Origin of the sequence: Actinoplanes sp. KI2 (assembly GCF_025630775.1) — a bacterium.
Taxonomy (GTDB): Bacteria; Actinomycetota; Actinomycetes; order Mycobacteriales; family Micromonosporaceae; genus Actinoplanes.
On the sequence record NZ_JAOSZE010000039.1, the window covers coordinates 1 to 57,671 of the forward strand.

At 73.7% G+C, this 57,671-nt stretch carries 43 protein-coding genes and 1 pseudogene (1 of these 44 running past the window's edge); 19 read left to right on the top strand and 25 right to left on the bottom strand.

Features of this window, described 5'->3' with window-relative positions; all coding sequences use genetic code 11:
* The first annotated feature begins 31 nt into the window (after positions 1–31).
* The 15 genes from ODJ79_RS34345 (at position 32) to ODJ79_RS34415 (ending at position 28,290) form a co-directional block, all read left to right on the top strand.
* Positions 32–2,311, top strand: a complete 2,280-nt coding sequence (locus tag ODJ79_RS34345; protein WP_263027812.1) for a condensation domain-containing protein — start codon at positions 32–34, stop codon at positions 2,309–2,311.
* On the top strand, positions 2,308–12,441 hold the full coding sequence (locus ODJ79_RS34350; protein WP_263027813.1) for a non-ribosomal peptide synthetase: 10,134 nt from the start codon (positions 2,308–2,310) through the stop codon (positions 12,439–12,441). The genes ODJ79_RS34345 and ODJ79_RS34350 overlap by 4 nt, the downstream gene beginning before the upstream one ends.
* A gap of 109 nt (positions 12,442–12,550) precedes the next feature.
* Positions 12,551–13,327 carry a thioesterase II family protein gene (locus ODJ79_RS34355; RefSeq protein WP_263027814.1) on the top strand — a complete coding sequence of 259 codons (777 nt, stop codon included), beginning with the start codon at positions 12,551–12,553 and terminating at the stop codon, positions 13,325–13,327.
* A 10-nt stretch (positions 13,328–13,337) separates the two neighbouring features.
* Positions 13,338–17,090 carry a non-ribosomal peptide synthetase gene (locus ODJ79_RS34360; RefSeq protein ID WP_263027815.1) on the top strand — a complete coding sequence of 1,251 codons (3,753 nt, stop codon included), beginning with the start codon at positions 13,338–13,340 and terminating at the stop codon, positions 17,088–17,090.
* Positions 17,091–17,116: 26 nt separating this feature from the next.
* On the top strand, positions 17,117–17,329 hold the full coding sequence (locus tag ODJ79_RS34365) for an MbtH family protein (protein ID WP_263027816.1): 213 nt from the start codon (positions 17,117–17,119) through the stop codon (positions 17,327–17,329).
* Positions 17,330–17,334: 5 nt separating this feature from the next.
* Complete coding sequence (locus tag ODJ79_RS34370; protein WP_263027817.1) at positions 17,335–18,294, top strand: ATP-binding cassette domain-containing protein; 960 nt, start codon at positions 17,335–17,337, stop codon at positions 18,292–18,294.
* Positions 18,291–19,127, top strand: a complete 837-nt coding sequence (locus tag ODJ79_RS34375; protein ID WP_263027818.1) for an ABC transporter permease — start codon at positions 18,291–18,293, stop codon at positions 19,125–19,127. The genes ODJ79_RS34370 and ODJ79_RS34375 overlap by 4 nt, the downstream gene beginning before the upstream one ends.
* Before the next feature lie 90 nt (positions 19,128–19,217).
* Complete coding sequence (locus tag ODJ79_RS34380) at positions 19,218–22,343, top strand: non-ribosomal peptide synthetase (protein WP_263027819.1); 3,126 nt, start codon at positions 19,218–19,220, stop codon at positions 22,341–22,343.
* Complete coding sequence (locus ODJ79_RS34385; protein ID WP_263027820.1) at positions 22,340–23,320, top strand: TauD/TfdA family dioxygenase; 981 nt, start codon at positions 22,340–22,342, stop codon at positions 23,318–23,320. The genes ODJ79_RS34380 and ODJ79_RS34385 overlap by 4 nt, the downstream gene beginning before the upstream one ends.
* Before the next feature lie 14 nt (positions 23,321–23,334).
* Positions 23,335–24,360 (top strand): 2,3-diaminopropionate biosynthesis protein SbnB, encoded by a 1,026-nt coding sequence (sbnB, locus tag ODJ79_RS34390; protein ID WP_263027821.1) that lies wholly within the window; start codon positions 23,335–23,337, stop codon positions 24,358–24,360.
* A 16-nt stretch (positions 24,361–24,376) separates the two neighbouring features.
* The gene (gene sbnA / locus ODJ79_RS34395) at positions 24,377–25,375 is read left to right on the top strand and encodes a 2,3-diaminopropionate biosynthesis protein SbnA (RefSeq protein ID WP_263027822.1); all 999 of its coding nucleotides are present in this window, start codon (positions 24,377–24,379) and stop codon (positions 25,373–25,375) included.
* The gene (locus ODJ79_RS34400) at positions 25,375–26,367 is read left to right on the top strand and encodes a TauD/TfdA family dioxygenase (RefSeq protein ID WP_263027823.1); all 993 of its coding nucleotides are present in this window, start codon (positions 25,375–25,377) and stop codon (positions 26,365–26,367) included. Before sbnA ends, ODJ79_RS34400 begins: the two co-directional genes overlap by 1 nt.
* Before the next feature lie 68 nt (positions 26,368–26,435).
* Entirely contained in the window at positions 26,436–27,083 is a 648-nt protein-coding gene (locus ODJ79_RS34405) for a response regulator transcription factor (protein WP_317620727.1), read from the top strand.
* A 69-nt stretch (positions 27,084–27,152) separates the two neighbouring features.
* Positions 27,153–27,593, top strand: coding sequence for an SRPBCC domain-containing protein (locus tag ODJ79_RS34410; protein WP_263027825.1), 441 nt, complete (start codon positions 27,153–27,155; stop codon positions 27,591–27,593).
* Between the two features lie 13 nt (positions 27,594–27,606).
* Positions 27,607–28,290, top strand: coding sequence for a TetR/AcrR family transcriptional regulator (locus ODJ79_RS34415; protein WP_263027826.1), 684 nt, complete (start codon positions 27,607–27,609; stop codon positions 28,288–28,290).
* Between the two features lie 30 nt (positions 28,291–28,320).
* On the opposite strand, the gene ODJ79_RS34420 is transcribed toward ODJ79_RS34415, so the two are convergent.
* The 3 genes from ODJ79_RS34420 to ODJ79_RS34430 are packed head-to-tail and all read right to left on the bottom strand — an operon-like array spanning position 28,321 to position 31,717.
* A complete protein-coding gene (locus ODJ79_RS34420) occupies positions 28,321–29,607 on the bottom strand; it encodes a sensor histidine kinase (protein WP_263027827.1) in 1,287 nt (428 codons plus the stop codon).
* Positions 29,604–30,944, bottom strand: coding sequence for an FtsX-like permease family protein (locus ODJ79_RS34425; RefSeq protein ID WP_263027828.1), 1,341 nt, complete (start codon positions 30,942–30,944; stop codon positions 29,604–29,606). The genes ODJ79_RS34420 and ODJ79_RS34425 overlap by 4 nt, the downstream gene beginning before the upstream one ends.
* Positions 30,941–31,717 carry an ABC transporter ATP-binding protein gene (locus tag ODJ79_RS34430; protein WP_263027829.1) on the bottom strand — a complete coding sequence of 259 codons (777 nt, stop codon included), beginning with the start codon at positions 31,715–31,717 and terminating at the stop codon, positions 30,941–30,943. Before ODJ79_RS34430 ends, ODJ79_RS34425 begins: the two co-directional genes overlap by 4 nt.
* 111 nt (positions 31,718–31,828) lie before the next feature.
* Between ODJ79_RS34430 and ODJ79_RS34435 the strand changes: the two genes are divergently transcribed.
* Positions 31,829–32,749, top strand: a complete 921-nt coding sequence (locus ODJ79_RS34435) for a phosphatidylinositol mannoside acyltransferase (RefSeq protein ID WP_263027880.1) — start codon at positions 31,829–31,831, stop codon at positions 32,747–32,749.
* On the opposite strand, the pseudogene ODJ79_RS34440 reads toward ODJ79_RS34435, so the two are convergent.
* Both ODJ79_RS34440 and ODJ79_RS34445 read right to left on the bottom strand, forming a co-directional pair.
* Positions 32,738–33,697, bottom strand: a pseudogene (locus tag ODJ79_RS34440) (acyltransferase family protein); the annotation flags it as partial. The gene ODJ79_RS34435 and the pseudogene ODJ79_RS34440 overlap by 12 nt on opposite strands.
* A gap of 89 nt (positions 33,698–33,786) precedes the next feature.
* Positions 33,787–34,800 carry an alpha/beta hydrolase family protein gene (locus ODJ79_RS34445; RefSeq protein WP_263027830.1) on the bottom strand — a complete coding sequence of 338 codons (1,014 nt, stop codon included), beginning with the start codon at positions 34,798–34,800 and terminating at the stop codon, positions 33,787–33,789.
* Positions 34,801–35,089: 289 nt separating this feature from the next.
* Here ODJ79_RS34445 and ODJ79_RS34450 point away from each other — a divergent pair, with 289 nt between their 5' ends.
* A complete protein-coding gene (locus tag ODJ79_RS34450) occupies positions 35,090–35,818 on the top strand; it encodes a class I SAM-dependent methyltransferase (protein ID WP_263027831.1) in 729 nt (242 codons plus the stop codon).
* 152 nt (positions 35,819–35,970) lie between these two features.
* The gene (locus ODJ79_RS34455; protein WP_263027832.1) at positions 35,971–36,630 is read left to right on the top strand and encodes a response regulator; all 660 of its coding nucleotides are present in this window, start codon (positions 35,971–35,973) and stop codon (positions 36,628–36,630) included.
* Between the two features lie 95 nt (positions 36,631–36,725).
* Here ODJ79_RS34455 and ODJ79_RS34460 read toward each other — a convergent pair whose 3' ends face one another.
* The 20 genes from ODJ79_RS34460 to ODJ79_RS34555 all read right to left on the bottom strand — a co-directional run bounded on the left by ODJ79_RS34460 (position 36,726) and on the right by ODJ79_RS34555 (position 57,211).
* Positions 36,726–37,358 (bottom strand): DUF6875 domain-containing protein, encoded by a 633-nt coding sequence (locus ODJ79_RS34460; protein WP_263027833.1) that lies wholly within the window; start codon positions 37,356–37,358, stop codon positions 36,726–36,728.
* Between the two features lie 62 nt (positions 37,359–37,420).
* Positions 37,421–39,499 carry an AAA family ATPase gene (locus ODJ79_RS34465; protein ID WP_263027834.1) on the bottom strand — a complete coding sequence of 693 codons (2,079 nt, stop codon included), beginning with the start codon at positions 39,497–39,499 and terminating at the stop codon, positions 37,421–37,423.
* Positions 39,496–40,329 (bottom strand): Mov34/MPN/PAD-1 family protein, encoded by an 834-nt coding sequence (locus tag ODJ79_RS34470; RefSeq protein WP_263027835.1) that lies wholly within the window; start codon positions 40,327–40,329, stop codon positions 39,496–39,498. The genes ODJ79_RS34465 and ODJ79_RS34470 overlap by 4 nt, the downstream gene beginning before the upstream one ends.
* Complete coding sequence (locus ODJ79_RS34475) at positions 40,313–41,371, bottom strand: hypothetical protein (RefSeq protein WP_263027836.1); 1,059 nt, start codon at positions 41,369–41,371, stop codon at positions 40,313–40,315. The genes ODJ79_RS34470 and ODJ79_RS34475 overlap by 17 nt, the downstream gene beginning before the upstream one ends.
* Entirely contained in the window at positions 41,352–41,822 is a 471-nt protein-coding gene (locus ODJ79_RS34480) for a hypothetical protein (RefSeq protein WP_263027837.1), read from the bottom strand. The genes ODJ79_RS34475 and ODJ79_RS34480 overlap by 20 nt, the downstream gene beginning before the upstream one ends.
* Before the next feature lies 1 nt (position 41,823).
* Positions 41,824–42,249 (bottom strand): hypothetical protein, encoded by a 426-nt coding sequence (locus ODJ79_RS34485; RefSeq protein ID WP_263027838.1) that lies wholly within the window; start codon positions 42,247–42,249, stop codon positions 41,824–41,826.
* Positions 42,227–43,939, bottom strand: a complete 1,713-nt coding sequence (locus ODJ79_RS34490; protein ID WP_263027839.1) for a ThiF family adenylyltransferase — start codon at positions 43,937–43,939, stop codon at positions 42,227–42,229. The genes ODJ79_RS34485 and ODJ79_RS34490 overlap by 23 nt, the downstream gene beginning before the upstream one ends.
* A 2-nt stretch (positions 43,940–43,941) precedes the next feature.
* Positions 43,942–44,190 (bottom strand): hypothetical protein, encoded by a 249-nt coding sequence (locus ODJ79_RS34495; protein ID WP_263027840.1) that lies wholly within the window; start codon positions 44,188–44,190, stop codon positions 43,942–43,944.
* Positions 44,187–44,909, bottom strand: a complete 723-nt coding sequence (locus ODJ79_RS34500; RefSeq protein ID WP_263027841.1) for a 4Fe-4S single cluster domain-containing protein — start codon at positions 44,907–44,909, stop codon at positions 44,187–44,189. Before ODJ79_RS34500 ends, ODJ79_RS34495 begins: the two co-directional genes overlap by 4 nt.
* Entirely contained in the window at positions 44,906–46,105 is a 1,200-nt protein-coding gene (locus ODJ79_RS34505) for a hypothetical protein (protein WP_263027842.1), read from the bottom strand. The genes ODJ79_RS34500 and ODJ79_RS34505 overlap by 4 nt, the downstream gene beginning before the upstream one ends.
* Positions 46,084–46,683 carry an FHA domain-containing protein gene (locus tag ODJ79_RS34510; RefSeq protein ID WP_263027843.1) on the bottom strand — a complete coding sequence of 200 codons (600 nt, stop codon included), beginning with the start codon at positions 46,681–46,683 and terminating at the stop codon, positions 46,084–46,086. The genes ODJ79_RS34505 and ODJ79_RS34510 overlap by 22 nt, the downstream gene beginning before the upstream one ends.
* Positions 46,680–48,671, bottom strand: a complete 1,992-nt coding sequence (locus tag ODJ79_RS34515) for an AAA family ATPase (protein ID WP_263027844.1) — start codon at positions 48,669–48,671, stop codon at positions 46,680–46,682. Before ODJ79_RS34515 ends, ODJ79_RS34510 begins: the two co-directional genes overlap by 4 nt.
* Positions 48,668–49,939, bottom strand: coding sequence for a hypothetical protein (locus ODJ79_RS34520; protein ID WP_263027845.1), 1,272 nt, complete (start codon positions 49,937–49,939; stop codon positions 48,668–48,670). The genes ODJ79_RS34515 and ODJ79_RS34520 overlap by 4 nt, the downstream gene beginning before the upstream one ends.
* 41 nt (positions 49,940–49,980) lie before the next feature.
* Positions 49,981–52,227: a protein kinase domain-containing protein gene (locus tag ODJ79_RS34525; protein WP_263027846.1), complete on the bottom strand. Its 2,247-nt coding sequence runs from the start codon at positions 52,225–52,227 to the stop codon at positions 49,981–49,983.
* Between the two features lie 7 nt (positions 52,228–52,234).
* A complete protein-coding gene (locus ODJ79_RS34530) occupies positions 52,235–53,416 on the bottom strand; it encodes an OmpA family protein (protein WP_263027847.1) in 1,182 nt (393 codons plus the stop codon).
* Positions 53,413–54,288, bottom strand: coding sequence for a hypothetical protein (locus ODJ79_RS34535; RefSeq protein ID WP_263027848.1), 876 nt, complete (start codon positions 54,286–54,288; stop codon positions 53,413–53,415). Before ODJ79_RS34535 ends, ODJ79_RS34530 begins: the two co-directional genes overlap by 4 nt.
* Complete coding sequence (locus ODJ79_RS34540; RefSeq protein ID WP_263027849.1) at positions 54,285–54,746, bottom strand: hypothetical protein; 462 nt, start codon at positions 54,744–54,746, stop codon at positions 54,285–54,287. Before ODJ79_RS34540 ends, ODJ79_RS34535 begins: the two co-directional genes overlap by 4 nt.
* A gap of 4 nt (positions 54,747–54,750) precedes the next feature.
* Positions 54,751–55,470 carry a hypothetical protein gene (locus ODJ79_RS34545; protein ID WP_263027850.1) on the bottom strand — a complete coding sequence of 240 codons (720 nt, stop codon included), beginning with the start codon at positions 55,468–55,470 and terminating at the stop codon, positions 54,751–54,753.
* Positions 55,467–56,294: a hypothetical protein gene (locus tag ODJ79_RS34550; protein WP_263027851.1), complete on the bottom strand. Its 828-nt coding sequence runs from the start codon at positions 56,292–56,294 to the stop codon at positions 55,467–55,469. The genes ODJ79_RS34545 and ODJ79_RS34550 overlap by 4 nt, the downstream gene beginning before the upstream one ends.
* Positions 56,295–56,443: 149 nt before the next feature.
* The gene (locus tag ODJ79_RS34555) at positions 56,444–57,211 is read right to left on the bottom strand and encodes a hypothetical protein (RefSeq protein WP_263027852.1); all 768 of its coding nucleotides are present in this window, start codon (positions 57,209–57,211) and stop codon (positions 56,444–56,446) included.
* Between the two features lie 68 nt (positions 57,212–57,279).
* On the opposite strand from ODJ79_RS34555, the gene ODJ79_RS34560 reads away from it, so the two are divergent.
* On the top strand, positions 57,280–57,671 hold the start of the coding sequence (locus ODJ79_RS34560; protein ID WP_263027853.1) for a CHAT domain-containing protein. Its footprint extends 2,413 nt past the window's final position; 392 of the gene's 2,805 nt are visible here — the first part of the coding sequence; the start codon lies at positions 57,280–57,282; its stop codon lies beyond the right edge, outside the window.

The following is a 57,671-nucleotide window of genomic DNA, read 5'->3' on the forward strand; positions in this document are numbered from 1 at the left end:
GTTGGTGGGCCGCTTTAGCCGGGGTCGTCGGATGGTCAACGCGTACGGGCCAACCGAGACGACGGTGTGCGCGACGATGAGTGGCCCGTTGGCGGGTGAGGTGGTGCCGCCGATCGGCGGCCCGGTCACTGATACCCGGGTGTTCGTGTTGGATGAGCGGTTGCGGCCGGTCGCGCCGGGGGTGACCGGTGAGTTGTATGTCGCCGGGGCCGGGCTGGCGCGGGGTTATTTGGGCCGGCCGGGGTTGACTGCGCAGCGGTTCGTCGCGAACCCGCTCGAGGCCGGGCAGCGGATGTATCGGACCGGGGATCTGGCCCGGTGGCTGCCGGGTGGGCAGTTGCAGTATCTGGGCCGGGTCGACACGCAGGTGAAGGTGCGTGGGTTCCGGATCGAGCTCGGCGAGATCGAAGCGGCGCTGGCCGGGGTGGCCGAGCAGGTTGTGGTGATCGTGCGGGAGGACCGGCCCGGTGACAAGCGGCTGGTCGCCTACCTGGTCCCCGCCGATGGCCAATCGGTGCCCAGCGTCGGCGAGTTGCGGGAGCTGCTCGGTGGGCGGCTGCCGGACTACATGATCCCGTCGGCGTTCGTCACCATGGCCGCGATCCCGTTGATGCCCAACGGGAAGATCGACCACAAGGCCCTGCCGGCCCCCGGACACACCGGCAGCATCGGCCGGGCACCGACCGGACCCTACGAGCCGGTCCTGTGCGATGCCTTCGCCGACATCCTCGACCTGCCCCACGTCGGCCCCGACGACAACTTCTTCGAACTGGGCGGGGACAGCATCCTGTCGATCCAGGTGGTCAGCCGGGCCCGCAAGGCCGGCCTGACGATCTCGGCCCGTGACGTGTTCCAGCTGCGGACCCCGGCGGCCCTCGCGGCCGCGGCCCGGGTCGCCGTGCTCGCGAACGCCGACCCGGACGCCGGAATCGGGGACCTGCCGGCGACGCCGATCATGCGATGGCTGCGGCAGTACGAGGGCGCCACCGACGGCTTCAACCAGTCCATGACGGTACGCACGCCGGCCGTCCTCACCCAGCGGACGCTGACCGGCGCGGTGCAGGCGCTCGTCGATCACCACGACGCCCTGCGGATCGAGGTCGGTCCCGGCGGGACGCCCCGGGTGCGGCCGCGCGGCGCCGTACACGCGGCCGGCCTGATCCGCCGGGTCACCGACACCGGCCCCGGCGACGCCGAACGGCACGCCGAGGCGGCCCGCCGGGAACTCGACCCGGCCCGCGGCGAGGTGGCGCGATTCGTCTGGTACGACGCCGGAAGCGGCACGCCCGGCCGGTTGCTGATCGTCGTGCACCACCTGGCGGTCGACGCCGTCTCCTGGCAGATCCTGCTGTCCGACCTGGCCGAGGCGTGGCAGTCGGTCGACGCCGGACGGCAGCCGAACCTGCAGCCGGTCGGCACTTCGCTGCGCTCCTGGGCGACCAGGTTGCACGACGAGGCGCCGCGGCGCCGGGCCGAGCTGCCGGTGTGGCGCGAGATCGCGGCCACCGCGGACCCGCTGCTGACCGATCTTCCGTTCGACCCGGCCCGGGACACGGCGGCCACCGCCCGCGAGGTGACCGTCACGGTCAGCCCGGAGGTCACCGAGCGGTTGCTGGCCCAGGTCGCGCAGAGCGCCACCGGCACCGTTCCGGACATCCTGCTGACCGCCCTGGCCACCGCGGTGTCCCGCCGGCGCGGCCCGGGCCCGGTGCTGATGGACGTCGAGGGGCACGGCCGCGAGGAGATCGCCGGGGACGCCGACACGTCGCGGACGGTCGGCTGGTTCACCGCGCTGTACCCCGTGCGGCTCGACCCCGGCGGACCGCAGACCCGGCCGCAGGACGCGCTCAAGGCGGTCCGGGCCCAGCTGCGCGCCCTGCCCGGCAACGGCATCGGCTACGGCGTCCTGCGATACCTCGACGACCGTGCGGACCTCGCCGTCACGCCGCAGATCGGCTTCAACTACCTGGGCCGGGCCGGCGGCGACGGGCCGGAGACGGACTGGTCGCCGGTGGACGGTCCGGCGCTGCCACCGCGGGATCCGCACATGCCGCTGACCCACAGTTTGGAGATCACCGCGATGGTGGAGCAGGCGACCGGCGGTCCCCGTCTGGTCGGCAGCTGGACCTGGCCGGCCGCGCTGCTGGCCGAGGACCGGGTGGCGGCGCTGGCCGCCGAGTGGTGCGCCGCCCTGGAACAGCTGGCGAGTGCCGACGGCGGGTTCGCCCTCACCCCGGCCGACGCCGGGCTGGCCGAGCTCACCCAGGACGAACTCGACGATCTCGAGGCCGAGCTGGGGGAGTGGGCATGAGCCGGGCCGCGCTGCAGGACGTCCTGCCGCTGTCCCCGCTGCAGGAGGGGCTGCTGTTCCACTCGCTCTACGACGAGCGGGACATCGACGTCTACAACACCCAACTCGTCCTCGAGCTGACCGGCCCGGTCGACGCCGGCCTGCTGCGCCGCAGCGCCGACCTGGTGCTCGCCCGGCACGCCAACCTGCGCGCCGCCTTCCGGCTGCGGGCGAACGGCCGGACCATGCAGGTGATCCCCCGCGAGCTGCGGCCCGGCTGGGCGGAGCGGACGCTGGATCCGGCCGGGTTCGAGGAGTTCCTGCTCGCCGACCGGGCGACGGCGTTCGACATCGCCCGGCCGCCGCTGCTCCGGTTCACCCTGGTCCGCCTCGGCGCGGACGAGCACCGGCTGGTGCTCACCAACCACCACATCCTGTTCGACGGCTGGTCGGCGCCGCTGCTCGTGCAGGAGCTGCTGACCATCTACCGGCAGGGCGGGACCGCGGCCGGGCTGGCGCCCGTCACCCCGTACCGGGACTATCTCGCCTGGGTGGCCCGGCAGGACCGGGACGCCGCCCGCCGTGCGTGGGCGGACGCCCTGGCCGGGGCCGAGGCCACCCTGGTGGCCCCGGCCGCGTCAGGCGGGGCCTCGGGGCTGCCCGAACGCCTCTTCGCCGAGCTGTCTGCCGAGGTCACCGGCGCGCTGACCGATGCCGCGAGCCGGCGGGGCCTGACCCTGAACACCCTGGCGCAGACCGCCTGGGCGCTGGTGCTGGGGCAGCTGACCGGCGGCCGGGACGTCGTCTTCGGCGCCACCGTCGCGGGCCGGCCCGCCGACCTCCCCGGCATCGACAGCATGGTCGGCCTGTTCATCAACACCCTTCCGGTACGGGTCGGCCTCGATCCGCGTACGCCCCTGTCCGAGCTGGCCGCCCGGCTGCAGGACCGCCAGTCCGCGCTGCTGGAGCACCAGCACCTGAGCCTCGCGGAGATCCAGCGCGGCACCGGCCGGGGCGGCCTGTTCGACACCCTGATGGTCTTCGAGAACTACCCGTTCAACGAGGACACCGAGCCGGAGCCGGACGGCCTGCGGGTGGCCGGCATCGACGGCGGCGGGGCCACCCACTACCCGCTCGGCGTGATCCTCGGTGTGGTCGGCGACCGCCTGGTCATCCGGCTGGACTACCGCACCGACCTGTTCGACCGGGCGTACGGGGAAGCGGTGCTGGAACGCTTCCAGCGGGCGCTCACCGTCCTGGCCACCGCGACCGACACCCCGGCCGGCCGCGTCGACCTGCTGTCCGCAGCCGAGCGGCGCCTGGTGCTGGACCGGTGGAACGACACCGACCGCGACTACCCGCTGCTGCCACTGCCCGCCCTGCTCACGCCGCCGGACGAGCCGGACGCCGTCGCGCTGGTCCACCCGGACGGGGTGCTGACCTACGAGCAGTTGCACGACCGGTCGAACCGGCTCGCCCGTTACCTGATCGCCCGCGGCGTCGGCCCGGAGCGGGTCGTCGCCGTCGCGGTGCCCCGCTCGGCCGACCTGATCGTGGCGGTCCTCGCCGTGCTCAAGGCGGGCGGCGCGTACCTGCCGGTCGACCCCGGACATCCGCCGGACCGGATCGCGTACCTGCTCGCGGATGCGTCCCCGGCCTGCGTGCTGACCACCGACCCGGTACGGGCGGGGCGGCCCGGCGAGCGGATTCTGCTGGACCACCCGGACACCGTGGCGGCCGTCCGGGCGTGCTCGGGCGCCACGGTGACCGACGCCGACCGGTGCGCCCCGCTCCGGCCCGGCAACACCGCCTACCTGATGTACACCTCCGGCTCGACCGGCCGGCCCAAGGGTGTGGCGGTCCCGCACGCCGCGGTGGCCAACCGGCTGGCCGGCATGCAGGAGGCGTACCGCCTGGAACCCGGCGACCGGGTGCTGCAGAAGACCTCGGCCGGCTTCGACGTGTCGGTCTGGGAGTTCTTCTGGCCGCTGGCGCACGGCGCCGCGCTCGTGCTCGCCCGCCCCGACGGGCACCGGGACCCGCTGTATCTGGCCCGCCTGATCCAGCGGCACGCGGTGACGACCGTCCACTTCGTCCCGTCGATGCTGCGCGAGTTCGTGCGGGTACCGGAGGCGGCCGGCTGCACGAGCCTGCGCCGGGTGCTCACCGGCGGGGAGTCGCTGCCGGAGGAGCTGCACCGCGCCTTCCGGGAGACGCTCGACATCCCCCTGCACCACCTGTACGGCCCGACCGAGGCGACCATCGACGTCACCGCCCGGGACGGCGCCGGTCCGGTGCCGGCCGGGGTGACCCCGATCGGCGCGCCGGTCGGCAACACCCGCGTCTACGTGCTCGACCATGCGCTGCGCCCGGTGCCGCCCGGGATCACCGGCGAGCTGTACGCGGCCGGGGTGCAGGTCGCGACCGGCTACCACCGGCGGCCGGGGCTGAGTGCGCAGCGGTTCCCGGCCGATCCGTTCGGGCCGCCCGGCTCGCGCATGTACCGCACCGGCGACCTGGCCCGCTGGAACGCCGACGGCAGCGTGCAGTTCCTCGGCCGCACCGATGACCAGGTGAAGGTGCGTGGCGTCCGGGTGGAGCCGGGCGAGGCCGAGGCCGTGCTGGCGGCGCTGCCGCAGGTGCGGGCGGCCGCCGTGGTCGCGCGGCTGGACGGCGACTCGGCGCGGCTGGTGGCGTACGTCGTGCCCGCCGCCGACCAGGACGGCGACCCGGTGCCGGCGATCCGCGCCCGGCTGGCCGACCGGCTGCCGACCGCGCTGCTGCCGAGCACGTACGTGCTGCTTGCCGAACTGCCGATGACGCCGAGCGGCAAGCTCGACCGGGCCGCTCTGCCCGAACCACCGACCGGCGGCGCGCAGCCCGGCGACACGGCGGCCGACCCCCGCGAGGAGATCCTGCGCGGCCTGGTCGCGGAGGTGCTCGGCGTGCCCGCGGTCGGCGCCGGCGACGACTTCTTCGCGCTAGGCGGCCACTCGCTGCTGGCCATGCGGTTGGTCGGCCGGATCCGATCGGCGTTCGGCTGCGAGCTGCCGGTGCGGGCGGTGTTCGAGGCGGGCACGCCGGCCGCGCTCGCCGCCCGGCTGCGGGCCGCGGCCGGCGCGAACCCGCCGGTGCGCGCCGTGTCGCCGCGTCCCGAGCGGGCGCCGCTCTCGTTCGCCCAGCGCCGCCTCTGGTTCCTGCACCGCCTGGAGGAGGGTGCCGCCACCTACCATCTGCCGATCGCGGTGGCGCTGTCCGGGCCGCTCGACCACGCCGCGCTGCGGGCGGCGATCACCGATCTCGCCGGCCGGCACGAGGCGCTGCGTACCGTCTTCGCCGAGGCCGACGGCGCGCCCTACCAGCGGGTCCGGCCGGCCGGCGAGGTCCATCTCGCGGTCGTCGAGACCACCGCGGAGGCCGTCGACGACCGGCTGGCGGAGGCCGCGGCGCGCCCCTTCGACCTGGCCGCCGAGGCGCCGCTGCGGGCCACCCTGTTCCGGACCGGCCCGGACGAGCACGTGCTGCTTCTGCTGCTGCACCACATCGCCGGGGACGGCTGGTCCACCGCGCTGATCGGCGCGGACCTGTCGGCCGCCTACACCGCCCGGTGCGCGGGCGAGGCGCCGGACTGGGCGCCGCTGCCCGTGCAGTACGTCGACTACGCGCTCTGGCAGCAGGACCTGCTCGGCGCCGAACACGACCCGGACAGCCTGATCGCCCGGCAGCTGGCGTTCTGGCGGGAGAGCCTGCGCGGTGCGCCCGAGGTGCTGGAGGTGCCGGCCGACCGGCCCCGCCCCGCGGTGGCCACCGGCCGGGGCGCCCTGGTCGAGTTCACCCTCCCGGCCGGCCTGCACGAGCGGGTCGTCCGCCTGGCCCGGGAGACCCAGACGACCGTGTTCATGGTCCTGCAGGCCGGCATCTCCGTGCTGCTGTCGCGGCTGGGCGCGGGCACCGACGTGGTGCTCGGCACGGCCGTGGCCGGGCGGGCCGACGAGGCGCTGCACGACATGGTCGGGTTCTTCGTCAACAGCCTGGTGCTGCGCACCGACCTGAGCGGCGACCCGGACTTCCGTACCGTGCTGTCCCGGGTGCGCGAGTTCGGCCTGTCCGCCTACGCCCACCAGGACGTGCCGTTCGAGCGGCTGGTGGAGGAGCTGAACCCGGCCCGGTCGATGGCCTACCACCCGGTCTTCCAGGTGATGCTGACCTTCGGCGACACCGGCGACGCCGAGTTCGCCCTGCCCGGCCTGCGCGCCCGCCGCCAGGCGGTCGGCGCCGCCACCGCCAAGCTGGACCTGTCGTTCTTCCTGGCCGAGAGCCGGGCCGAGGACGGCTCGCCGGCGGGCCTGACCGGCGCCATCCAGTACGCGACCGATCTGTTCGACCGGGACACCGTCGAGGCGATGGCGGACCGCCTGGCCCGGCTGCTGACCGCCGCCGTCGCCGAGCCGGACACCCCGGTCGCCGCGCTCGGCCTGCTCTCCGCCGCGGAGCACACCGACGTGCTGGACCGCTGGCAGGGGCCGCGGCGTGAGCTGCCGTCCGGCACCGTGCCGGAGCTGTTCGCCGAGCAGGCCCGCCGCACCCCGCACGCCCCGGCGGTGGCCTACGGCGACACCGGCCTGTCGTACGCCGAACTGGACGCCCGGGTGAACCGGCTCGCCCGGCGCCTGATCGCCGCGGGCGCCGGCCCGGAGCGGTTCGTCGCCGTCGTCCTGCCCCGCTCGCTCGACCTGGTCGTCACGATCCTCGCCGTGCTGCGGGCCGGCGCGGCCTACCTGCCGATCGAACCGGATCACCCGGCCGAGCGGGTCGGCTTCCTGCTCGACGACGTGGACCCGGTGCTGGTCGCCACCACGACCGGGCTGAGCGGCGCGCTGCCCGGTGGCCGTCCGCGGTTGCTGCTCGACGACCCGGACACCCGGCGGGCGCTCGACGAGCTACCGGGCGGCCCGGTCGGCGACGACGAGCGCGGTGCGCCGCTGCGGGCCGACGGCTGCGCGTACGTGATCTTCACGTCCGGCTCGACCGGGCGGCCGAAGGGCGTCGCGGTGCAGCACGGCTCGCTGTCGGCCTATCTCGCCTGGGCCCGGCACATCTACCCGAGCATGGCCGGCCGGGCGCTGGTGCACTCGCCCGCCTCCTTCGACCTCACCGTCACCGGGCTGTTCGGGCCGCTGACCATGGGCGGCTGCGTGCATCTGGTCGACCTGGACGGTGCGCCGCCGGCCGTGCGGCCCACCTTCGTCAAGGCGACGCCGAGCCACCTGGCCTACCTCAACGAGCTGCCGGACGGGTTCGCGCCGGCCGAGCAGCTGGTGCTCGGCGGGGAATCGCTGCTCGGCGAGCCGCTCGACCTGTGGCGCGGCCGGCACCCCGGCGCGGTCGTGGTCAACGAGTACGGGCCGACCGAGACCACGGTCGGCTGCACCCAGTTCCGCATCGAGGCCGGCGACCGGGTCCCGGCCGGGGTGATCACGATCGGCACACCGGCCTGGAACACCCGGATGTACGTGCTCGACGCCCGGCTGCGGCCGGTGCCGCCCGGGGTGACCGGCGAGCTCTACATCGCCGGCGGCCTGCTGGCCCGCGGCTACCTCAACCGGCGGGGGCTGAGCGCGACGCGGTTCGTCGCCGACCCGTACGGCGCGCCGGGCTCGCGCATGTACCGCAGCGGGGACCTGGGCCGTTGGAACCGGCACGGGCAGCTGGAGTTCGTGGCCCGGGTCGACCACCAGGTGAAGCTGCGCGGCTTCCGGATCGAGCTCGGCGAGATCGAGAAGGTCGTCGGCGACCACCCGGCGGTCGGCTACGCGGCCGCGCTGCTGCGCGAGGACCAGCCCGGCGACAAGCGGCTGGTGGCCTACGTGGTGCCGGCCGGTGCCGCGCCCGTGGACCTCGGCGAGCTCAAGGAGTACGCCGCCGGGCGGCTGCCCGACTACATGGTGCCGGCCGCCTTCGTGGCCGTCGAACGGCTGCCGTTCACCGCCAACGGGAAACTGGACCGCGCCGCGCTGCCGGCCCCGGACATCGCCGTGTCGTCGCGCGGCCCGCGCACCGAACGCGAGCGGATCCTCGGCGAGCTGTTCGCCGAGGTGCTCGGCCTGCCCGCGGTCGGCATCGACGACACCTTCTTCGACCTGGGTGGACACTCGCTGCTGGCCAGCAAGCTGGTGGCCCGCGTCCGCAGCGTGCTGCGGGTCGAGCTGGCCATCCGCACGGTGTTCGAGTCGCCGACGGTCGCCGCCCTCGCCGAACGCCTCGACGGGCCGGGGGAGCGGCCGGCCCGCCCGCCGCTGCGGCCACGGCCGCGGCCGGAGCGGATACCGCTGTCCGCCGCGCAGCGCCGCCTGTGGTTCCTGCACCGCTTCCAGGGGCCGTCACCGGCGTACAACGTGCCGGTGGTGCTGCGGCTGACCGGCGAGCTCGACACCGCGGCGCTGCGCGCGGCCCTGGGCGATCTCGTGGAACGGCACGAGAGCCTGCGTACCGTCTTCCCGCACCGCGACGGTCACCCGTACCAACTGGTCACCACCGCGGCGCCGGTGCTGGACGAGCTGGTGGCGCACTCGCCGCGGGAGCTGGCCGACGCGGTCCGGGCGGCCGGCGCGCACTGCTTCGAGCTGACCCGCGACCAGCCGCTGCGGACCTGGCTGATCCGCCACCGCGACGAGCACGTCCTGGTGCTGGTCATGCATCACATCGCCGCCGACGGCTGGTCGATGGGCCCGCTGCTGCGCGACCTCGGCGACGCCTACGCCGCGCGCCGGGCGGGCACCGCACCCGACCGGGCGCCGCTGCCCGTGCAGTACGCCGACTTCGCGCTCTGGCAGGCCGAGGTGCTCGGCGACGAGAACGACCCGGACAGCGAGATCAGCCGGCAGGGCGCGTTCTGGCGGCAGACCCTCGCCGGCCTGCCGGACCGGCTGGACCTGCCGGCCGACCGGCCCCGCCCGGCGGTGGCCGGCCTGGACGGTGGCACGGTCTCGGTCGAGATCGGCGCGGCGCTGCACCGGGATCTGGCCGCGCTGGCCCGGGACCGGCGGGCCACCGTCTTCATGGTGCTGCAGTCGGTGCTGGCGGCGCTGCTGACCCGGCTGGGCGCCGGCGACGACATCCCGCTGGGCTGCGCGGTCGCCGGCCGCTCCGACGAGGCGACCCAGGAACTGATCGGCTTCTTCGTCAACACCCTGGTGCTGCGCACCGACACCTCGGGCGACCCCACGCTCAGCGCCCTGCTGGACCGGGTCCGGGAGGCCGATCTGGCCGCGTACGCCCATCAGGAACTGCCGTTCGAGCGCCTGGTGGAGCTGCTCAACCCGGTCCGGTCGACGGCGCACCACCCGCTGTTCCAGGTGATGCTGACGCTGCAGAACCTCGACGACGTCGACCCGCGGCTGCCCGGGCTGACCGTGCGCGCCGAACCGGTCGACGGCGAGGCGGCCAAGGTGGACCTGGCGTTCCTGCTCGAGGAGCAGGTCGACGACGGTGTGCCGGGCGGCGTGACCGGGGTCGTCCGCTACGCCACCTCGATCTTCGACGCGACCACCGTACGGGCGCTGGCCGACCGGTTCGTCCGGCTGCTCGAGGCCGCGGTGCGTGCGCCGGAGCGTCCGCTGCGCGAGTTCGACATCCTCGCCGACGACGAGCGCGAGCGGGTCCTCGACCGCTGGCAGGGCGCCACGGTCGAGGTGCCCGCGCAAACCTGGCCCGAGCTGTTCGCACGGCAGGTGGAACGCACACCCGGTGCGGACGCGGTGACCTCCGGCGCCGAGACCCTGACCTACCGGGAGCTCGACGAGCGGGCCGGCCGGCTGGCGCACCGGCTCGCCGCCGCGGGCGCCGGGCCGGGCGACACCGTCGCGTTGCTGCTGCCGCGCTCGATCGACCTGATCGTGGCGGTGCTGGCCACCCTCCGGGCGGGCGCCGCCTACCTGCCGGTGGACCCGGACTATCCGCCGGACCGGATCGCCTTCATGCTGCGCGACGCGCGACCCACCTGCGTCGTCCGGCCGGCCGTGGACGACCACGGCGAGGTGTCGATCGTGGACGGTGGAACGGCGCCGGGAAGCGGGACGCTGCGCCCCGCGCGACTCGACGATCCCGCGTACGTCATGTACACCTCCGGCTCGACCGGGGTGCCCAAGGGCGTCGTCGTCACCCATCGCGGCATCGCCGGCCTCGCCGCCCACCATGCCGAGCGGTATGCCGCCGGCCCGGGCAGCCGGGTCGCGCAGCTGATCTCGCCGAGCTTCGACGTGAGCGTCTCCGAGCTGTGCCTCGCCCTGCTGTCCGGGGCGTGCCTGGTCCTGCCGGGCGGGCCGGCGGTGGGCGCGCGGCTGGCCGAGTTCCTGGCCCGGGAACGGATCACGCACGCGTGCGTGCCGCCGTCGGTGCTGGCCAGCGTCCCCCGGGTCGACCTGCCCGACCTGCGGCTGGTGAGCACCGGGGCGGAGAGCATCCCGGCCGAGTTGCTGGCCTTCTGGTCGGCCGGCCGGCGGATGGTGAACGCGTACGGCCCGACCGAGGCCACCGTGGACGTCGCGTCGTGGGTGTGCGACACGGGCTTCGGGCAGGCTCCGCCGATCGGGCGGCCGATCCCCAACGTGCGGGTGTACGTCCTGGACGATCATCTCCGGCCGGTGCCGCCCGGCGTGCCGGGCGAGCTCTACGTGGCCGGCCCCGGTCTGGCGCGGGGCTACCTGCGCCGCCCCGGGCTGACCGCCGAGCGCTTCCTCGCCGACCCGTTCGGACCGGCCGGCGGCCGGCTCTACCGCACCGGCGACCTGGTGCGCTGGGAAGGCTCCGGCGAGCTGCGGTTCCTCGGCCGCGCCGACAACCAGGTGAAGATCCGCGGGCTGCGGGTCGAACTGGACGAGATCGAGATCGTGCTGGCGCGCCGGCCGGGCGTGGCCCACGCCGTCGTGCTGCTCCGGGACGACCCGGCCGGGGAGCGGCTCACCGGCTACGTGGTGCCCGAGCCCGGACACGCCCTCGACCCGGCCGCGCTGCGGGCGGAGCTGAGCCGCCTGCTGCCGCGGCACATGGTGCCCGCCCTGGTGGTCCTCGACACGCTGCCGCTCACCCCGAACGGCAAGCTCGACCGGGCGGCCCTGCCGGCGCCGGAGGTGGCCGAGGAGCACGGGCGGGCGCCGCGCTCGTACCTGGAGGAGGTGCTCTGCACCCTGTTCGCCGACGCGCTGGGCCGGGACCGGGTCGGCGCCGACGCGGACTTCTTCGAGCTGGGCGGCCATTCCCTGCTGGCCATGCGGCTGTGCGAGCGGATCGGCGCGGCGATCGGCGCCGAGGTGCCGGTCCGCGCGCTGTTCGAGGCGCCGTCGGTGGCGATGCTGGCCGACCGGCTGGCCGGGCCGTCCGCGGAACCGGACGGGCCGGTGCTGACCCTGCGCCGCGGCCCGGACCGGCCCGGGCTCTTCTGCCTGCCCCCGTCGCTCGGCCTGAGCTGGGGATACTTCGGACTGGCCGGGGAGCTGGCCGCCGACCGGCCGGTCTACGGCCTGCAGGCGCGCGGCCTCGACGATCCGGCGCCACTGCCGGGCACCTTGATGGCGATGGCCGCCGACTACGCCGAGCAGATCCGGGCCGTGCAACCGGACGGCCCCTACCACCTGCTCGGCTACTCGATCGGCGGCAACATCGCCCAGGCCGTCGCGAGCGTGCTGCAGGAGCAGGGCCACGAGGTGGGCCTGCTGGCCGTCCTGGACGCCCGGCCCGGCGACCCCGGCCAGCCCGGCCTGCCGGTCGAGCGGCAGCGGGCGCTCACCGGCGCCGACATCCTGGCGACGATGAGCGACGACGCCGGCGGTGATCCGGACGACCGGGGCAGCGAGGCCGACCAGCGGGCCCGGGCCCTCGCCGTGCTGCGGCGGGAGGTCAGCGGGATCGCCGCGGAGCGCCACCTGGACGTGATGATCAACAGTGTCCGGGTGGTCACCGGTCACCGGCCACGACCGTACAAGGGCGACCTGCTGTTGATCGTCTCGGCCGGTGGCGGGGCGTTGGCCGAGGCCTGGGCGCCCTATGTGGACGGCCGGATCGAGCTGGTCCGGCTCGACTGCGGGCACCACGACCTGCTCACCGCGGAACCGGTGGCGCGCATCGCCGAGGCGGCGTCGGCCCGGATGGCTTGACGGGTCGCGGAAAAGCGACCGGAAAAACCGGGGATAGGGGCCCGATAAAACGGCCGCCTAATTTGATGCTCGGCACATTCAATTTCCCTGCGGTTAGGTGCATGCGGTCATGTCGGGATTCGACAAACTCATCGCGGAATCACCGTTCGTCCGGCGGGCCCGGCGCAGCGGTCGCCGGTTCCGGCTCTTCTGTTTTCCGCACGCGGGCGCGGGCGCCGGCTATTTCGCGGAATGGCCGGCGCTGCTGCCGCCGGAGGTCGAGCTGGTCGCCGTGCAGCTGCCCGGCCGCGAGGACCGGCTCACCGAGCCGGCCTTCGACCGGGTGGACCGGACCGTCCGGACGGTCGCGGTCGCGCTGCGGCCGTACCTGCAGGGGTCGTTCGCCTTCTTCGGGCACAGCGGCGGCGCGCTGCTCGCCTTCGAGCTCGCCCGGCTGCTGCGCAAGCGCCGGCTGCGGCCGCAGCACCTGTTCCTCTCCGGACAGCCGGCGCCGGGCAGCCCGGCGCCGGTGGACCACATACACGCGCTGCCGGACGACCAGTTCCGGGACGCGCTGGCCCGGCTCGACGGGATGTCGGCCGACGTGACGGCGAACGAGCAGCTGATGCAGCTGCTGATGCCGACGCTGCGGGCCGACTTCGCGCTCTGGGAGAACTACGAGTACCAGCCGGAGCCGCCGCTGGACTCGGCGATCACGGCGCTCGGCGGCGACGCCGACGAGCGGGCCCCGGTCGCCTCGCTTGCCGCCTGGCAGGCACACACCACCGGGCCGTGTGTCGTGCGGACGTTCCCGGGCGGCCACTTCTACCTCAACCAGGCGGCCGGCGAGATCGCCGGCGCGGTCGGCGCCGCGCTGCTCGGCCGCGAGTCGGCGCAGGCCGGATAGGAGCGCGACGATGGCGCAGTCAGCGCAGGAGGACGTTCTCGCCCGGGTACGGGCGGCGGCGGAGGCCGTCGACGGAGTGCACACGGCCGAGCCGATCGTGCGGCACGAGGTCCGCGCACACCGGCGCGCTTCCGTTTTGTCAGCTGCCGTTTTGTCGGCAGAGGAGGACCAGCCGCCGGAGGGCGCCGGATTCATCGCGTACGGCGGGGACCTGCCCGCCGAGCCGGGCGCCGCGGAGACCCTGCAGCAGGCGCTGCGGCTGGCCGCCGAGGCGCCGCCGGACCGGGGCACCGTCTACCTCACCGCGCGCGGGGAGAGCTACCAGTCGTACGGTGCCCTGCTGCGCGACGCCGAGCGGCTGCTGGGCGGCCTGCGCCGCACCGGCGTCGCGCCGGGCGACTCGGTGCTGTTCCAGTTCGCCGACAACCGGTCGTTCGTGACCGCGTTCTGGGCCTGCGTGCTCGGTGGCTTCCTGCCCACCCCGGTCGGCCCGGCCCCCGGCTACGACCGGGAGAACGCGGTGACCACGAAGCTGCGCAACGCGTGGGAGCTGCTGGACCGGCCGCTGGTGCTGACCGACGAGTCGCTGGCCGCGTCCGTGCGCAACCTGGCCACCCTGTGGGACGCCGACGACCTGCGGGTCGCCGACGTCGGGGAGCTCAGCGGCGGCGAGCCGGCCACCGACTGGTTCCCGGCCACCCCGGACACGCCGGTGGTGCATCTGCTCACCTCGGGCAGCACCGGCGTGCCCAAGTGCGTGCGGCACACCAGCCGCAGCATCCTGGCCCGCACCCGGGCGACCGCCGCGGCCAACGGCTTCGACGAGCACGAGGTGTCGCTCAACTGGATGCCGCTGGACCACGTCGGCGGCATCGTCATGTACAACGTGCGCGACGTGGTGCTGCGCTGCCGGCACGTCAACGCGACGATCGGCGAGTTCCTGGCCGAGCCGTTGCGCTGGCTGGACTGGTCCGACCGGTACCGGGTCACCAACACCTGGGCGCCCAACTTCGCCTTCGCGCAGCTCAACGAGCGGCTGGCAGCCACCGAGGGCCGCTCGTGGGACCTCTCCACGCTGCGGCACATCTGCAATGCCGGGGAGGCGGTGGTCAGCCGGACGGCCGAGCGCTTCCAGCGGTTGCTGGGCCCGCATCGCCTGCCGGCGGGCGCCATGCGTCCGTGCTGGGGGATGTCCGAGACCAGCTCCGGGGTCACCTACTCGGTGCTGCCCGCCGACGACCCGCACGCCGGCCGCCTCTGGGTGGACAAGCACTCGCTGAGCGGGGCGCTGCGGCTGGCCGAGCCCGGCGATCCGGAGGCCATCTGCTTCACCGAGGTCGGGCCGCCGATCCCCGGTGTCCGGCTGCGCATCGTCGACCACGAGGACCGCGTGCTGCCGGCGGACCGGGTCGGGCGGTTGCAGATCACCGGGCCGACGATCATGTCGGGCTATCACCGCAACGACGCCGCGAACGCCGCCTCGTTCACCGAGGACGGCTGGTTCCGCACCGGCGACCTGGCCTTTCTGCACCAGGGCAGCCTCACGATCACCGGTCGCGAGAAGGACATGATCGTGATCAACGGGGCCAACCACCTGAGCTACGACATCGAGTCGATCGTCGAGCAGGTGCCGGGCACCGAGGTCACCTGGACCGCCGCGTGCGGCTGGGCCGGCCCCGGCAACCAGGCGGACCGGCTGGTGGTCTTCTTCGTGCCCACCGACGCGTCGGAGGTCGACGACACCATCGCCGCCATCCGGGCCCGGCTCGCCGAGCAGCTCGGGCTGCGCCCGCACCTGGTGGTGCCGGTCGAGCGGGCGGCCTTCCCGAAGACCGGCAGCGGCAAGATCCAGCGCGCCCAGCTGGTCGCCGACCTGGAGCAGGGTCGGTTCGACGACTGGCTGACCACCGGGCAGAACGAGGAGATCGACGACGACGGCCTGCCGGCCTGGTTCTTCGAGCGGGTCTGGACGGAGTCGACCGACCGCCCGGACCGCCCCTTGCCGCCCGGGCCCTGGTTGGTGATCGGGGGCGAGGTGCCGGCGCAACGGCTGGCCGTCGACGTGATCGTGGCCGGGCCGGACGAGGACCTGCGGACCGTCCTGAGGGACCGGCGCCCGGGGCTCGTCCTGGACGCGCGTGGGCTCGCCGACCAGCCCGCCGACGGCCCGCTGCAGGTGGCCGACCTGATTCGAGAGCTGGCCGCGGAGCCCGACCGGCCGGAGCTGCTGGTGCTCACCCGGGGCGGTCTCTGGGCGCGGCCCGGCGACCGGCTCGACCCGGCCTGGCTGGCGCTGCCGGGCCTGATCCGTACCGCCGCCGCCGAGCAGGCGCTGCCGCTGGTCCGGCAGCTCGACCTGCCCGCCGGCGAACCGGCGGACTGGGCGGACATGGTGCTCGACGAGCTGCGCCGGCCGGCCGGCGAGGACCTGGTCGCCCGCCGCGCCGGGCAGCGTCTGGTGCCCCGGCTGGCCCCGGTGCCGCCGGCCGCGGCCGGCGCGGAATCCGCCGGGCTGGTGCCGGGCGGGCGCTACCTGATCACCGGCGGGCTGGGCGGCATCGCGTTCGCGCTCGCCGAGTATCTGCTGGCCGCGTACCAGGCCCGATTGCTGCTGGTGGGCCGCTCGGCGGTGGCCGGCGCCGCCGGCGAGCGGGCCGCGCGTCTCGAGGAGCTGCACGGTCTCGGCGCCGCCGGCGAGCGGGCCGCGCGTCTCGAGGAGCTGCGCGGTCTCGGCGACGTCGAGTACCGGGCGCTCGACGTGGCGGACGAGAACGGGCTGCGCCGCGCGCTGACCGAGGCGGAACGCCGCTGGGGCGCCCCGCTGGACGGGGTGCTGCACCTGGCCGGCGCCGACGTGTCGGCCCAGTGGACCCGGCTGGAGCGGCACACCGTCGCCCGGGAGAGCCGGGCCGGCTATCTGGCCGCGTACCGGGCCAAGGTGGACGGCACGCTCAGCCTGGCCGCGCTGCTGCGGGACCGGCCGGAGACCCTGCTCGTGCTCTTCTCCTCGGTGAACGGCGACTTCGGCGGCAGCTCCTTCGCCGCCTACGCGTCGGCGAACAGCTTCCTGACCGGCTTCGCCGACCACTGGGGGCGCGAGCTCGGCCGCCCGGTGCGCTGCCTGGCCTGGAGCACCTGGACCGGGGTGGGGATGAACCGGGCCGCCCCGGCCGGCGCCGCGGCCGCCCGCGGCTTCCGCCCGATCGACGTGGAGCGTGGCCTCGCCTCGTTCGTGGCCGCGCTGCGCCGGCCGCGGCCGCACCTGCTGATCGGGCTGGACGGGCGCAACGAGCACATCGTGCGCGACCTGGCCCCGGGCGCGGCGCGGCCGGCCGAGCTGATCGTGGCGTACGCCGGAACCGCGCCCGAGGCGCAGGTGCGCCGGGCCGTCGCGGGGCACGCCCGGCAGCTGGGTGTGCCGGTGCACTGCCTGCGGTTCGCGGAGCTGCCGGCCGCCCCGGACGGCGGCACCGACCGGGCGCGGGTGCTCGCCGAGGCGGCGCTGAGCGCCGAGCGCGGCGGCCGCCGCTACGTGGCGCCCGCCGGAGACCTGGAACGCCGGCTCGCCGCGCTGTGGGGCGAGGTGCTCGGCCGCGACGACGTGGGCCGCGACGACCGCTTCTTCGACCTGGGCGGCAGCTCGGTGCGGGCCGCGCAGCTGGTCGGCCGGATCAACGGTGTCCTCCCCGGTGAGCTGTCCCTGCACCACCTCTACGAGCACCCGACCGTCGGCGAGCTGGCCACGGTCCTGCAACGGCAGTGAACGCACTCATCGAGAGAGGAACCACCGTGACCAACCCGTTCGAGGACGCCGACGGCAACTTCCTGGCGCTGATCAACGACGAGGGGCAGTACTCGCTCTGGCCGACCTTCATCGAGGTGCCGGGCGGCTGGAGCACCGCTTTCGGCCCGGCCGGGCGGGCGGAGTGCCTGGAGCACATCGAGTCGGCGTGGACCGACATGCGCCCGCGCAGCCTCGCGGACGCCATGGACCGCGGATAACCGGCATGACGACGGGAATCCAGGTCGAAGGCCTGGTCAAACGCTACGGCGACCACACCGCGGTCGACGGCGTCGACCTCACGGTGCCGGCCGGAACGGTGCTCGGTCTGCTCGGACCGAACGGCGCGGGCAAGACCACCACGGTACGGATGCTGGCCACCCTGGTGAAGCCGGACGCCGGCCGGGCCACGGTGCTCGGCTACGACGTGGTCACCCAGGCGCAGCAGGTGCGCCAGCTGATCGGCCTGACCGGACAGTTCGCCGCGGTCGACGCGGACCTCTCCGGCCGGGACAACCTCTACCTGATCGGGCGGCTGCTGGACATGCCGCGCCGCCGGGCCCGCGAGCGCGTCGACCGGATGCTCGAGCGCTTCGGCCTCACCGACGCCGCGACCAAGCTGGTCCGCGACTATTCCGGCGGCATGCGCCGGCGGCTGGATCTGGCCGCCTGCCTGCTGGGCTCGCCCCGGGTCATCTACCTCGACGAGCCGACCACCGGGCTGGACCCGCACAGCCGCAACGGGCTGTGGGCCACCGTGCGCGAGCTGGTCGCGGACGGGTCCACGGTGCTGCTCACCACCCAGTACATGGAGGAGGCCGAGGCCCTCGCCGACTCGCTGGTGGTGATGCGGAACGGCGGCATCATCGCCTCGGGCACCGTCGCCGAGCTCGCCGGCCGCGTCGGCGGCCGGACCCTGCTGCTCACCACGGCCTCGCCGGACGACGCGGGCGAGCTCGCCGCGGGGTTGCGCGCGCAGCTGCCGGGCCACCAGCCCGACCAGGACGGCGACCAGGTGCGGCTGCCGCTGGCGCACGACGAGGACCTGGCCGCGGCGCTGCAGGCGGTGGCCGCCGCCACGGTCACCGTGACCGCCGTCGACACCCGGGTGCCGACCCTCGACGAAGTCTTCATCACGCTGACCGGCGCCGCCACCGACGCCGAACCGGAACGGAGCCAGGCATGAGCGCGGTTGTGGCGGCAACGGAGAGCGCGGTCGTCGGCAAGCCGGCGGCGCCGGCCCTCAGCGGGCGGGTCGGCGTGCGGGCGACGCTGCGCCACTCGTTCGCGATCGCGCGACGCAACCTGCTGCAGGTCCGCAACGATCCGGGGCAGCTCGTCGACTCGGCGCTGATGCCGATCGTCTTCACCCTCATTTTCCTGTACGTCTTCGGCGGCGCGATCTGGAACGGCCGCGAGGGCGACTATCGGCAGTATCTGCTGCCCGGCATCATGGTGCAGACCATCATGTTCGCCTCCCGGGCGACCGGTTTCACGCTCTCGATGGATTTCGGCACCGGGATCATGGACCGGTTCCGGTCCCTGCCGATCGCCCGCTCCGCGGTGCTCTCCGGCCGGATCATCGCCGACGTCGCGCGCCTGCTGCTCGGCCAGGTGATCATGCTGTCGTTCGCCCTGCTGGTCGGCTTCGAGGTGCGCACCTCGCCGCTGGTGGCGGCCGGGGGCGTGGCCCTGGTGCTGCTCTACGGCACCGCGTTGGCCTGGCTGTCCGCCGTCATCGGCCTGGTGCTGCGCAGCCCGAACACGGTGTCCTCGGCCGGTTTCCTGTGGATGATCCCGCTGCAGTTCGGCAGTTCCATGCTCGTGCCGACCTCGACGATGCCCGGCTGGATGCGGACCTTCGCCGAGGTGAACCCGACCACCCAGGTGACCGACGCGGCCCGCAACATGCTCATCGGCGGCCCGTGGACGGGTCACGCGACCAGCGCCCTGACCTGGAGCGTGGGCATTCTGGTGGTCGCCGTCCCACTGGCCGTGCACCGATACAACCGGCGCTGACAAAGCATTTTGAAATTGCGCCGATAACGGCCGCGAAACGTCATCGCCTAGCTTTGAGAAGCATCAGCGAATCTGCGGAGGAAATGTTCGATGGCTACCCTGATGCCCACTGAACGGGAATCCCCCGCGGCTACCGTTCTGCCCCGGTGGAACGGAACCGGCCGGGCGGGCGCAACCGATGTCGCCGACATCGCGCTCGGCGTTCCCGCGGGTCCGGCCGAACTGCTGGCCGCCCACGCCAAGGTGCTCGCCGAGCTCAGCGGCGACCGGGACGTGGTGACCGCGCTGGCGCTCGCGGGCCGGGCGCCGCGGTCGGTGTCGCTGCGGGTCGGCCGGGCGAGCTGGGCCGAGCTGGTCCGGCAGGCCGCCGCCGTGCTGGACGGCGAGGCAACCGCACCGGCGCCCGCGGAGACCGAGCTCGGCGAGGACCGGCCGGACCTGCCCGACGGCGTGGTGCTGCGGGTCTCGCCGACCCCGTCCGGCCTGCGCCTGCGGTACCGCACCGACTGCTTCGACCGCGAGCACGGGGCCCGCGTGGCCGGCTACTACGCCACCGCCCTCGAACTGATCCACGGCACGCCCGACGCGGATCACCGGCACCGGACGCTGTTGTCGGCCGCGGAGCTCGACCTGCAGATCAACGGGCTGGCCGGGCCGGAGCGGGCGCTCCCGGACCGCCGCTGCCACGAGATCTTCGAGGACCGGGTCGCGCGTACGCCGGACGCGATCGCCGCGGTCCACGGTGACCGGTCGTGGACCTTCGCGGACCTCAACCGCCGGGCCAACGCGATCGCCCGCGAGCTGATCGCGCAGGGACTGACCGCCGAGCAGACGGTCGCCGTGGTCACCGAGCGGAACCTGACCTGGATGGCCGGCGTGCTGGCGGTGTTCAAGGCCGGTGGCGCATACGTGCCGATCGAGCCCGGTTTCCCGGCGGACCGGATCGCCCGGACTCTCGCGCGTGCCGACTGCCGGCTCGCCCTCGCCGACCCGGCCGGCGCCGTCGCGCTGACCGCCCAGCCCGGGATACGGGTGATCCGCGCCGACCAGGTGTCGCCCGCCCCCGCCGACGACCGCAACCTGGGCCTCGCGATCGCCGCCGACCGGCTCGCCTACATCTACTTCACCTCCGGCTCCACCGGCGAGCCGAAGGGCGCCATGTGTGAGCACGCCGGACTGGTCAACCACCTGTTCGCGAAGATCGATGACCTGTCGCTGGCCGAGGGCGAGGTCCTCGCGCAGACCGCGCCGCAGTGCTTCGACATCTCGCTCTGGCAGCTGCTCGCCGCGCCGCTGGCCGGTGGGACCACCCGGATCGTCGGCCAGGACGACATCCTCGACGTGAGCCGCTTCGTGCAGGTGGTGGCGGGCGGCGTCGACGTGGTGCAGCTCGTGCCCTCGTACCTCGAGGTGGTGTTGACCCACCTGGAGGAGAACGGCGGCGACCTGGGCCGGCTGCGCTGCGTGTCGGCGACCGGCGAGGCGCTCAAGCACGAGCTGGTGGAGCGCTGGTTCCGCGCATTCCCGCAGATCACCCTGGTCAACGCGTACGGCCTGACGGAGACCTCGGACGACACCAACCACGAGGTGATGCGGTCGGTTCCGGAGGGTGACCGGGTTCCGCTGGGGCCGGCGGTCAACAACGTACGGGTCTACGTCGTCGACGAGAATCTGGATCCGGTGCCGCTCGGCTCACCCGGCGAGATCGTCTTCTCCGGTGTCTGTGTCGGCCGCGGCTACATCAACGACTCCGAGCGCACCGCGGCGGTCTTCGGCACCGACCCGCACCGGCCGGGGGAGCGGCTCTATCGCTCCGGCGACTTCGGGCGCTGGCTGCCCGGCGGAAAGCTGGCCTTCCTCGGCCGGCGGGACGCGCAGGTCAAGATCCGTGGCTTCCGGATCGAACTCGGCGAGATCGAGAACACCCTGCTGCGGGCCGACGGCGTCCGCGACGGCGCGGTGGTCGTGGTGGAGCGCCCGGGCCGGGAGCGCGGCCTGGCCGCGTTCTACTCCGGACCCCGCGAGATACCGGCCGCCGAGCTGCGCGCGCACCTGTCCGCCGGTCTCCCCGGCTACATGGTTCCGGACCAGCTGACCTGGATGGCCACCCTGCCGCTGACCGGCAACGGCAAGATCGACAAGAAGGCGCTCGGGGCCGTCGCGGCGGCCGCGGCGGAGCCCGACGGCGCGGTGGCCGAGCCGGTCACCGAGACCGAGCGGCGGATCGCGGCGGTCTGGGCCCAGCTTCTCGGCCTGCCGCCCGAGCGGGTGGGCCGGTTCAGCCACTTCTTCGAGTCCGGCGGCACGTCGCTGTCCGCGGTCCGGATGGTGGTCAAGCTCGACCGGGCGGTGTCGCTCAAGGAGCTCACCCGGCATCCGGTGCTGGCCGATCTGGCCGCGGTCATCGACGGGCGGCGCCCGGACAGCACGGGTCTGCTGCAACCGCTGTCCGAGCCCGCGCAGCCGCGGGCCACGCTGGTCTGCTTCCCGTACGCGGGCGGCAACGCGGTCAACTTCCAGCCGCTGGCCACCGCGCTGGAGGGCAGCGGCATCGCCGTGTACGCCGTCGAACTGCCCGGGCACGATCTCACCGCCGAGCCGGAGCCGTTCGTCTCCGCCGCGCAGGCGGCCAAGACCGCGGCCGCCGAGATCGTGCAGCGGTGCGCCGGTCCGGTGCTGCTCTGGGGACACTCCTCCGGTGCGGCCACCGCCGTGCTGGCCGGGCGCCTGCTCGAGGAGCAGGACGCCGACCTGCGCGCGGTGCTGGTCGGCGCCCAGCTGGTGGGCGACGAGGCCGAGCGGCGCCGGTTCCTCGCCACGCTGTCCGAGCTGGACGACCGGGAGATCACCGCACGGCTGAGCCGGGCCGGCGCGTACACCGAGCTGGGCGAGGTGGACGACGCCCGCGCCGCGCTGGTCGGCGCGGCCTATCGGCACGACGTGCGGGAGGCCACCGAGTTCTTCCTCGACGTGCTGACCGGCGCCCCGGTGCCCCGGCTCGGCGCGCCGCTGTTCCTCGTGCTCGCCGCCGACGACCCGGCAACCTCCGGCCACGAGGCCGACCTGCCCGCTTGGCGGCGGCTGGCCGGCCCGGTCCGGGTCCGGGTGCTTCCGGACGGCGGTCACTACTTCCCGCGTACCCGGGCGGACCGCGCGGCCGCCGAGGTACGCGCGGTCGCCCAGCTGTGCAACCAGGACAGGAGTGCGTGTTCATGACCACCAGCCCGGCGGGTATCGCCTGGACCCTCGACGACAGCCGTACGCCGGTCGTTCTGCACGCCGACGCGGTCGGCGATCCGGTCGCGTGGGTGGCGCGGCATCGGGCGGCGCTGCACCAGGCGGTCGACGACCACCGGGCCGTGCTGGTGCGCGGCCTGGGACTGCGGGATGCCGGTACGGCCGGCGCGGTGCACCGGGAGCTGGCCACGACGCTGATCACCGAGCGGGAGGCGTTCGCCACCCGGTGGACGTACGAGCCCGGCGTCTACTCGTCCTCGAAGTGGCCGCCCAACCAGCCCATGTGCATGCACCACGAGCTCAGCTACGCCTTGGAGTTCCCGTCCCGGATGCAGTTCGCCTGCCTGAGCGCGCCGGCCTCGGGCGGCGAGACCGCGGTCGCCGACGCCGCCCGGGTGCTCACCGAACTGCCGGCCGACCTGGTCGACCGGTGCGAGCGCGACGGCTGGCTGCTGACCCGCAGCTACAACGACGAGATCGGGATCAGCTGGGCGGAGGCGTTCGGCACCACCGACAAGGCCGAGGTCGAGGCTTACTGCGCGAGCAACGAGATCAGCCTGACCTGGACCGCCGGCAACGGGCTGCGCACCAGCCAGCGCCGTCCGGCGGTGGTCGTCGACCCGCGCAGCGGCGAGCGGCTCTGGTTCAACCAGATCGCCTTCCTCAACGAGTGGACGATGGCGCCCGAGGTGCGGGAGTACCTCAGCGACGTGTACGGCCGCGACGGGCTGCCGTTCAACACCAGCTTCGGCGACGGCGCCGAGATCACCGAGGACGTCGTCCAGGTGATCAACAAGACCTACGACAGCGTGACCCAGGCGCTGCCCTGGCGGGACGGCGACCTGCTGCTCCTGGACAACCTGCGGATGGCGCACAGCCGGCCACCGTACGAGGGCGCCCGTGAGGTCCTGGTCGCGATGGCCGACCCGATCCGCCGTACCCAGCACCACCAATGAATCGGAAGGCTTCGATGTCACAGCAGAATCCGTCGTTCGCGGTCGTACCCGGCGCGCAGGTGGCCCGTTTCCTGGACGGCAACGAGAAGGCGGTCCAGGACCTCGTCGAGTCCGCGTACCGCATCCACGGCGCGGGGCAGACGGTCAACCCGCCCTCGTACTTCCTGCGCTTCCCGGACCGGCCCAGCGATCGCATCATCGCCCTGCCCGCCTCGATCGGCGGTGACGTGGGCGTGGACGGCATCAAGTGGATCTCCAGCGTGCCCGGCAACGTCGCGCACGGCATCCCGCGGGCGTCCGCCGTGCTGGTCCTCAACGACCAGAAGACCGGCTACCCGTTCGCCTGCCTGGAGAGCTCGATCATCAGCGCCACCCGCACCGCGTCGTCCGCGGCGCTGGCCGCGGACCGGCTCACCCGCGACCGGGAGCGCCCGGCTCGCCTGGGCATCATCGGCGCCGGGCTGATCGCCCGCTACATCCACACCCATCTGATCCGTACCGGATGGTCGTTCGACGAGGTCGGGATCTTCGACCTGTCCGGCGAGCACACGGCCGGCTTCCGCGGATACCTCGAGCGGTCCGGCGAGCGAGGTGCGGTCCGTACCCACGACGGTCCCGAGGAGCTGATCAGGTCGTCGGACCTGATCGTCTTCGCCACGGTCGCGGGCCGCCCGCACGTGACCGACCCGGCCTGGTTCGCGCACAACCCGGTGGTGCTGCACGTCTCGCTGCGCGACCTGGCCCCGGAGGTCATCCTCGCGGCCACCAACGTCGTCGACGACGTCGAGCACTGCCTCAAGGCCGAAACCTCGCCGCACCTGGCGGAGCGGCTGACCGGCAACCGCGACTTCGTCGACGGCACGCTCTTCGACGTCCTCACCGGCCGGCTCAGTGTCCCGGCGAACCGGCCGGTCATCTTCTCCCCGTTCGGCCTCGGCGTCCTCGACCTCGCCGTCGGCGCCTACGTGTATGCCGAGGCGCGCAAGAGCGGCGAGCTGCGGACCGTGGACGACTTCTTCCACGACATGGGCCGCTACTGACCCTGGAGGTTTCGCCTTGCCGATCATTTCCGCGCCACACGAATACCACGAGGAAGACCTGTACGTGGACCTCGCCGGGGTCCTCGGCACGAGCCTCTACCTCAAGTGCGAGGGCCTCAACTTCGCCGGCTCGATCAAGCTCAAGACCGCCCGATCGCTGGTCGAGGCCGCCGAGGCCAGCGGCGTGCTGGGACCCGGCGGGATCATCGTCGAGTCGTCGTCCGGTAACCTCGGCGTGGCCCTGAGCATCATTGCGGCCAGCAAGGGCTACGGGTTCCTCTGCGTCACCGACCCGCGGTGCAACGACAGCACCCGGCAGCTGATGGCCGCGCTGGGCACCGAGGTGCACACGGTCCGCGAGCCGGCCGCCGACGGCGGCTACCTCGGCGCCCGGCTGCGGTACGTCGAACAGCTGTGCGCCCTGGACAGCCGGTACGTGTGGCTCAACCAGTACACCAGCCCGGCCAACGCCGACGCGCACTACCGGTGGACCGCGCCGGCGATCGCCGCCCGCTTCACCGACCTCGACGTGCTGTTCGTCGGCGCCGGCACCACGGGCACGCTGATGGGGTGCGCCCGCTACTTCAAGGAGCACCGGCCCGGCGTCACCGTGGTGGCCGTCGACGCCGTCGGCTCGGTCACCTTCGGCGGCCCCGCGCTTCCGCGCATGATCCCGGGGCTCGGCGCCGGGGTACGGCCGCCGTTGCTCGACGCCTCGTACGTGGACGACGTGGTGCACGTCGACGAGGCGGACACCGTCAAGGCCTGCCATCGCCTGGCCCGCGGCGGATTCCTGTTCGGCGGCTCCACCGGCACGGTGATCAGCGGTGCGACCCGGTGGCTGGCGCAGGCCGGCGACGGCCGGGACATCGTCGCCGTGGCGATCGCGCCCGACCTGGGCGAGCGATATCTGGACTCGGTGTATTGCCCGGACTGGGTGGAGAAGACCTACGGCCCGGACATGCTCACCACCAACCTGGAGGAAAGCCCGTTGATCTCGATGAGTGTGGTGTGATGACGACCCTGGTGGAGACCCGCGACGACTCGATCGTGGTCCTGGACCGTGCGGCCGCCCAGATCGAGGCGGTCGCCCGTGACCTGGTGCGGACCATCAGCAGCTCGCGGCCGGCACGGCTGGACTCGGCCGAGACGGTCGCCGCCGCCCGCGACGCCTGGGACCTGCTGCCGCTGGAGCTGCGCGGCCCGGTCCGCCGGTTCCGCCGGCATTCCGGCGTCGCTGGCCGGCTCGTGCTGCGTGGCCTGCCGATCGCCGAGCACCGGCTCGGCGACACCCCGATGGTGGCCGGCTCGGTGCAGCGTGAGGCGTCCGTTCCGGCCGCCCTGCTGCTGATGGTGGCCGCCGGGCTCGGCGATCCGGTGGCCTACCTGCCGGAGAAGTCCGGCGCGCTGGTCCAGGACGTCGTCCCGGTGCCCGGCCAGGAGGCGGTGCAGGGCAATACCGGCTCGATCATGCTGTCCTTCCACATCGAGAACGCGTTCCACGACCATCGGCCGGACTACGTGATGCTGCTGTGCCTGCGGGCCGACCACGAACGGGTGGCCGGCACCCGGACGGTGAGCATCCGCGAGGTGCTGCCGATGCTCGGCGCCGAAACCCGGGAGGCGCTGGCACGCCCGGAGTTCGAGACCGCGGCGCCGCCGTCGTTCGGCGCCGGCCAGGCCGCGACCGAGCCGCACGCCGTCCTGATGGGCGCGCCGGAGGACCCGGATCTGCTCATCGACTTCGCGGCGACCCGGCCACTCACCGAGCGGGCCGCCGCCGCGATCGGTGCGCTGGGGGAGGCGTTCGAGAGGGTGTCGGTGGTGGCCAACCTGGCGCCGGGTGATCTGGTCATCGTCGACAACCGGGTGACCGCGCACGGCCGTACCTCGTTCACCCCCCGCTACGACGGCCGGGACCGCTGGCTGCAGCGTACGTTCGTGGCCGCCAACCTGCGCCGGTCCCGCGATCGGCGGCCCGGCGACGGCTACGTCATCGCCTCCTGACCCTGGCCTCCACGGCCGGGCGCCCGGCCGCCTCGTGCCATCATGTGGGCGTGGAGGAGAACCGGCCGCTGCGCGTGGTCATCGCCGAAGACCTCGTGATCCTGCGGGACGGCATGGTGGAGCTGTTGACCACGCGCGGCTGCGAGGTCGTCGCCACGACCGGCACGCCGGAGGGTCTGCACGAGGCGGTGCGCTCGCACAAGCCGGACGTGGCCATCGTGGACATCCGCATGCCGCCCACCTTCACCGACGAGGGCATCCGGGCCGCCGAGCGGCTCCGCGCCGATCACCCCGAGCTCGGCGTGCTGGTCTTCTCCCAGCACGCCGATTCGGCGTGGGCCGCCCGCCTGCTGGCCGGCGGCGCGCACGGCGTGGGATACCTGCTCAAGGAGCGGGTGGCGGCCGTCTCGCAGTTCGTCGACGCCCTGCACCGGGTCGCCTCCGGCGGCACCGCGCTCGATCCGGAGATCGTCAACAAGATGATGCGCGGCGGCCAGCGGCGACTCGACCGGCTGACCGGCCGGGAGCGGCAGGTGCTCGAGCTGATGGCGCAGGGCTACTCCAACAAGTCGATCGCGGCGCAGCTGGTCGTCACCGAGCGGGCGGTGGAGAAGCACGCCGCGGCCATCTTCAGCAAGTTCGATCTCCCGTCCACCGACGCGGACAACCGGCGGGTCAAGGCCGTCGTCACCTACCTCGTCGAGGTCGACGCCTAGCGATCTTGGTGGACCTGTCCAATTACCTTGGATACTCTGTCTAATGACATTAGACAGAGGGGACCCGACATGCGACTCGTACTGCAAACCGAGATCAACATAGCGGCGCCGCCCGAAGACGCCTGGCGGCACCTCGTCGACCTGGCTGCATACCGTGCGTGGAACCCCTTCGTCACCGAGGCCGCCGGCAAGGTCGCCGTCGGCGAAAGGCTCACCATCCGCGTCCAGGCGGGTGACCGGGCCTCCACCTTGCATCCCACGATCACCGTCGCGGACCCCGGGCGGGTGTTCGAATGGGTGGGCCACCTCGGCATGCCGGGCCTGTTCTCCGGACGTCACCGGTTCGAACTGACCCCGGACGGCACCGGGTGCCGGCTGGTGCACAGTGAGACGTTCCACGGTCTGCTCGTCCGTCCGTTGCGCCGTTCGCTCGAGACATCCACCCGTGCCGGATTCGAAGCGATGAACGACGCCCTCGCGCACCGGGTGCTCGTCCAGCGCGCGGCCTGACGGCACTTGCCGAATGGGACGCAAGGTGGGGCTCACGCGAGCCCAGGTCGTCGCCGCCGCGGCTGCTGTCGCCGACGGGCAGGGGCTGGCCGACGTCAGCCTCGCCACGGTCGCCGCGACCCTCGGCGTACGTACCCCCTCGCTCTATGCGCACGTGGACGGGCTCATGGGGCTCCGGCGGGCCTTGGCCCAATGGGCCGGCGAGAGCCTCGCCGCGTACCTCGCCGCAGCCGCGGTGGGCGAGCCGAGCCCGGCCGCGTCACTGCGCGCGGTCGCACGGGCATACCGGGCGTTCGCACGTGGTCATCCCGGCCTCTACGCGGCGCTGTACTCGACACCTTCCGTGGCAACCGATCCCGAGTGGGCGGCCTGGACCGCGGAACCCATACCGGTGATGATGGCCGTGCTCACCGAACTCGGCGCCACCACGGACCGGCAGGTCCACCTGATCCACACCCTGCGCGCGGTATTGCACGGCTTCGCGGATCTCGAGCACAGCCACGGCTTCGGGCCGACCGACCCGATCGACGCCGCCTTCGAGACAGCCCTCGATCTCGTAATCCGCGCACTGACCGGTGAGGAAGAGGTCCCGGCTGGGGGACTCAATTCGTCTACGTCAAACTGCCGCCATTCCGTACCAGACCCGGAACCGATCGAAGGGCGACAACTCGGCGATCCACCCGGCAGCAGTCGATGACCTACCGGGCCCGCACCCCGTCCCAGCCGTTCAGATGCTGGTCGGCAGGGTGATCCGGGCCCGGGTGGGTCCGCCGGGCGGGCTGTCGACGTCCAGCGTGCCGTCCACGCCGGCGAGCCGTTCCCGCAGCCCGGCCAGGCCGGTGCCGGCGCCGACCCGGGCGCCGCCCCGGCCGTCGTCGGTCACGGTGATCAGCAGCCGGCCGTCCGCGGCCGACGCCTCGATCCGCACCCGGTCCGCCCCGCTGTGCTTGACCACGTTGGTGAGCAGCTCGACGACGCAGAAGTAGGCGATCCGCTCGATGCCGGCCTGCGCCCGCTCGGGCATCCGCACCGAGACCTCCACCGGCAGGGTCGCGTCCTCGCCGAGGGCGCGCAGCGCCGCGGGCAGGCCGTCCTGCAGGGCGGTGGGATCGATGCCGTGGATCAGCCGGCGCAGCTCGGCGATGGTGTGGTCGGTCTGCTCCCGGGCCCGGCCGATCAACTTCTGCGCCCGCTCGTCCTGCGGGCTCACCGAGTCGGCGACCAGCGCCAGTGTGATCGCGATCGCCACCAGCTGGGCCTGGGTGCCATCGTGCAGGTCCTGCTCGATCTGGCGCAGGCTGCGAGTGTGCTCGGCGACCATGTTGCTGCGGGCCTGGCGGAGGTCGGTCAGCTCCTGCTGGGCGCGGCCGGGCCCGAGCAGCGGCCGCGCCGCCCAGACGTTGAGCCGGGTCGTGCCGCGGACGGCCAGGGGCGTCGCGAGCAGGACGAGCAGGCCGGCCGGGATGGCCAGCGCGGTCAGCCAGTCCGGTGCCCGGCCGTCCGGCCGGGTCGCCAGCAGCCAGCCGCTCATCCCGATCATCAGGCCGCCCAGCGCCGGCAGGGCCAGCGCGGACAGCAGGCCGAGCACCGCGAGCGGGAAGCGGACCAGCAGGTATGCCACGCCCCGCCAGCCGGCCGTGTCGGCGAGACCGGCGCCGACCCAGCCGAGCACCCCGGGCGAGGCCGCCATCGGCGCCGGCGGCTCGATCCGGACGCCCAGCAGCGCGCGGAGCAGCCCGCGATGCCAGCGCCCGGCGAAGCGCGCGGCGCGTACCTCGGCGGCCAGCACGGGCAGCCCGACGACGGTCAGCGCCAGCAGGCCACCGGCGTACGCGCCGAGCACCGCGAGGGCCAGACCGGCCAGCGCGACCGGGAAGCCGAGCAGCGCGAAGCCGATCTCGCCGGCCCGCAGCCGCGGCAGCCACCGGGCGGCGCTCCGGTTCCGGCTGCCGCCCGGACCACCCGCCGGGACCGAGGTCCCGGCGGGGGCCGGCGGGCCGGGAGGGCGGGTCACGGCGCCGTCACGGTGGTGGCCGGATCGAGCCGGATGGTCCGCAGCCCGGCCACCATCTCGGTGGTCACCGCGAGGACCACCGCGCCGACGAGGATCGGTGCGTAGCTGCCCATGGAGACGTACGGTATCGGGTCGTCGCTGAGCGACAGCGCGAACGCGATGCTGACCGGGGCGGCGATGGCGGTGCCGAGCACGACCCCGGTCAGCGCGGTCAGCACCGACTCGGCCGCCAGCATCCGGACCAGTTGGCGCTTGGTGGCGCCGATCAGGGTCAGCAGCGCGTACTCCCGCTTGCGGGCCGCGGTCAGCGAGATCAGCGTGTTGAGCGTCGCCACCGTCCCGAAGAGAGCGAGCATCGCGACCTCCACGCCGCGCAGCCAGACGTCGTTGTCCGACACCGCGTCGGGCAGCGCGCCGGCCATCTGATGCCGGATCGTGCCGGTGACCGCCAGGAAGGTGGTCGACAGGCCGATCAGCAGGGCGATCGGCACCACCGCGGAGGACAGCCGGTGGGCGTGCCCGCGCAGGTTGGCGGCGGCGAGCCAGCCGCCCGACTCGCGGCCGCGGGACCGGCGCAGCGGCAGGCCGAGCAGGGTGACGACGAGCCGGGCCAGCAGCGGCCCGAGCAGGGCCACGGCGATCATCAACGCCAGCGCGCCGAGCAGCGCGGCCTGCGCCGCCTCGTCCGGCTCCCGGCCGACCAGGAAGGCGCACAGCACGCCGACCCCGCCGATCACGATCAACCCGAGCAGCACCCGGAACCAGCCGATCCGGCTGGTCTCGGCGGCGGTCTCGGTCATCGCCGCGCTCGGCGTGCTGTGCGAGATCCGCCAGGTGGCGAAGACGCTGGCCAGCAGGCCGACCAGCGTCGTGGCGAAGGTGGCGATGAGCAGCGGCAGCGGGTTGCCCGGCACGGTGGCGCCGGCCGGCGCCAGCCCTCGATCGACCAGGGCCGCCAGGAAGACCCGCGCGGCGATCGCGCCGGCGACCCAGGCCGGTGGCGAGATCAGCAGGATCAGGCCGACCACCTGGAGGCGGATGAGCCGGCGCACCTGCCGCGGCGTGGCGGCGACGGTACGCAGCAGGGCGAGTTCCCGGTACTGCTGGCGGATCGCGAAGCCGAGCGTGGTGACCGCGACGAAGGTCGCCATGATCATCACGATCTCGCCGAACGCGCCACCGATCGCACCGAGGTCGGAATCGCCACCGGCGGAGGCCGCCGCGGCGATCATCGAGCCGAACATGGTGATCGCGGACACCGCCAGGAACAGCGCCGAGGCCAGTCCGGCGAAGGAGGCGGGCCGGGTGCGCAGCGCGCCGAAGGCCATCTTGATCATGCCAGTTCACCCAGCTTCTCCGCGATCACCGCGGCCGACGGCTTGGTCAGGTCCTCCACGAGCTCGCCGTCGGTCATCATCAGCACCCGGTCGGCGAAGCTGGCGGCCAGCGGATCGTGGGTGACCATCACACAGGTCTGCCCGTGCCGCTCCACCCCCTCGCGCAGCAGCCAGAGGATCTCCCGGCCGGTGTTGCGGTCCAGCGCGCCCGTCGGCTCGTCGGCGAACAGCAGGTGCGGCCGGTTGTAGAGGGCGCGCGCGATCGCCACCCGCTGCTGCTGGCCGCCGGAGAGCCGGCCCGGCCGCTCCTTCTCGCAGCCACCGAGGCCGACCTGGACCAGCACCTTGCCGACCTGCGCCCGGTCGACCCGGCCACCCATCAGGCGGGTGGGCAGCACGACGTTCTCGGCCACCGTCATCGCCGGCATCAGGTTGTAGGCCTGGAAGACGAAGCCGACCGTCGAGCGCCGCAACTGAGCCAGCTTGCGCTCGCGCAGCCGGGTGATGTCCGTCCCGCCCCAGTGGACGGTGCCCTGGGTGGGCCGGTCCATCCCGGCCACGCACTGCAGCAGGGTGGTCTTGCCGGACCCGGACGGGCCCATGACCGCGGTGAACGACCCGGGCGCGAAGGTGACGCTCACTCCCCGGATCGCGTGCACCCGGCCGGCGCCGCGTTTGAACTCGCGACGCAGATCCTCCACCCGGATCTCCCGGCCGGTGTCGCCGTTTTCCGAGTCGATGTCTTTCACCTGCTCATTTCCAAGGAGTGACATGATTCCATTCTCGACGCGAGGGCCGCCCGTGACGATCGTGGTGGCCCCCGGATCGTTGGTTCGGATATCCACACCAGGCGGGCGAGGGGAGAGCACATGCCCGGGGACGGCATGGGGCCGTACCGGCTCGGCTGGGCGGCGGTCGCCCGGCTGCCGGTCTGGCCGGCGCGGGCGCTGTTCTTCCTCGTCGCCGAGGTCGTCCGGCGGCAGCGGGGGGCCGGCGTACGGCAGCTGCACGCCAACCTCGCCCAGGTCACCGGAGCCCCGCCGGACAGCGCCGAGGTCCGGCGGCTGGCGCGCCTCGGCGTGCACTCCTATCTGCGGTACTGGCGGGAGCTCTTCCAGCTGTCGCGGGTCCGGCCGCCGGTGATCTTCGAACGGCTCGATCGGCTGCCGGTCTCCGGCCGCGGCGCGATCCTGGCCCTGCCGCACAGCGGCAACTGGGACCTGGCCGGCGCCGCGCTCGCCGAGCTCGGGCACCCGATCACCACGGTCGGCCAGCGGTTACGTCCGGAGGCGCTGTACCAGCGGTTCGTGGCGGCTCGGGCCGCCGTCGGCATCGAGGTGCTGCCGGTGGACGAGCCGCGGCGCACGGTGCCGGCCCTCGGCCGGCGGCTGGCCGAGGGCGGCGTGGTCTGCCTGCTCGCCGACCGGGACGTCACCGGGGCCGGGCTGCCGGTGCGGCTACTCGGCCGGGCCACCACCATGCCGGCCGGCCCGGCCCGGCTGGCCCTGTCCACCGGCGCCGCCCTGATCCCGGTCAGCCTCTGGTACAGCGGCCGTGACCTGCGCGTCCACCTGCACGAGGAGATCGCCGCACCGCCCGCCGCGGGCCGGCGTGCGCAGGCCACGGCCATGACCCAGGCGCTGGCCGACGTGTTCACCGACGCCATCCGCCGGCATCCGCAGGACTGGCACGTCCTGCAGCCGGTGTGGCCGCCGGCGGTTCTCCACCCTGGAGGTGATCAACCAGAGCACGGCGAGCGTGCCGGCGAACGCCGGCAGCCAGAGCACCCGGTGCCCGACCCATGACGGGTCGTCGGGCGCTTCCAGCAGGCCGGGCGGATCACCCCACCCGCGGCGACCGGCGAAGGTGACGATCAGCAGCGCGCTCTGGTGCCACAGGAAGACCGTCATCGCGGCGAGGTTCAGCACCACCACGGCCGCCCACCAGCGAGGCAGCATCGTCAGCGCGGTCAGCCGCGGCCACCACCGCAGCGCCAGTCCGATCTGCACCAGGGCCAGCATGACGGTCAGCAGCGACGGCGGGTTGAGGTTCGAGCGGTTCTCGCCCGGCACGCCGACCAGGGCGGCCGGATAGTGCGAGACGAGGATCAGCAGCGCCGCGCCCGCCAGGCCGGCGGCGGCGATCGCGGCGCCGGCTCGGGGACCCGGGCGCCGCCGGGCCGCGGAGACACCCATCGCGTACGGCGTCAGCCAGGCGAGGAGCACGTTGACGTACGCCGGCCAGCTCGGCAGGCCGGGCCAGAGTCGGTACCGGGCCAGGTCGACGAGGGCCACCGCGACCAGCGGGACGACCGCCACCCACGGGCCGTGCCGGCGCTCGGCGGCGACCAGCATCGGCGTGAGCGGCAGGAGGCCGACGAGCACGAGCACGAACCACAGCGGGCTCAGGGCCAGCTTGTCGACGGTGTGCCGGGTCCACGGGTCGACGCCGGCCACCGACAGCGCGACGTGGACCAGCAACCAGACGCCGAGGAACACCGCCATCGGGGGCAGCAGCCGCCGGGCTCGGTCCAGCAGCCACCGGGGGGTCGAACGGCCGGCCGCTCGGGACCGGACCAGGCCGCGCGCGCCGGAGTACCCGGCCACGAAGAAGAACAGCCCGAGGGTCTGCAGCACCCAGCTGATCGGGGTCAGCCACGGCATGGTGGTCAGCGGGCTGCGCTGGCGCAGGGCGCCGCCGGGCGCGGCCACCAGCGCGGTGACCAGCCAATGCCCGAGAACCACCCCGCACATGGCCAGCGCGCGCAGGGCGTCGACGGCCCGCTCCCGATGCGCCGGTGTCGCCGCCGACACCCGCCGGCTCCAGGCGGTCCCGGCGGCGGTCACCGGCTCTCACCGCCCAGCGCGATCTCGGCCATCGCCCGCAGCGAGGAGGTGCCCGGCACGAAGTACCCGTCGTGCCCCTCGACGTCCGCGCACGGCAGGGGCAGTGCCCCGAAGCCCGGCGCGACCGGCAGGATGCCGTGCCCGACGCCGAACAGGCGAAGCCCCGGCACCCGGCGCGTCCAGTCGTCCGGCGCGCTGCCCGCCCAGACGCGGGCGCCGGTGTGCAGGTCGGCTCGCTTGCCGACGCCCATGCCCGGGCTGCCGAGCGCCACGATGTCGGTGACCTGGTCGCTGAGCCGGCTCGCGGCCAGCCCGGCGACGGTCGAGCCGTAACTGTGTCCGATCAGGGTCACCCGCAGGCCGGGCCGGCCCAGGACGAGGCCGTCGACGAAGCGGATGAGCCGGATCGCGCCCTCGGCGGCCCGGTCCTCGCGCAGCGCGTCCCGTCGTACGCCCTCGGGTGGGTCGTAGCCCAGCCACGCCACCACCGCGACCGGGGTGCCGGGGTCGAGCCGCCGTGCCTGTTCGTACAGCCGGCGCGCCTGCCAGGACGGTGCCCGGCGCAACACTCCACCGTGTCCGGAGTCGAAGTCGGCGAGGTTGTCGTCCACCCCGGGGATGAGCACGGTGACCCGGGCGGCCGTGCCCAGGTCGCCGAGGACCTCGGCGACCTGGCCGTCGCCGCGGGTGTCGAGCGCGAGGATCTGCCGGCCGGACCAGGCCGGGCGCTGCAACCGGTTGGCGGTGTACCGCAACCCGACCGGCGCTCCGTCCAGGTTTCCCACCAGCCGCGGAAACCGAATGGTCAGCCCGGTCGCGTCGGCCGGCGACAGCCCGGCGAAGTAGCTCGATATCTGCGCCGGCGTGGCCGTGGTGGGATCCGGCGGGCGCAGCCGGTCGGCGACCCAGGCGGACCGGTCGGCGGGTGGCGGGGCCGCCGTCGGCGCGGTCGGGCCGAACAGCCAGACGCTGGGCGCGGTCACGGCCGTCGCGGCGAGAACCGACGCCACAATCCTGATGAGCCGTCGTCTCCGGATCGCCATTTCCGCCCTTTCGCCAGCCGGGTCGAGCGTGCCGAATGTAAGAGAAAAAAGGGCGTGCAGTCGTCCCTCCACAGCGGGAAACGCATGTAGTACCTGAGAGCTACGCGGCACCCGCGGGCAGCCACACGTAATGGCATTTCAGCAGCTCAGAGCCGCATTACCCGGAATCAGAAAATGCTACTCGGGTGTGATTACACGCCGTTCTCCGGCACCTACATTCGAAGAGCCGAAACAGTTCCGGGATATCGGAGGCCACATGCCCCACCCACCGATCGAGCCGCGCGTCACGCCGACCGGCATCACGCTCTCGCACGTGGAGAGCCTCTACCGCAAGTACGAGAACGACCTGCGCCAGGTCCGTGCCGAGCAGCGCGCGGTGCGCCACCGCAATCCCACGCTGAAGGCGCAGCTCGACGACCTGGAGGCCGAGATCACCTACCTGCTGGTGCGGGACAACCGGCCGGAGGTGGCGGTGGAGATCGGGTCTCTGCACGGCTGGTCGACGAACTGGCTGCTGCGGGCACTGCGCGACAACGGAACCGGCCGGCTGTTCACCCACGACCTGATCGACAACGCCCGCCGCAACGTCGCGCCCGAGCTGGCCGCCGGGCGGTGGACGTTCGTGCACGGGGACGCGCGGCAGACCCTGCGCGAGCACGGCCACGACATCGACTACCTGTTCATCGACGCCGCACACACCGCCAAGTTCGCCCGGTGGTTCGTCGGCGAGCTGTTCCCGACGGTCCGCTCCGGGGTGCCGGTCAGCGTCCACGACGTGTTCCACGGGCGCCGGCCGTGGCCGCTGAGCGAGGGGCGGGTCGTGCTGTCCTGGCTGGCGGAGCGGCACGCGGCGTACTTCACCGCGTCGCGGGCGGCGGCGCCGCCGGTCAACGAGGCGCTCACCGTGCTGAAGGCCGCCCTCGACCTGACCGAGCGGGTGCACGACGGCCGCGACGATCCGATGCTCTTCTTCCGGATGCCCTGATCGATTCTTCCGGCTGCCCCGATCGGTCGTTCGCCCGGCGGAGCGCGCGCCGCACCCCCCGTGGCGGCGCGCGCTCCGTCCGGCGAGCGACCGGCCACCACTCTCTACCATGAGGGGGTGAGCCCGACCCCTGCGTTCGCCCCGGCCGGCCGATGACCATCTCGGTACTGGTGGCCGACGACCAGACGATGTTGCGGGAGAGCTTCGCGGTGCTGCTCAGCGCTCAGCCCGACATGGAGGTGACCGGCGAGGCCAGCGACGGCGCCGAGGCGGTGCGGCTGGTCCTCGAGCTGCAGCCGCACATCGCGCTGATGGACATCCGCATGCCGATCATGGACGGCCTGGAGGCGACCCGCCGCATCGTCGCCGCCGGCGTGCGCACCAAGGTGGTGGTGCTGACCACCTTCGACGAGGACGAGTACGTGCACGCCGCCATCCGGGCGGGCGCCGCCGGCTTCCTGCTCAAGGACTCCTCGGCGTACCAGTTGGCGGACGCCATCCGCACCACGGTGTCCGGCGGCGCGGTGCTGGCGCCGTCGGTGACCCGGCGGCTGATGGACGACCTGGCCCGCAAGGCGGCGCCGGCCATCGCCCGGGACGGCCGGCTCAGCGTCCTGACCGAGCGGGAGATCGGTGTGCTGTGCCTGATCGCCCAGGGACTGTCCAACCTGGAGATAGCGGCCGAGCTGTTCATCGCGGAGCAGACGGTCAAGACGCACGTCAGCCGGATCCTAAAGAAACTCGGCCTGCGCGACCGCACCCAGGCGGTGGTGCTGGCGTACGAGCTGGGTCTGGCCGTCCCGCGTCGCTGACGGCGGCGCTTCGAGACCCGGCTCTACCGCACGCCGAGCGGCCCTGGCATCTCGCGCGCCCGGACGCGCCGGTGACACCAGGGCCCGGTGGTCGCTCAGCCGGCGACCGGTTCCGCCTCCGCCTCGCGGTGGATGGCGGCTTCCATCTCCTCGAGCTGAGCCGACCAATAGGCGTTCAGCCGGCCGGCGAATGTGCTGCGATAGTCGGCGAGGTATCGGATCTTCTCGGCGAGCGAATTCTCCGGCGCGACGAAGAAGATCAGGTCGGGCGGGACGATGTGGCGAATTCCGAGAATGGGAATGGGGCTGGACAGCGGGCGGAAGTCCGGATTGTGGACTCCGACGCCTTCGTGGCCGGGCCAGAAATCGCCGACCATGAACCCGCTCGCCACGAACTCGGGTTTGATCCGGGTGTGCACCCGCTCGACCATCGCCTGCAGCTCGGGCTCCGGCAGCCCGTGCGGCGCCATGAGCCGAGCCAGGTAGATGCGGTCCGCACCGAGCGACGGCGCGATCTCCAGCAGGCTCTCCCGCATGCGGCGGGCGAGGGCGACGAATGCGTCGTCTCCCTCGCGCGCGTCGAACGGCAACACCCGCAGGTGATCGTCGCGCTTCGCTTTCACCGTGTACGGGCAGACCACCCCCTCGCGGCCGAGGTCGGGATGCGGCCGGGTCAGGTATCGGGCGACCCAGTCCTCCACCTCGCGGACGGCTTCCTCCGCGGTCATCATCAATTGCTCTCCTTTATCCCGCAGTCCTGCGGAGGATAAATTTCCGCGGTATCGGCCGATTATCGGCGCCGGCGAATTCCGGCGAGCACGTCCTCGTCGGTGATCGGCTCGGCGTGCGCGAAATCGACCCGGCGCAGGGCGCCGAGACGCGCCTCGCGGGCGATCATCGCCACCTCGGCGGCGGAGCTTCCCTCGGTCATCGAGGCGTACGCCGGATACTGTCCCGCCAGTTCGTCCGCTCTCAGGTACATGGCGAACAGCTCGACCCGGCCCGCGTGATCGGGCAGCGGCACCTCGATGTGCAGCCCGAGCCGCCCCGGGCGCAGGATGGCCGGGTCGATCGCGTCCGCGTTGTTGGTCGCCCCGATGATCGAGACCGGACCGAGGTCGACCAGACCGTCCATCTCGGCCAGCAGCTGGTTCACCACCCGGTCGCCGGCGCCGCCGTCGGTCGCGCCGCCGTTGCGCCGCCGGGCGACGGCCTCGATCTCGTCGAAGAAGATGACGCAGGGCGCCACCGATCGGGCCCGCTCGAACAGGTCACGGACCGCCTGCTCGGACTCGCCGAACCACTTGGTCAGCAGTTCCGGGCCACGGACCGCGATGAACCGGGCGCCGCATTCGTGCGCGACCGCCCGGGCGAGCAGCGTCTTGCCGGTTCCGGGCGGCCCGTACAGCAGAACGCCGCGCTCCATCCGCAGGCCGGCCTCGGCGAAGACCTGCGGCCGGGAGAGCGGCAGCACCAGGCGCTCGCTCAGCTCGGTGGCGGTGCGATCCAGGCCGGCGATGTCCGCGAACGTGGTCGCCGGGATCTCCGAGACCACGCTGCCGATGGCCGACGGCGAGACCAGCGTCAACGCCTCCTCCCAGTCGTCGGGCTGAATCTGCAGCGGCGCCCGCGCCGTCGGGGTCGCCGACTCCAGTTCCTCGGCGGGGAAGGCGCGGCGAAGGGCGACCCGGCCGGCCTCGTCGCAGAGCGCCTCCAGGTCGGCGCCGACGAACCCGGCCGTCCGGCGAGCCAGATCGGCGGTCAGCTCGGTCCGCCGCGGCTCGCCGAACGACAGGGCCAGGTTGCGGTTGTGCACGGTCAGGATGGCGCGCCGGTCATCCTCGCTCGGCGCGGTGACCGCCACCTGGTGCCCGATCCGGCCGAGCCGCCGGATCGCCGGGTCGATGTGGTCGCGGCGGGTCGTGGTGGCGATGACGACCGGCCGGTCGGGCTCGTCGAGCACCTGCTGCAGGACGCTGAGCAGCGGGGAGACCGCGCCCGGCGCGGACCGGTCGCCGGCGATGTAGTCGAGGTCGTCCAGGATCACCAGGTGCGACGAGCCGGCCTCGGCGGCGAACGCGGCCCGCAGCTCCGCCTCGGCTTCCGGCGGCTGCTTGGCGGCCAGCGCCGAACCACTGAGCATGGTCGTCCGGGCGCCGCTGGCCGCCGCGACGGTGCGGGCGAGCAGCGTCTTGCCGGTGCCCGGCGGACCGTAGATCAGGACGCCGGACGGGGCGGTGACGCCGATGGCGGCCAGGTCGGTCCGGCGCCGCAGGGGCAGCTCGACCTCGCGGCGCAGGAGCGCGATGGCGTGGTCGAGGCCGCCGATGTCCTCGTACCGGAGGGCGCGGCCGGGCGCTCCGGGCGCCCGCCGCACGGTGATCTCCAGCCGATCGCTCATCGACGCCACCTCGACCGGTACGCCGCCGGCGCGCACCGACACGACCACGTACTCGCCTCGGCCCTCCGCACCCAGCGGCTGGTAGAGGAACCGCAGGCCGGGATAGAGCAGGTAGTGCCCGTTCCGGAGGAACTCGGCGAGGCCGGCGCCCGCGTCCAGGTCGGGGCCGGTCCAGCTGTCCAGGCGCACCTCGACCGCGTCGGCCGGCGGGACCTGCTCGGCGTCGAGCCGGGCCACGTCCACCGGCTCGCCGTCGGCGACGCCGAGCGCGGCGACCTGCCAGCGGTCCAGCAGCACCCGTTCGGTGTGGGTCAGCCGGTTGGTGAGATCCCAGGCGAGGCGGCAGAAGATGGCCGCGTTCCGCGACGCGATCCGCACCCGGCTGCCGGCCGGCAGCCCGGGGATGCTGGCGAAACAGCTGCCGTAGATGGTGTCCGGCCCGGCGCTCTGCACGGTCGCGGTGCTCACCCCGCCTCCTCGGCCGCGGCCCCGGCTTCGGCCTCGACCGACGACTCCAGCGGCTCCGACGACTCCAGCGGCTCCGACGACTCCAGCGGCTCGGACGACTCCAGCGGCTCGGACGACTCCAGCGGCTCCGGCGGCTCCGGCGGGAGCCGGCTTCCCAGCAGGACGGGTTCCGGATCGGGCTCGGGCGGGCTCTGCGGCATCGGGAAGACGCTGTGCACGCCGCCGGCGCCGACAATCTCCCAGCAGCCGCCGTTGCCCTCCTGGTCGAGGGCCGCCGCGAGCAGCGCCGAATCCTTCCAGCCCACCGTGTCCGGCGGCGCCGGCTCCACCTCGGACACCCACTGCCGGTCGGCCGTCCGCGGCCCCGGCTCCGCCGGCGCGTCCCCGTCCGGCGCGGCCCACCAGCCGATCCGATCGATCTCCGGGCCCGGGAGGTACGGGTCGATCACCACGGCAACCGCGGCCGGGTCGAGCCGCGTCCAGGAGGCGAAGGTGGTGACGTCGGTGGTCGACAGGTAGAGCCCGATCGCCGGATGCGTGTGGACCCACCCGACGATCCGATCGACCGGCCGCATGGCGTCGGCCGGCTCGACCGTGTCCGACGCGTTGCGCAGGATCTCGATCGCGTTCACCGCGAACGCGCAATGGCTCGACGCGTACGCCAGCTGGGGTGGGAAGACCGCCAGCGAGACCTGAATCTTCGCATCGTCGCGGCGGCCGAGCAGCACGCCGCCCCGCTCCACCGGCACCGGTTGCCGGAGGAACTCGACCAGGGTCCGGGCGAGTCCGGGATCGAACTGGACCGTCGGCTTCTCATCGCCGGGTTGCACGAGACAGCGCTCCCTTCGGTACGGCGTCGCCGAGCAGGATCATCGGGGGCTGGGCGCCCCCGGCGGCGTACGCGCCGTTCAGCGCGGCCCGCAGCCGGGCGAGCGCGCCGCGGTCGACCAGCCCGGGGGTGGTGTTCATCGGCAGGATCTTCCGGCCGTCGCCGTTGAACACGCCGATCGCCTCGGGCAGCGCGGTCCGGCTGATGTCGATGACGATCGGGGTGAAGCCCGGGTCGAGCGCCCGCCACTTCTGCGAGGTGGCGTGGTCGGTGCCGGAGAGGAACACGCCGAGTCGCGGATGCGTGTGCACCCAGGTGATGGCGATGGTGCCGGGCCGTATCCCGATGGACGGCCCGACCGCGTCGATCGCCTGGCGTACCCGATCGACCTCGGCCGACGGGAACTCGCAGGCCACGGCGTTGGCCAGGCGCTGCGCCGGGAACACCGCGCCGAACACCAGCACGGTCCGGTGGGTACGCACGAGCAGCGCGACGCCGCCCTGCTCGTACGCCCGTGGGTCGAGATGGCGCCGGGCCTCCCGCCAGAACCCTTCGTCCAGTGCGACGGCGAGCTCGGTCCGGCCGAGCCGGTGCTCCCAGCCCGGCCGCAGCAGCGGCGCGCCGGACCGGGCCGGCGTCACCCAGCGCCAGCGCCGGCGCGGTCCACGATGGACGGACACCGCCAGCATCGGGCCGGCGGCGAGCGGTGGCAGCAGCAGCCAGGTGCCGATCGGCTGGCGGGCCAGCGTGAGGCTCATCGCGACGGTGATCAGCAGGAACGTCCCGAGCAGGCAGAGTGCCAGGCCCAGGCGCAGGGCGGCCGGGTCGGCCTCGGCCCAGCTGGTGGCGAGCACCGGCAGGCCGACGACGGCGAGGGCGACGGCGATCGAGAGGCCCCAGGCGGCGGCCTGCTGTCCGGCGGCGTCCCCCCGGCGGCCGGTCACCACGTACGTCGCGGCGAGCGCGAGGAAGTAGACGGACCAGATGAGGACGCCGACCGCTCTCGGCCAGGCTTGGTAGTAGCTATCTGGCTGGGCTGACATGGTTCTCCGCATTCAGGAGTTGCTTGGCGTATTCCAGGGCGTTGCCGAGCGTCCGATGGGACGGCGGCGCCTGCCGCCAACCGGCCGCGAAGGTGTTCCAGCAGAGGCTGGGCAGCCAGCTACCGGCCCAGGGGCAGTAGTTCTTGGCCGACGGCCAGATGTTGACGTGCCGGATGTCCCGATCGGCCGGTGTGCGCACCCACGCCGGTGGGATGGCCGCGCCCAGGTTCGAGACGTCGACGATCAGCAGGTACGGGCAGCGCGCGAGGCGGTCCGGATCCCGGCCGCCGCGGATGCCGGTGACGCTCAGGCGGATCGCCATCACCGGTCCGGTCGGTTCGGTGGTCCGCCCGGACCGTCGTGGCGGCGGTGTGACACCGCGGGCGATCACCCCGAGGTCGGGATAGCCGCTCGCGGCGAGTTGCTGCACCGCGGCGTCGGTGACGCCCATCTCATCGGGCCGGGCTCTGCGGATAGACGTCGGCGAGCACCTGACGCACCGCCTCGAGGAGATTGGCCAGCCGCCGTTCCGAGGTAGCCGCGCCACGCCACGCCGCAGGCGTGGTACCCCAGCAGAGCGTGGGCAGCCGCGTGTTGGTGAACGGGCAGACCTCCCGGGCCCGGTAGATGTTCCGGTGCACGATCTGCGAATCCTGCGGAGACGAGATCCAGATCGGCGGCAACCCGGTCTCCAAGCTGCGCACGGAGGCCAGGATCCGGTACGAGACCGGGCGGCGGTCGTGGAGGCTGCCGCCGGAGATGCCGCCGATGATCACCGCGATGGCGGTGATGTCGCTGCCGCTGGTCGCCAGCGGCTGGAGGCTGGGGAACATGCCGGTCGCCCGGCGGAAATCGTTACTGCTGATCGGAATGGACATGGCTGCTCAGCTCCTCGGTGGGCGCGGCCTCTAGCAGGTGGGCGGGGCATTCCCCGGGGTCGCGGTCGGTCGCGCGGTAGCCGGCCAGGACTCCGTCGATCCCGTTCCAGGCGTGGAAGCGCGCCACCGCGGCGGCGTTGCCGGTGAGCTCGGCGATCAGCGTCGCGGCCTGGACCCCGCCGACGATTGCCGCGCCGGTGGCGATCGACGGCACCGGGACCGGACCGGTGACGTCCGTGCAGGAGAGCCGGACCGGGTCGAGCGCCACCGATCGGCCCAGCCAGCAGACGACGCATCGGCCGTTGTCCTTCGGATCGCACACGTGCACCCGGCCGACGAAGCCGTCGACGGCGCCGTTCACCCAGGCGATGCCGAGCCGCTCGGTCAGGCAGTTGAGCACCCAGCGGGTCTGCTGGTTGTCCGGGCAGGACAGCACCGCGTCGGCGGATCGCAGCGCCGAGCCGAGCCGGTCGATCCGGCGCCGCTGCTCCGCGACGGCCGGGTCCACGTCGAGCAGCACCTCGCTACCGAGCAGCTGGTCACGCCCGTGCACGTCGATGACGGTCTGGATCCCGGTCAGCCGGATCGCCGGATTGATCGCGGTGAGCCGCTCGGCGGCCCGCTGCGCCTTGGGTTTGCCGATGTCGGCGCGGGTGTAGAGCACCTGCCGGTTGAGGTTGTGCCGTTCGACCTCGCCGTCCATGTCGACGACGCACAGGTCGAGCTCGTCGGCGGGCGTCGCGGCCAGGGCGGCGCCGGCCCAGCTGCCGAGGGCGCCGGCGCCGACCATCACCACCCGCGAGGCCGGCAGGCGATCGGGTACGGCGACGTCCGGTCCCGCGAACGGCGACCAGCTCAGCGTGGGCACGGGCCGGGCCGGCAGCCGGTTCGGCCGGACGGTGACGCCGGCCGTGGTGGCGTGTGCCGGCAGGCTGACCACCACCGTGTCGTCGTCGACGATCATCGTGATGCGAGCGTCCACCGGATCGCCGTCGCGGAGGATCCGGAATCCGGCGGCGACGGCCGGGCCGGTGGCGACGCTCAGCACCGAGCCCAGATCGGGTGCGTCCAGCCCGGTGGCCGCCGCGAGCCGGCCGATTCCCGGCTGGCGCAGCCACAACCGCTCCTCCGTCCAGCCGGACAGCACCGCGGGGCCGCTGACCAGCGCGCCCAGCCCGCCGAGCACGGCCTGGGCGAGCAGCCCCCCGCAGACGCACGCCAGGGCCGGGGTGAGCACGTTGGGCGTGGCCGGACCGTCCGGCACCGGCTCGGGCCCGATCGTCAGGGCGGTGGTGCCCACCCCGCCCCAGATGTCCACCGCGCCCCGGGCGGCGATCCCGGCGGACTCCCCGGCCGCCGGGACGGCCACGGTCAGCGCCCGGTGCACCGGCGCACTGCCCACGGTGATGTTCACCGCCGGGTCGAGATCGTGCACCCGGCGGACGAGCATGGCGCCGAGCGGCTCGCCGACGTCGTCCGGCCGCAGCAGAAACTGCCCGGCCACGTCGGCCGGGGTGGCCGGGCGGCCGCAGTCCCGCAGGTGGACGGCGCCGTGCCGGGTCGCGACGCCCAGCATCGCCAGGCACTGCAGCAGATAGGTCAGGGCGGGCCCGGTGCCGGCCACCTCGACGGTCGCGTCGGCCAGCACGTCCTGGGCGACAAGCGCCTGCTGTCGTGCGTACCTGTCCATGGTCAGCGCAGCCCGGCGGAACCGCCGCGGACCTCGTCGCCGGGGAGGCCGACCGACAGCGTCAGCCCGGCGAAGTCGGTGGCCTCGCGGTTGTCGACGACCTGGCCGTCCTTGTCCCGCACACTGAACGGATTGCCGGCCGCGATGAGGCCGCTGGCCTCCACCGCCTGCTGCACGGTCTGTCCGGGCTGGACCTCGACCGGCTGGTTGTTGCCGTCCAAGGCGTTGCGGAAGTTCACTACCGTCGTCATCTGGTCTCTCCGTCGTCCGGCGAATCGGCGCCCTCGCGCCGCCTACCGTGTCCTGACGGACGGGGACGCCAGGTGACCGTCTCGGGCGGCAGCCCGCGGCGGCGCATCTCGCGATCCAGCCGGGGCAGGGTTCCGCGCAGCGGCACGCCGACCAGCCACACGCCGTGCTCGTCCGCGCGCAGCTGCAGCGGCGGCTGCTCCGGTTCCAGGGCGAGGTAGGGCGCATAGCGGCGGCGGCCCAGCTCGGACTGCAGGACCATCTGCTGGTTCGCCGAGCCGCGCCAGACCAGCCGGGTCGGCCGGTCGGCCTCGTACCGCCCGGTGACCAGGACGTCCGCGTAGGAGGCGGCGAGCCGCTGCGCCGGGTCGAGCTCGTCGAGGGTGTAGCCGGTGAACATCAGGATGTCCGGCTCGCCGGGCCGGCCGGCGCGGACCTGATCGGCCGCGTCGAGGAAGGCGGCGAGCGGGCCGGGCTGGGCCAGCGGCTCGCCGCCGCTGATGGTCAGGCCGGCGGCGCCCCGGCCGAGGGCGGCGCGCCACCGCTCGGCCAGAGCGTCCACCGGCATCGCGGCGCCGCCGTCCGGCTCCCAGGTGTCCAGCGACATGCATCCCTTGCAGGCCAGCGGACAGCCCTGCACCCAGACACCGAGTCGCAGGCCGGGGCCGAGCGCGCTGACCGGGAAGTGGGTACGCGCGACCCGGAGCGTCTCGCCGGTCACCGCCGGACCTGCAAACCCCGTCGATGCTGGACCGCCTCGGTGAAGGCGGGATCGCCCACGGTCCGGGCGAGCGCGGCGAAGTAGGCGTCCTCGGCCGCGGCGTACGCCTCGCGGATGGCCCGCTCCTGAACCTCCGGGTCGCCGCCGGCCGGGCCGTCCGGACCGGGCGGCGAGAGGTACGCCGGGTTCAGCCGGGTGGCCGTCGCCCGCATCAGCAGGTCGAACCGGTTGCGGTGGGCGCGGTTGCGGACGTACGCCTCCTGGAACGGGTGCCGCCGGGCGAGCCCGAGCATGAACGACATCGCGCCGACCAGGAGCATCAGCGCCACGAACATTCCGATCACGGTCAGCGGCGTCACGGTGATCTGCTCGGGCCGGCCGAGGTGCTGCTCCAGCACGCGGCCGCGGAGCAGACCGAGCACTACGGCCACGAACAGCCAGCTCGCCACCAGCACGGCCGCCGCGTACCAGCCGCGTCGCTCGCCGCCGGTGGCGTTCCGGCTGCGCAGCAGCGTGCCGGAGAGGAACGGGCCGAGCACGATCACGCCCGACGTCAGCAGCGCCATCCAGCGGGTCAGGGTGGCCTGCGACGGCTCCGCGCCGAGGAAATGGTCGAACACGGCGAACTGCACGATCGTCTCGGCGGCGAGGAGTACACCGAGGATCAGCACCCGCCAGATCAGCCGCAGCGGGACGGTCTCGCCCTCCCACGGCGTGCGGTCGCCCTCGTGCGGCTGCTCGACCGGGTCGAGCAGGCCGTCCAGGTCGGCGGCGGCCCGGGCCTCGGCGGCCGCCTCCTGGGTGGCCAGCCCGGCCATCCGCGCCCGGGCGTCGTCCATCCGGGCCTGTGACTCGTCCCGGCGGGCCTGGGCCGCCGCGATCCGCTCCTGGGTGTGCTGCTGGGCGGCGCGCAGCGAGGCGAGCGCCCCGTCCCGGCGGCTGCGCAGCTCGCGTACGTAATCGGGGTCGAAGTCCTCGGACGGCGGGTCGTCCGGCCCGCCGAAGGACCAGGGGTCGTACATCGTGGCTTCGGCGTCCGCGACGCCCCGGCGCTCCGCCTCGGCGGTCAGCTCGGCCGCGGAGATCCGCGGGTCGACCTGGGGGCGGGGCAGCGGGGCGGACTGGGCCATGCGTAAGCCGCCGGCGATGGCCCACAACGACCACCACCGTTCGATCAGGCGCTGGAAGAAGGCCATGGTCTCGGGTCCTGACGGGAGAGGTCGACGACGGTTCCCTCGGCGTGCAACGCGAAGCGGATCCGGGCGTCCGGGCGCAGCAACCGGCGCTCGGAGGCGGGGATCTCGACGCCGTCGAGGAAGGTGCCGTTCGGGGTGGGCACGGGTTCGATCCAGGCGCGGCCGTTCGGCTCGGTCCCGATCACCGCGTGGTGGCGGGACACGTTCGGGTACGACCGGAAGAGCGCGGCGTGCGGGCCGAGCCGGCCCAGCTCGACGCGGGCGTCCCGGCCGAGCTCGACCTGACCGGCCGGGAAGCGGACGACCAGCGCGGGCGGCGTCAGCGATCGGCGGCAGTCCGGGTTCAGGCATTCCGTGTTGCCCGGGTGGGCCACCGGCGTGCCGCAGTTCCAGCAGACCGAGCGGTCGACGACCGGCTGCGGCGAGGGCTCGGGGTGCGGCGAAGGCTCGGGGTGCGGCGAAGGCTCGGGCATCGCCTCCGCCGGATAGGGCTCCAGGGGACGGACGTGATCCGGGCAGAGCCCGAGGTCGTCGTCGAAGAGCCGGCCGGGGCCGCAGCGGGGGCAGACCTGGCTCACAACGCCCGCCCGGCCGCGGTCACCCGCGCCTCGATCCTCGGCCCGGCGGTGGCGGTGCCGGGATACGCCGCAGTGATCTCCACGGTCGAGCCCGGCGGGGCGTCCAGGTCGAAGAGCTTGCGGGCGAGCGGGTTGATGAGGTTGCTCTCCAGCAGGTTGCCGATGCCCCGGCCGCCGTTCGGCGTGTCGATCGTGCACGCCGCCCGGAGCTGGTCGCGGGCCTGGTCGGTGAGGCTGAGCGACATCTGCAGCTCGCGTTCGACGGTCCGGACGATGTTGGTCAGCTGCAGCCGGAAGATCTGGTCGGCCGAGTCCCGGTCGATGAAGTTGAAGACGACGATGTTGTCGCCCAGCCGGTTGAGCAGCTCGGGACGCTCCAGCGTGACGGTGAAGTGCTCCCGTACGGCGGCCTTCACCGTCGCCTCCAGATCAGGGTAGGGCATGCCCGGTTGGACCTGCTGGACCCGTTCTCCGGTGGTCTTGTCGGTGGTGATGATGCCGAGGTTCGACGTGAAGATCAGGACACATTCGGAGAAGTACGTGGTGATGCCCTGCCCGTCGGTGAGCCGGCCGTCCTCGAGGATCTGCAGGAACTTGTCCAGTACCGACTTGTTGGCCTTCTCGATCTCGTCGAAGAGCACGACCTGGAACGGGTTGCGCCGGACCGCCCCGGTCAGCTCGCCGCCGGCCTCGAAGCCCACGTAGCCGGGCGGCGCGCCGGTGAGCCGTTCGGCCGCGTGGTCCGCGGCGAACTCGCTCATGTCGAACCGCAGGTAGGCGTTGACGTCGCCGAACAGCAATTCGGCGATCTGCTTCGCCATCTCGGTCTTGCCGACGCCGGTGGGCCCGGCGAAGAACAGCACGCCCCGGGGCCGGGAAACGGTGCTGGTGGCCTGGGCGCCGGAGAGGCCGAGGGCGGCGCGCTTGAGGATGTCCAGGGTCTTGCCGGTGGCCCGGGGCTGGCCGATGATCCGGTTGGCGATCACCCGTTCGCCGTCGGTGATGTGCTTCTTCACGCTGTCGTGCCGCCACGGGTTGTCGGTGACCCCGAACTTGTAGGCGCGGACCGCGTCGGGGATCTGACCGGCGCCGAGCCCGCGGTCCCGGGACAGCCGGACCACCTCGGTCATCGCCCGCAGCGTCATGCCCTCGGTGAGCTTCGCGAACTCGGCCGCGGGGGCGGCGCCGCCCGGGTTCCGGGCCGGTGGCAGCATCGGCACCACCACCTCGGCCAGCCGTTCCCGCTCGCCGAGCGTCGGCATGCCCACCGCGATCGTACGGATCGGCTCCGCCCCGGAGGTCAGCCAGGCCGGCAGGTCGCGCTCGCCCTCGGTCAGCCAGATGATCGGGTTGTACCGCTCGCCCGGCACCTGCCCGGTCTCGAACGGCTCGGCGGTGAAGGCCAGCTTCTGGCAGTACAGGAAGAAGTCGCGCTCCGCCGGGTCGAGCTGGCCGGGCACCCGGGTGATCCGGGCGGCGTAGTCGATGACGACGGCGGCCCGCACCGGCGGCCGGACCGTCGGGTCGCGTTTCGCCGGCGCGGCGGCCTGGTGCCGGGGGCCGGGCTGCCGGGGATCGGGCGTGGGCTCACCCGGGCCCGGCCCGGCGGTGCCGCCCTCCGGCGGCGGCTGCTCGGCGACGCCGACGACCTTCGCGAGGTGGACGCGGAGCCGTTCCAGCGACGGCCGCCGCCCGATGACCCGGTTGCCGAGCAGCCGCTGGGCCGCTTCGATCGGCACCGGCTGCGGCGGAAAGACGGTGACGCCGTCGACCGGGTCGTAGCAGACCAGGCAGCTGTATCCGCGCGGGGCGAGCGCCGCCCAGAGCAGCGGCAGCATCGCCACCGGCCGGGCCGGCCGGCCCGGCGGCTCCATCAGAAACAGGTCACGCAGGTTGCCGTGCAGCACGAACTGGGAATGCACGGCGAGCGTGCCGGCCAGCTCGTTGACGAACGCCGGGAAGCCGGGCAGCAGCGGCGCGGTGGTCATCGGGCCTCCCGCGCTCGCGGCCGCGCGATCGGCGTCTCCGGAGTGGTCCGGCCCCGGCGCTGCGGCACGTGCCCGTGGTCGATGACCACCTCGGCATCCAGGCGGTCGGCCAGCTCGGCCAGGTCGGCGTTGAAGCCGTCGCAGCGGTCACGGTCGCGCATGGCCGCCTCGTCGCCGTCGACGTCCTGGTCGCGGACGACCCGGCCGTGCACCACGTTGTGCTCGTCGATCCAGACCTCGGCGGAATGCTCGCCCTGCCAGTCGGTACGGGTCAGATGCAGGTCGGACGTGCCGTCCACGGTGTAGCCCTGATCGGCCAGGCACTGGCTGACCGTCTCCCGGACCAGGTTCGCGCGGACCACGCCCTCCGCCCACCGGACCGCCCCGGCGCCCTCGCGCAGCAGCTCGGGCGTGAGGTCGGCGTCGCCGGCGACGACCGCGCGGAGTTTCGCGGCGGTCCCGGTGTACGGCGCCGGCGGCGGGGTGCGGACCACGACCGGTTCCTCCAGCACGCCGGTGAGCTGGGCGGCGAGGCGCCGGCGGGCTGCACGCCCGTTCACGTCGGCGACCTTCATCTGCAGCTGGCGGGCGAACATCGTGCCGGCGCCGGCCGTCCGCGCCCGGGCCGCCGCCTCGAGCGCCTCGAACCGCTCGTTCTCGTTCACGTCCGCGTCGAGCGTCCGCAGGATCGCGTCGACGTCCGGGCCGCGGCCGGCGGGGCGGGCGACCGCGGGCGCGGGCCCGGGCCGGCGGTTCCGCAGCGCGTCCTGCAGCCGGCTCAGCGCGGCCGCGGTGTCCGGCAGCGCCGAGACGGTCCGGGGCAGGGAAGCGGCCAGCCGTTCCCGCTCGGTCGCGGCGCCCGCGGTGGCGAGCGCGTCGTTGGCCGCTACCAGCAGGACCCGGGCCCGCGCGGCCCACTCGACCGCCTGCTGCTCGGTGCACCCGTCGAGATTCAGCGGCGCGGGCACCGCGACCACCACGCCGGTCCGGCTGGCCCGCTCGGCCAGCAGGCGGATCCGCGCGTTCACCTCGACGACCTCGGCCGCGATGTGCGGCCAGCGCAGCGCCGCGATCTCCGCCTGGCTCTGGCGTTCGGCCTCGTTCTCGAGTCTCTGCCCCACCTCGCCCAGCGCGCGCAGCGCCGCCTCGGCCGCCTGGTTCACGGCCCAGACGGTCAGCGCGGCCGCGGCCGCCGCCGTGAGCACCACGACCGCACCGGCAGCCAGCACGGCGGCCATCGGCAGGACCACAATTCCACCAGCACTCATCGTTCCTCCTCACCGGACACTGACGGACAAGCCGCCGTCGGTCAGGCTCCGCGGGCCGCCAGCAGCTCGCGTGCGCCCCGATCGGCCTCGGCCCGCTCGTGCTCCTGGTCGGTGTGCCAGTGCAGGTAGCGGGGGACGGTCGAGGCCACGATCCCGAGGCCGGCGAGCAGCGGGGTGATCATCGGCTGGTACGCGGTCAGCACGGCGGCCAGGCCCAGCACCCCGAGCAGCACGCCGACGGCGATCCGGCGGCCGGTGAGCGACCGGGCGGCCCGGCCCAGCGCGGTGAACCCGGCGCCCAGCGTCGAGTAGCGCGGATGGAACCGGCCGCCGATCTCCCAGGCCAGCACGGCCTCGGCGGTGAGCGCGGCCAGGCCGGCGAACATGGTGGCGACCCAGGCGTTCAGCACGGCGCCGTCCGAGGCGAGGGCGACGCTGTCGCTCACCGCGATGAGGACCCCGCACAGGGCGATCATCAGGAACACCCCGGCGACCGCCCAGGAGAGCGCTACCGGCCGGTTCTGCCGGCGCGACCACTCCCGGAACCGGCGGTTGCGGTTCAGCCAGGCGCGGCGCCGGGCGGCGGCCAGCTGCTCCTCGGCGCGTTCCTCGGCGTAGTCGCGGACCTGGTAGGCGAGCCACGGTCCGTCCGGCTGCTCGACCAGGCGGGCGAACCACGGCAGCCGGAACCGGCGCGCCTCCGCCGCCCGCTCCCGCCGGATCTCGGCGCGCGTGTTGTCGTCCGCCACCGTCGCCCACAGGCTCAACGCCAGCGCGCGGGCGCGCGCCCGCGCGCGGTCCGCGGCGGCCTCGTGGGTGCCTTCCAGCGCGGCGCGTGCGCCCGGGTCCTCGATCTCTCGCGCGGCCTCCTGCCACCGCTGCCGGCGGCGCCGCCACTGCCGGTCGACCTCGTCGAGACCGTCGCCGCCGGTGAGGCCTCCGCCGGCCCCGCCGGTGGCGAGCAGCGGCAGCAGGCGGAACCGCCACAGCTCGTGCACGATCGCGGGCGAGTTGCCGTCGTTCGTGAACGCGCCCAGGGCGATCGCCGGCAGCGTGGCCCGGACCACGTTCACGCCGCGGTAGATCGGCGGAAGCATCGGCGCCATCGACCGGAGCAGGCGCAGCAGGCGCACGTTCGCGGGCTCCGCGGGGTCGTCGGTGTATGCCGGATCCGGCGGGAACTGCTCCCGCCACGCGGTCAGGGCACGCAGCGGTTCCGGGTCGTCGCCGAACAGCAGCCGTACGGTGTGCTCCCAGTTCGCCGTCATGGCCAGGGCGAGCAGCACCCGGTTGCGGTACTCGGTGTCGGCGTACGGGTAGGGGTGCTCGGCCGCGATCTCGGTCTCCGCCGCGCCGGCCGGAGCCGGGTACGCGATCGGCACCGCCGGGGAGTCGCCGTCCAGCCATGCGGTCACCTGCTCGCCACCCCAGCGTTCGTTGAGGTTCTGGGCGAGCAGGCCCTGGCACAGCAGCCGCAGGCGCGGGTCCACGACCACCTCGGTGCTGACCGGCCGGGCGGCGATCTCGACCCGGACCAGCACGTCGTCCAGGCCGTCGAGGAACGGCTCCCCGGTGGCCAGTTCGAGAACGCTGATCCCCAGCGACCACCAGTCGAAGGCGGGCGACACCAGCTGTCCGCTGACGTACTCGGGCGGCAGGTATCGCACCGTCCCGGAGGCGTCGGTCACCGACTGCCCGAACGGCGCGTACACGCTGATGCCGAAGTCGATCAGCGCGATCTCGAGCGGCGCGAGGCGGCGCACCAGGACGTTCGCCGGCTTGACGTCCCGGTGCACGATCCCGTTGGCGTGCATCTCGCCCAGCGCGTCGGCGAGCTGCCGGACCACCCCGGTCAGCGCCTCCGCGGTGAACCGGGCCGGGTCGCTGCGCCGCAGCTCCGTCAGACTCCCGCCGGCCAGGTGCTCCAGCACCTCGTAACCGCGGCCGTCCGCCGTGCCGACCTCGGCGACCGTCACGGCGTACCGGCTCTGCTTGCTCTCCAGGAACGTCCGCACCGCGGTTTCCGGGCCCGGGCCCCGGTAGAGCTTCAGCACCCGCTCGGCGCCGCTGGCCCGCTCCTCGACGAGGCACACGTCCGCCTCGGCACCGGCCCGGTCGAGCCGGCGCAGCACGACGAAGCGCGCGTCGAGGGCCGGCGGCAGCCCTTCCGGGACCGCGGGCCTGGTGCGGCCCGGGTCCAGCCGGGTGATGTCGCCGTCGTCGAGCCGGTGCCGGCCCGGGTCGAGCTCGGTGACGGGCGCGTCGGCATCGGGTGCCGGATGCGTCATCGCGGGATCAACCGTCGCAGGACAGCTTGACCACGACCGAGCGGTTGCGGACCGCGGCGCCGGGGATGAGCGTGCCCGCGGCCGTCGTGTCCCGCACGCGTCCCGGGTAGTGCTCGCCGGCGCCACTGGCGCTGATCCGCGACTGTGCCACCCCCAGATCGATCAGGACGTCCTTGACCGCGTCGGCGCGGCGCTCGGACAGCCGCTGGTTGGACGCGTCGCTGCCCTCGCTGGAGGTGGTGCCGACGAGCTGGACCCGTTGCGAATGCCCGGCCATCCGTTTCGCCAGCTGCGCCAGGGTGGTCCGGGCGCCCTTCGGGTCACGGAAGTCCGCGGTGTTGAGCGTGAACCCCACCGGGCTGCTGTCGGTGAGCACGGTGGTGCCGCACTCGGGGAAGACCGGCTGCTTCGGCAGCGCGACCACGGTGACCGGCACGTCGGTCGGGACCGACGTGCGGCTCGTCGCCGACTTCAGCGGGTTCACGCAGTCCGCGCCGGCCTTGTCGGCGATCGTCGTCCAGAGGTCGGTGATCTGCTTGTGGAGGTTCTCCGGCAGGGCCGGCTGCGGGTCGGCGGTGTCGCCGAGACCGACCAGCACGACGGAACGTTTGGTCAGGTCAGGCATCAGCTTCTGGGCGTCGAGGAAGTCGACGACCTCCTTCGGGTCCGCCGTGAACATCTCCGAGTTGGTGAAGCTCAGCGGCCCGGTGGTCGGGATCCCCGAGTCGATCAGCACGATGGTGCCGCCCTCCGGCGTGCTCCGGGCGGCCACGGTCAGGGCGGTGAGCACGTCCGCCTGCGGCCGCTTGGGCTTCAGGGTCTGCACGTACCCGTCGGCCTGGTTCAGGAAGCTCTGCAGGTCTCGCTCGCGGATCGTCGAGTTGTTGCCGTTGGTCCGGAAGGCGGCGGTCAGGCCCACCGTCGGCTGCCCGTCCACCCGGACGACCTGGACCTTTTTGGAGCTCTTGGCGGCCTCCCGGATCAGGCCCTTGACCTCGTCGGGCAGGCCGGGCGCCGGGCTGTTCGCGCGGGCGCCGACCACCAGCGTGATGGCCTGGCCCTGGTGGGCCGCGGCCGGGCAGTCGATCGACACCGGCTCCGGCGGGAAGGCGCCACCGCTGTCGCAGCTGACGAACGAGCCCGCGGCCATCGTGGATGCGGCCAGCAGGCCGCGGATCCGGTACTTCACGGTGTCTCCTCCGGTCGGTCCGTTCTGGGTTGACGTTGATGCGGTGGTCGCGGCGGGTACGCGGGCGGGAGCGGGATCGGCACGGTCGGGTCGTCCCACCCGGTCCGGCCGACCGCCCGGGCCGCGTTCCGGTTCTGCGCGAAGATCAGCTCCGCGTCCGCCCGGAGCCGGTTGGCGGTCGCCTCGAACTGCCGATCCACCTCCGCCATCGCGACTTCGCGGCGCCGGCGCGCCCGGCTGATCGCCAGCCACACCTGTTCGGCCTGCGAGAACTCCCAGTGCGTGTCGGCGTGCTTAGTGGCCGCCGTGGTCCGCTTGGTGGCGGCCCGGCCGAACTGCCGGGCGGCCGGCTCCTGCCGGAAGTAGCCGGCCAGGCTCGCCACCACCCCGGTCGCGATGTACAGCACGAGGAAGAGCAGCGCGGACAGGTACAGCGGCGTGCTCGACCCGCCGGTGCCCAGGTCGTCGGTGACGGTGCCGCTGTCGGTGGTGAACGTGGAGGCGCCGCCCGGCTCCAGGACCAGCCGCACGACGAACGCGACCACGCCGAGCATCGCCCAGGTGCCGCCGAGCACCAGCGCCAGCGTCTTCGAGCCGGTGATGTTCCGCGGGTTGATCGTGGCCCGCGCCTGGAGCCCGGCGTAGTGGGCCAGGGTCAGCGCGACCGAGGCGAACCCGGCGACCGCGATCGTCACCATCAGCGGCGGGACGTTCAGCACCAGGATCAGCACCTGGTAGAAGGTCACCACGTCGACACCCCCGGCGGCCAGCAGGACCAGCCAGAACAGGCCGTGCGTCCAGGACCGCCCGGCGATCTGCGAGAGGTCGCCGTGGATGATGCCGCGCGGTGGCCGGTCGGTGGGCTCGATCATGGCCGGGGCTCCCTCGGCGGGTCGGTCTCACGGGGGTCGTAGATCGGGGTCTCCGGATCGCTCAGCTGGTCGAGCGCGTTGGTCACCGCGGCATCCATGTGGGACAGGTTGCTGCGGGTGTTGTGTGCCATCGTGCGGGCCCGGTCCAGATACGGCCGGACCATGACCTCCAGCCGGTCGAGCCGGTCCATGTACCCGTCGTGCCGGGCGTGCAGGCCGGCCTTGAGCTCGTCGATGGAGTGCCGGATGTAGTCGTCCACGGCCTGCCGGAACCGGACGTCGTCGAGGTCGGGCGCGTGACCGCCGATGCGGGTGCGCAGGCCGTCGGTGATCGAGGTGAGATCGATGGTGTACTCGACCGGTTCCCGGGCCAGTTGTTCGAGCTCGGCCATCGCCTGCCGCAGCGGGCGGGGCATGCGCGGCCGGCGGTTCCACTGTGGAATCAGCGGGATCCTCATCGCGTCACTCCTCGGTGGGGGCGGGCAGGGTGATGACGCCGTCCTGGCAGGTCGCGTCGACCCACCGGGGAAGCGCCAGGGAGACGACCGGCAGCGCCGTCGAGAGGTTGCGGCCCTCCGGATGGGTCTGCACGACCGCATCCCAGTACGACGCGATCCGCAGGACGTAGTAGTCGGCCAGGCGGCGGGCCCGGGCCTGGGCCAGGGCGAACTCCTGGTCGATCCGGGCGGTCGCCGTGGTGATCGCCTGGCGGCGGCCCCGCGCCGCCGCCTCGCACCGGGCCAGTTCCGCGCGGGCGGCGGCGATCCGCTGTTCGCGCATCGCGGCGCGGCGACCGTGCAGCACCGGCGTTCCGGCGAGCGGGAGCTCCTGGTAGTTCCGCGGCTGCAGCTCGGACTCGGTCAGTTCGGCCTGCTTCGCGGCGAGGTCGGCTCGGGCCTGCTCGATCAACTCCAGGTCCGTGTCGAGGGCGCCGCGCAGCCGGGCGATCTCGTCCCGGATCTCGGTGATCCGGTCGAGGAAGAGCCGGTGCTGCTCGTTGATCCGGTACCTCCCCGCGTGGCTCAGCTCGTCCTGGTACGGGGTGCTGATCCGGGCCTCGGCCTCGAGCTGCTCGGTCAGCGTGGTGAACGGCGGGATGCGCTTGCGCCCGTCCCGCCGGCCACGCCGGGTGTCGGTCTTGCGATCGCGGGTGGCATAGGGAATCGGCTCCGGAACGGTCATGCCGGCGTACCACCCTTCTCCGGGGCGCATCGTGTTCGCGCGTCGGCCAGCCAGCCGAGCAGGTCCGCCTCGTGCCCGGCGGCGATCTCGCGGAGCGACAACGACTGACGCCGTACGTCGCGCCGGGTGGCCTCGCCGGGCACGCCGCTCTCCGGCACCGGGGTGTCGGTGTGTGCCAGCCGGTGCACGGCCGACACCAGACGGCCCTTGGCGGCCAGCGCCTCGCTCTCCTGCCGCCCGGTGTCCGCCTCCCGCAGCGAGTCGGCGACCCGGGCGCGGGTCCTGGCGTCGCCGGCCCCCAGCGCCACCGCGACCAGCACGACCGCGTTGGCCTGCCGGATCCGGTCGGTGAGGGTGGTGAGCATCGCCTCGTAGACCTCGCGCAGCTCCGGCGAGTCCTCCAGGCCGGGCACCGGCCCGAGGGCCGATCCGCGTACCGGCGGTGTCGCCTCGGCGGCGCCCCGGCGCTGGGCGATGGCCCGCAGGTCGTCGACGGCGGCGGCGATGCGGTCGACCGGCCGGTCGGCGGCCGGTGCTCCCGGCTTGGCCGGACCCCCGAGGACGTACGGGCGGATCTCCTCGTCCACCCGGGCGGCCAGCCGATGCTGGTCGACCAGGGCGACGGCGAGTCCGCGCTGCATCCGGGCGGTGGCGCTCGGCCCGGCGGACAGGTGCCCGGCCATGCCCTCGAGCGCCTCGGCGATGACCTGCCGCTGCTGCCGCCGGTGCCGCCGGACCGCCAGGAACGAGGCCGCCATGATCAGGATCGTGATCCCGATCAGCGCGGCGGCGGTCTCCGGCACCGCAAATGGCCAACTGATCACGCCGCGTCCTTCGAAACTCCGTAGTGTCGCCGTCCGTCCTTTTCTGACGGACGGGAGAGCCCGTCCCCCGGACCGGGGGAACCTGGTCGCCGTCACCGTGCCGACCGAGGGCGACGACCAGCGCACCCTGGACATCGCCCGAGCCGGCTTCAGGGAAGCTGTGCCATCGCCGCGTCGAGCTGGGCCCGCAGTGCGTCCACGGTGGGATCGCCGGCCGGCAGCCGGTCGAGCGCCGCCCGCATCCGCGTGGTCGCGGCCGTGGCGGCGGCCACGTCCCGCCGCTGAAGGGCGGTCATCATCTCGCCCATGATCTCCATGAGCTCGATCGCCGGATGGTGCGCGGGACCGAACCGCTGATCGGCCTTCATCGCGGCCACCTGCGCGGGAATGTCCGGCATCAGGCTCAGGTCCTGCCGGTCGGCGGCGATCCGCACCATCAGCCCGTTGCGCAGACCCGGCCAGAGCGCGGCGTACGAGGTGTCCCGCGGCGGTGACATCGCGTCCAGCTCGGCCAGCGCGGCCGCCGGGTCGGTGCCCGGCTCGTCGGCGAGCGCGCCGGCCGCGTACGCCATCGCCCGCAGGCCGGCGAGCGCGCCCGGATCATCCGGGTCGTCCTCGGCGTCGGCCAGCATGCGGATCACCCGGGCCGCGCCGACGTGCTGCCCGATCAGCGTCGCCTCGATGACCCGCAGCGCCAGGAAGCGGGCCGCCACCGACCGGTCGGCGGTCGAGCCGGTGGCCGATTCCAGGTCGGCGAGCGCGTTCCGGAGCGTCTGCGGCTGGTGGTCGAACTGGTAGCCGCGCCCGTACGCCACCGCCCGGCCGAGCAGGTCCCGTTCGGACGTCAGGCGGGTGATCACCGTCGGCAGCCGCTCGGCCGGCATCTGGATGAGAACGCTCAGCACGTGGTTGGTCATGCCGTCCTCTGACGGACGTGTCCGTCAGAGGACGTGTCCGTCAGAGGACGCGTCCGTCAGTAGCTGCCATGACCGATCTCGAGGCGATGCTCGACCGTACGTCCGCGGCGATCACCCGGGTGGGCGCGCCGGACGACGCCGCCTGGCGGTTCGCGCGCTGCTGGATGCACGTGACCCGGTACGACCAGGACCACGCGGCGGCCGACCTGTCGGCCGCGCTCGCCGATTTCGACGGCCTGCCGACCGGGTTCCCGGGGCGGCCGAAGATGGCGTCGATACTGGTCACCGCCATGATCCGGGCGCAGCTGTCGGGTGACCCGCGGGCCGTGGCGCTGACCGCGGTGGCGAACGACGACCCCCGGCCGCTCGCCGACTGGCCGGCCACCGCGGCCGCGGTCCGCGCCCGCGCACTGCTGGAGTCGTCGATGCACGGCGGTCCCGGCTTCAACATCCGGGCCGC

Excerpts from the sequence above, each read along its gene's own strand:
- ODJ79_RS34345 (WP_263027812.1), top strand. The coding sequence starts at position 32 with ATGGTCAACGCGTACGGGCCAACCGAGACGACGGTGTGCGCGACGATG.
- ODJ79_RS34350 (WP_263027813.1), top strand. The coding sequence starts at position 2,308 with ATGAGCCGGGCCGCGCTGCAGGACGTCCTGCCGCTGTCCCCGCTGCAG.
- ODJ79_RS34355 (WP_263027814.1), top strand. The coding sequence starts at position 12,551 with ATGTCGGGATTCGACAAACTCATCGCGGAATCACCGTTCGTCCGGCGG.
- ODJ79_RS34360 (WP_263027815.1), top strand. The coding sequence starts at position 13,338 with ATGGCGCAGTCAGCGCAGGAGGACGTTCTCGCCCGGGTACGGGCGGCG.
- ODJ79_RS34370 (WP_263027817.1), top strand. The coding sequence starts at position 17,335 with ATGACGACGGGAATCCAGGTCGAAGGCCTGGTCAAACGCTACGGCGAC.
- ODJ79_RS34375 (WP_263027818.1), top strand. The coding sequence starts at position 18,291 with ATGAGCGCGGTTGTGGCGGCAACGGAGAGCGCGGTCGTCGGCAAGCCG.
- ODJ79_RS34380 (WP_263027819.1), top strand. The coding sequence starts at position 19,218 with ATGGCTACCCTGATGCCCACTGAACGGGAATCCCCCGCGGCTACCGTT.
- ODJ79_RS34385 (WP_263027820.1), top strand. The coding sequence starts at position 22,340 with ATGACCACCAGCCCGGCGGGTATCGCCTGGACCCTCGACGACAGCCGT.
- sbnB (WP_263027821.1), top strand. The coding sequence starts at position 23,335 with ATGTCACAGCAGAATCCGTCGTTCGCGGTCGTACCCGGCGCGCAGGTG.
- ODJ79_RS34400 (WP_263027823.1), top strand. The coding sequence starts at position 25,375 with ATGACGACCCTGGTGGAGACCCGCGACGACTCGATCGTGGTCCTGGAC.
- ODJ79_RS34410 (WP_263027825.1), top strand. The coding sequence starts at position 27,153 with ATGCGACTCGTACTGCAAACCGAGATCAACATAGCGGCGCCGCCCGAA.
- ODJ79_RS34415 (WP_263027826.1), top strand. The coding sequence starts at position 27,607 with ATGGGACGCAAGGTGGGGCTCACGCGAGCCCAGGTCGTCGCCGCCGCG.
- ODJ79_RS34425 (WP_263027828.1), bottom strand. The coding sequence starts at position 30,944 with ATGATCAAGATGGCCTTCGGCGCGCTGCGCACCCGGCCCGCCTCCTTC.
- ODJ79_RS34430 (WP_263027829.1), bottom strand. The coding sequence starts at position 31,717 with ATGTCACTCCTTGGAAATGAGCAGGTGAAAGACATCGACTCGGAAAAC.
- ODJ79_RS34435 (WP_263027880.1), top strand. The coding sequence starts at position 31,829 with ATGGGGCCGTACCGGCTCGGCTGGGCGGCGGTCGCCCGGCTGCCGGTC.
- ODJ79_RS34450 (WP_263027831.1), top strand. The coding sequence starts at position 35,090 with ATGCCCCACCCACCGATCGAGCCGCGCGTCACGCCGACCGGCATCACG.
- ODJ79_RS34455 (WP_263027832.1), top strand. The coding sequence starts at position 35,971 with ATGACCATCTCGGTACTGGTGGCCGACGACCAGACGATGTTGCGGGAG.
- ODJ79_RS34460 (WP_263027833.1), bottom strand. The coding sequence starts at position 37,358 with ATGACCGCGGAGGAAGCCGTCCGCGAGGTGGAGGACTGGGTCGCCCGA.
- ODJ79_RS34475 (WP_263027836.1), bottom strand. The coding sequence starts at position 41,371 with ATGTCAGCCCAGCCAGATAGCTACTACCAAGCCTGGCCGAGAGCGGTC.
- ODJ79_RS34480 (WP_263027837.1), bottom strand. The coding sequence starts at position 41,822 with ATGGGCGTCACCGACGCCGCGGTGCAGCAACTCGCCGCGAGCGGCTAT.
- ODJ79_RS34485 (WP_263027838.1), bottom strand. The coding sequence starts at position 42,249 with ATGTCCATTCCGATCAGCAGTAACGATTTCCGCCGGGCGACCGGCATG.
- ODJ79_RS34490 (WP_263027839.1), bottom strand. The coding sequence starts at position 43,939 with ATGGACAGGTACGCACGACAGCAGGCGCTTGTCGCCCAGGACGTGCTG.
- ODJ79_RS34495 (WP_263027840.1), bottom strand. The coding sequence starts at position 44,190 with ATGACGACGGTAGTGAACTTCCGCAACGCCTTGGACGGCAACAACCAG.
- ODJ79_RS34505 (WP_263027842.1), bottom strand. The coding sequence starts at position 46,105 with ATGGCCTTCTTCCAGCGCCTGATCGAACGGTGGTGGTCGTTGTGGGCC.
- ODJ79_RS34515 (WP_263027844.1), bottom strand. The coding sequence starts at position 48,671 with ATGACCACCGCGCCGCTGCTGCCCGGCTTCCCGGCGTTCGTCAACGAG.
- ODJ79_RS34520 (WP_263027845.1), bottom strand. The coding sequence starts at position 49,939 with ATGAGTGCTGGTGGAATTGTGGTCCTGCCGATGGCCGCCGTGCTGGCT.
- ODJ79_RS34525 (WP_263027846.1), bottom strand. The coding sequence starts at position 52,227 with ATGACGCATCCGGCACCCGATGCCGACGCGCCCGTCACCGAGCTCGAC.
- ODJ79_RS34535 (WP_263027848.1), bottom strand. The coding sequence starts at position 54,288 with ATGATCGAGCCCACCGACCGGCCACCGCGCGGCATCATCCACGGCGAC.
- ODJ79_RS34540 (WP_263027849.1), bottom strand. The coding sequence starts at position 54,746 with ATGAGGATCCCGCTGATTCCACAGTGGAACCGCCGGCCGCGCATGCCC.
- ODJ79_RS34545 (WP_263027850.1), bottom strand. The coding sequence starts at position 55,470 with ATGACCGTTCCGGAGCCGATTCCCTATGCCACCCGCGATCGCAAGACC.
- ODJ79_RS34555 (WP_263027852.1), bottom strand. The coding sequence starts at position 57,211 with ATGACCAACCACGTGCTGAGCGTTCTCATCCAGATGCCGGCCGAGCGG.